Consider the following 49683-nt stretch of genomic DNA (forward strand, 5'->3'; position numbering starts at 1 on the left):
GCGCTTTCACTAAGTGATGTCTGTATTGACTCGCTCTCTGATTTTGCTATTGATGCTGAATCTGAAGCTGCTGCGCTCTCGCTAAGTGATGTCTGTATTGACTCACTCTCAGACTTTGCTTCTGATAATGATTCAGAAATTGAATCTCTTGTACTTGCTGACTCAGATGCTACTGCACTGAGGGAATCTCTCACTGAAAGGCTCTCACTTACATATTCTGAGAGGCTCTGGCTGAGTGACTGGCTCATCCATGTGCTGAGTGACTCGCTAGCTTTTGCAGAAGCGCTGAGTGACTCTGAGCGAGATAATGATGCTGCTTCTGAAGCGGATGCACTTTCAGAAATTGACTCTGAGCGTACCTGGGATGCACTTGCTGATGCAGATGCGCTTTCCTTTACTGACTCTGACCAAGCCTCTGACTGTGAAACAGCCTGGCTGTATGCTTCTGATAAAGAAGATACTTCGCTTCTCTGCTGAGAATAATCATCGCGTCCGTTCTCATAATCCTTGATTGAATAATATGTGTAGCCCTTTACTCCGAAATTGCCGTCCTTTGCTTCACCAGAGTTGTTGTAATAAACATCTGTAGACTCTTTAGCCTTTGAAACAAAGCCAGGTGTGAATGTAAGGCTGCTTGTTGAAGCTGATGCGGATGTATAAAGTGTAATTGACTGAGCTCTATATACACCGAGTTTCTTGTCTGCAAATGCAGTTAATGTGTATGTACCGTCTCCATTATTAGTAATGTTTGAATTAGCATAGTAATAAGTTGTGCCATTGATGGAAAATGTAGAATATGATCCTTTCCAATTCCATAAATTGTCATTACCTTTTCTACTATACTGAGAAACAATTTTAAGAGAATTACCATTCTCATCTACAAGAGTTTCCATTACTTGAGCACCAGACTCACCTGTTGTAAGTACACTTACCGCACTGTCAGCACTACTTCTATAAATACCTGAAAGGTTGCCATTATACTCATTATAACCATTTGAATAGCATCCTAAATCATGATAAATTGCCTGCTCATTTGTTGAATAATAAATATGAGACTCTGGATTATTATTCTGAGCTACTACTGTATTCTCATTTTTCCAAGAAAGTGTAAATGTCTTGTCTGCATTGATTGTAACATCCACACCATCAGCAATCTGGCTACCGTTCACATAGTAGCGGCAAACTGTAGTCTCGGTACCATCCTCAGCTGTCTCGGTAGCATAATCCCATGTAAGAACATTTCCAGAAGCGTCCTTATATTCAACAGCCTTCTTAACAACCATGATACCGTCGACTACATTTGGATTGTCATGCTGAGCACCCCATGATGGGCTATCATAGAAACCAGAAACTAAAGCATTTCCGTCTGAATCAACTGTTACATAATCAAAGTATGCGTACTTTGTCTCGCCAGCTGCATCCACATATGTAACGCATACACTGTTTGTATTGTAATTGCTGCTATCCCAATCGCTGTAAAGAATCTCGCCAACATATCCTTCCTGATAGAAAGAATACTGGATAAGAAGATTTGCAAGCTTGTCGCCATATCCGTAATAGTTATTTGATTCTGAGCTATGATTTAAATACTGACCATCAGCTTTTGCCTGCTCTTTAGCTGCATCAAGGGCAGCCTTCGCTTCCTCGATTTGTTTGATAAGATCCTCAAGATACTCATCTTCCATGCCTGCTTCTGAGAATGAAGTAGATGCTGATTCGTATTCTGATTGAATCTCAGATATAGATGTAGAAAGGCTAGCTGTTTCTGAAGCCAACTCCTCTGACTCTGAAGCTGATGTACTAGCTAAGCTTTCGTTTTCTGATGTCAATGACTCTGCTGCTGAAGTAGATGTAGAAGAAATAGTAGAATCCTCTGTTGATAATGAAGTGCTTGCAGATTCTGATGTTTCAGCAATTTCTGAAGCTACACTCTTAGCATTTTCATCTAATGAATCAACTGTCTCAGTACTTGCTGTAGACTCTGAGCCCTCAACTGTCTCAGTATTTTCGCTTGTTGCCTCTGAACCTTCTGTAGCAAGACCATCGAAAAGATTTGTATCGTTTTCTGAAGTAGTCTGAACCTTTGATTCATCTAGTATAGTGTCCTGAGCAACTTCCTCTGTAGTTATCTCCTCTGTAGTAACCTCTTGTGTAATAGTTTCCTGAGCTTCTTCCTGTACAGTTTCTACAGTAGTTTCAACTACTTCCTTTGCCTGCTCCTGAGCAACTTCTATAGTAACTACGCCCTGAGCACTAGCGATTGCTTCTTCTTCGCCGAGCTCACAAGCGTATGCTAAATTTGCATCACCTAAAACTGAGGCTCCACCAACTGTAGCCCCTGTAATTGCAACACCCTTTAATATTTTTTCTACTTTCTTCTTTGACATAATAAAAACCTCTATCTATGAACATGTTATAATTCATTGCCAATTATTAATTTCAGAGTTATTGTATCACCTTGACATTATTTTTAAAGGGTATTTAGTAACACGTTTTTGCCAAATCAGATACGTTTTTGCCAAATAATTATTTTAAGGGTTCAAATATCATTTTCGTTACATAAAATAACGGCCAGATTATAACATCTGACCGTGAAAAAACTTATTAAATTAGTTAATGTGTGTCCACCACATATCCATGAACTGTAAATCTCATTCCTGATGATGAGCATGTAGAAAGTGTAGTAATCAAATCAGCTGAGTCCACCTCATTTGTAGTCTCGATCTTTTTGTAGGAATGGCTCTTAAGCTCATCAATGTATGCACCAAACTCTTCGGAATCTGAATATGGAACTGCATATACCCAGGATGCTGCCTCGGTGTCAAAAAACGAGAATATTTCATATCTATATTTTTTGTCAGCAGTAATTATCTGGAAATATTTGTGCTCATCCAAATATGTGTCTTCTGATTTATAGTATTTTAGCTGGCCAAACATAGAAAGATTTCTCATGTTGTGACCGTAGATAATGTTATGGCTATCGCTAAAATCTGGTAGATTGTAGCCCTCCAAGAAAATACTGCCGGCTGTGGCACTCTCACCGTCCATTGTTCGACGCAAATATTTCTCGTCATCACCAGAATAGAGAATCGGATAACTAATGTCTGTTCCTTCTATATAAATCCATCCTATAACATCAGGATTGATTTCCTGTAAGGCAGCAACATCCACATCAATCATTTCATACCAAGGGCACTGGTCTATCTGAGCCTGGTCAGCCACCGATACAAACTCCTGGTTCAAATTAGCATAAAGTGTATTTGATTTTTGATACCCCAGGTAAATATAAAGGAATCCACTCATGGAACCAAATACAATTATAATTCCAAGAATCAGAATAATCTTTGGATTAAATCCTGCATTTTTTTCTGTTGAAGCCGCAGAATCCTCGGCAGACTTTTTCTCCTTTTTTTCTCCAAAGGCTGATAAGGCTGCTCCCGCCAATAAAATAATGACTGCTACAATTTTACCAACGGATTCTGAAAGCCATGTGGCCACATTTCCAATGATAGGAAAATGAGCTCGCACCTTTCCTATTACATTCACGTAAGCAACAGGTGTAAAATCCTCTGTGTTGTTGGCGTCACCCTTTGTGGTAAATAGTCTGCTTTCCTGATTAACAGACTGTACTCTATGGGTTACAACACTTGCCCCCGATTCAAATGCAATAATATCCCCTTCTGCGATTTCCTCAAAGGCTGCTTCTTTGACATAAACAATTGAGCCTACGCTTATTTCTGGCTCCATTGAACCGGAGATAACATTAAAGCTCTGGTAGCCTAAAACCTTTGGAACAGCCAGCGGCAAACATGCCAAAATTACTACTGCAATTAAAATGTTTCCTATAATTTTTAATATTTTTCCCATGGGCTAATTATATCATAAAAATAGCGCCAAGCTTAATGCCTAGCGCTATTAATTATTTAATCCTCATCGTCATTATTGTCATTTGTTCTTACTACATGAGCTCTACGTTTTTTCTCTGCAACATAAAGTGTAATGAGAACGAATAGAACTGCGATAATTGCGATTATTATTCCAATAATCATATTTCTAATGAAGTTGTCCTTTGGTGATCCACCAGCCTTAGCAACTTCTTCATCACTGATATCGATAACATCCATTGGTGTTTCTTCATCAGAGATTGTTGTGTCATCAGCTGCTCCAGCATTTTCACCATCGTCACCGGCATTATCAGCATCGCCTGCATTGCCGCCTGCGTTACCACCATTGCCACGGTTGTTTGTTGTGCCCTCTTCTGTTGTAGAACTACTACTATTTCTGTACTGGTACTCATAAGTTGGCTCACCATAAACAGTAGATGATGAATATGTTGTTTCGTCTATTACCTTTATGCTGCCTGAGTATTTCTTGTAAATGAAAGTAAATACTGTGTCAGCCTTTAATCCAGTAGAATCTGTTAAATAGTAAGCGTTTGGATAATACTTATCAATGTGCTTTGCAGGTACATAAACTACCTCGCCCTTAGCAGCGTAAAGTGTATCATCCTCTAAAAGAGCATTACCACTCTCATCTACATATTTAACTGTGTAAGGAATAACTGTTCCTACACCGTAAGCTACTACATAAGTCTCATCACCAGTAACTGTGATGTTTGCAGAAGCCTCTACATTGTTGTTGTCATTAGAGCCCTTTGTTGGAGATGTCACAAGTGAATCACCACCAGATACTCTAAGACCTGAAACGTAGTATTTTCTCTCTCCTGTAGTCTCGTTTGCTTTAACTTTTACAAGAGCATCTACATCAAAATTATAAGTGTCGTCATAATTCCAACCAGTGATTGTAAGCACATCACCATCAACTGAAACTCTATCAGAGCCTAAGTCAGCCTTTAGCGCATCAACAGCTGATGAATCAAAGATTGCATCTGCATTGTTGCCAAGTGCAATTTTGATACGATATGTATAAGAAGCCTCAGCAATGATTGGAGCTAAATTTGCAAGTGTAATGACAAATACTAATGTAAGAAAAAGTCCAAGTGTCTTTTTAAATGCACGCATTTAAGCCACCTCCTCTTTCTTATTTCTTGTCATAACAAAGTACCAAACGATTAGAATCACTCCAAAGAATAGGAATGCTCCGCAAAGCAAAAGTGGCATAATAGAATCGCCTGTTAAAGGATTGTCACCACCTGCAAGTGGAATTGTGTCATCATCGATAATAACAACTTCTGTTCCACCATCGAGAGTGTTAACTACTCGCTTAACTACTGTATTATGCTTTTCAACAGTTTCGCCTTCTCTCGCTGAAGAAGTAGGCTCTGCACCAAACTTAATCTCTAACTCTGCAAGTGTTGCCATGTAAGCATTAGTCTGTGAATTACCATCAAGTGTAATAGCAACAGTCACACTTCCATTGGCACCATTTGCAAGAGAACCAAGTGAGAAATATGAACCTTCGTTACCATTTACCTGATCAAGACCAACTTTTGCAATAGCTGCATCAGCATCACCACCGACAGTCTCACTATCGAAAAGTGGTGTCTCGCTGCCAGAATAAGTAATCTTGTAGGAATATGCACCACCAGCTGCCTCTGAGCCTTCCTCAAGAGACTTGACAACATCAGCATTCATGTAGAAATTTGCCTCTTCACCGCTGGCATTGTTGTACTGTACTGTATATTTGATTGTATCACCAGGCATTACATTGGAAATCTTGCAGTTGGCTGCGTCATAAGAAGATGTAATCTTTGAACCATCATATGTCACTTCCCAACCAATTCCTGCTGTCTCAGCCTGTGCATTGATTTTGTTTGCTGTAAAGCTCGTTGCCACTAACGTAAGGGCAAGAACCATATTCAAATATAATCTTTTCATTTCGCTTGCTCCCTCTTGTTAGTTAATGTTTGTAATGTTACCGTTGCTATCTACTGTTGCATGTACGCCCCAAGCACCAAGGATTGATTCCTCTGCGTTATGTGCCTGAACTGCATCTACACGAATTTCAATTTCAAATTTCTTTCCGTCATAGCCGTAGATGTTTTTAACTACGGTGTAATCTCCAGAAGAAACCGTCTCAGTTGTAACCTCATTTAAAATGTCACGGCTGAATTCAATTGAATCCAAGAACTGAACTGCCTCGTCCTTTGCAAGAGGCTTTGTACAATAGAACACTTCGCCCTCTGTAGTGCTCTCTGAATCGAGCTTCATCCAGCTATCTGTTGTGTTTAACTCAATAAGTGAAGGATCAAGTCTTGTGTCCTTTTCACCCTTTGAATCAACCCAACTTTTTCTAACAAGTACTCGAACATATTCGTCATAATCACCTGTTGAAGTGTTCTGAATCTGAACATCCTCATCATACTCATGCTCTACCTGTAAAGGATTGTCCTTATTAATTTGATTTTTTACATCATTTAAACCAAGAGCTGTAACACTGACGAACTTGCCATCCTGCTTTTCCTGAATATCAACATATAGATGGTCAGTTTCAAATGAAACGCTCTCTGCGCTATTTGAATAAGCGATCGCTGCTCTTGTAGCACCAACGCCACTGCCTGCTACGAATATAAGTCCAGCAGCTAGAACAATTACAGGGTTCTTAAATACTTTTTTCATTATTCATTCCCCCCTTCATTATTCTCTGTTGTATCTGTAGTCTGCTGTGTCTCAGTCTCTGTAGATGCTTCTGGCTGAGTCTCTGTTTGATTCTCAGTCTGGCTCTCAGAAGTCTTCTCACCAAATTTTGCTTGGTACTCCTGACGCTCCATGATCTTCTCATCCCACTTAGCTACGAGATTGCCATCAGCATCTCTCTGAGCCTTAGCAGCTTCTTCTACGATAACTACGTTGAAGGTTTGTGAATCAAAATCGAAATCATCAGGTTTTGTAATATTGATTGTCAATGTACCTGATGTCTCACCTGGCTTAACTATCTGATTGTACTCATAGTAGCCATTCTTTAATGTCCAGCCCTCTCCACTGTAAGTCAAATTGTCTTTATATGCCTCACCACAGATAGCCTGAACTCTTACGAACACATCATAGTTACCTGTGTTTTTAACTGCTACTTCCTTAATCCAATCATGTGCATTCTCTTCAGGCTCGATTTCAAAATCTCCTATATAAACTGTTGCTGTTCCAACAGCTTCATGAGAATCTGTGAAATAAGCCATTGCCGGTCTAACTGCAATTGCACCAATCATTACGAGGCCGGCAGCAACTAATGCTAAATTCTTACGTTTCATCACTGTCTCCTCCCTATCTCATTTCCTGTTCTGGTATTACTTCTACAGGTGTTTCTTCTTCAGGAATAAATCCTTCTTCACCGAAATGGTTCTCAATACTAATAGTTCCAACATCTATCTCGTCGTTGTACTCATTTGTAAAACTAGCAATCAATGTATCCTGAGCTTTGATCACAGTCTTAGCATTCTCGCCCAATGCACCAGCTACTTCATATGAGTAAGAGCTGCTAGTTAATTTATAACTTGCACCAACATAATACTCAGTGACTGTTACTGTAGAGCCTGCTGGAATCATTTCAGAAATGAATATTTCCTGCGTACCTGGCGCCTCAAAATTCATGCTGTAAGCATTACTTAAGAACTTTGTAGTGCCATCTTTCTTAGTGATTTCAACATCATATGCAAATGCTGCCTCACCAAGTGACTCATTGTAAGATTTCAAAGTCTTTTGAATCTTAAGAGCACCGTAACGCTCTGTTGCCTCTGCCTTAAGCGCAAATGATATTGTGTCGTAGTTCCATGCATCACTTGTTCCTGTTCCCATGATGTAATCGCTTGTAGGTGCATAGATAATATATGAAGTAAAATTGTAATCGTAGTAATCGTCCTGAGTTGGTCTTGGAACATATAGGTAAATACCTGCTGCTGGATTAGCTTCTGTTGACTTAATTATAGTAGAAGCATTTGTAAGACCATTTTCACCCTTAGTAGCTGTAATTGTAGCTGTAGGTGTAGGCTTATTATCTTCAACAACCTTAGTAACCTTTTCTACAATTTCTTTCTTAACATCATCTACTACTACCTTGTCACCATTCAGAACACTAAGCTTTGCTCCAGAATTTGCGAACTCAGAAGTAAGTGTTGGAGTTCCTGCAGCATCAAGTGAGGCAATCTTATAAAGGTCGATTATCACATTGCCCTTATACTCACTTGCGAATATTGAGTACGCACTCTCACTGGAAACCGTGGCTGTGATTGTAATATCCTTTGTTAAATCAACTCTCTCAGCCGCCTGTGAATTGTGAACTCCTAGTCCAGAAACAGCAAGAACTGTTACCAGCGCCATCGCTATCAAATTTTTCTTTTTAAACCCTATTCTTTTCACTGAGATCTCCCTTCAGCTTCTACATCTTTTTTCTTAAAAATATGTCTGATAATAAGAATGATAATCAATGCTAAGATGAATCCAGCAATACCAATAATTAAATAATAATTTTTAACTGTTTCCACCACAGCTTCTGTGCCAGTTGGCGGTTCATCCTCTCCAAGGTATTCAACCCTGATACCCCTGACTAAAAGTCTGTGGGTGTTTACACCGTATGGTGTACATGTGAATAATGTTACATAATCCTTGCCCTGCTCTACCTGCATCGCATCTGAAAGTGTATCAATGTCCTCTGCAGGAATTGCCTGTTCAATGTTGTCCACCTCGTAGGCAAGTGTTTCATCCAAAACATGGATGTAAAATTTGTCCCCAATCTCCAGCTGATCAATGTTGGTAAATAGCTCTGCACTAGGTAAACCTCTGTGACCAACTATGACTGAGTGTGTGCTTGCGCCACCGATTGGAAGTGCTGTTCCATTCATATGACCAACGGCCGTCTGAATGTACTCATCAAATGTGCCATGCATAATCGATAGCTTTAAATTTATTTTTGGAATGGACAAATAGCCCATAATTCCATCGCCATTAATATTTAGTACTGAGAAATACTCCGAGTTCAAAAACTCCTCTGTTGGCGTAACTGCATTGCCATCAGCTCCAGTAGAAAATGCATCAGTACCAATCTGGTTTTCTGTGATACCCTCATTGAATGCCCTAGCTGCTGCCCACTCAGCAGAATAATCATCGGTGCTCATATTTTGCAGCGAGTCCTCATAATTATTAATGAGTGTGCTCTGGACATATATGTTCCATTCGTTTGAAATGGTTGGGTATGCCAAAATCAAAAATCCAACTATGAATAATAAAATTACTAAAAATTTAGTTATCTTCTGCTTCACTGGTCTTTTCCTTCTTTGTTCTCAATTTATCGTATATGTATAATATTACGATAAATAGGGCAACAATTGCTAGTCCTACTATTACCCACAAAAGATAATTTGAATGTAAGCTTACCATTCCAAAGGCTGGTGTCTTTGCATCCTCTAGTAATTCTGGTGTGTACTCAACTCTGTGTCCTGTAACCATGAGGCGCTGTGTGTTAACACCGTATGGTGTGCAAGTAATCAGTGTACACAAATCCTCGCCATCCTTTACTGCAAGAAGTGAGGTATCATCTGGTTCAACTACTTCTATTGACTCGATTTCATATGCGTAGTACTCACCCATGATTATGAGGAAGAAATCCTCACCAATTTCCACCTTGTCAAGATCAGTGAAAAGTGTCGCACTAGGCAAACCTCTGTGAGCCGATAGTACTGAATGTGTGCTAGGTCCACCGATTGGAAGTGAACTTCCCTCTAGGTGACCAACGCCAATCTGAAGAACATCTTCGTTAGTCGTGTGAAAAATAGGAAGCTTTACATTGATACTTGGTATCTGAATGTATCCCATGATTCCATCACCGTTGGCATTCAGTATGCTCATGTAGTTTTCATCAGTGCCATTTGCCTCTGCCTCTGCAAAGGAATCTGGCAAAATGCTTGGAAGTAAATCCTCGTTGTACTGCTCTGCTCTCTCAAGCTCTGCTGTCACATCAAGTGAACCTTCCTCTATTGCTGTCTCAACTGATTCTGAATAGTTGTTAACTAACTGTGCCTGAACATGATTGTTCCAGGTATTAGCAACCAGTGGATACAACAACAAGGACAATCCAGCAAGCATCAAAATGCCGATAGCAATAAATCTGTAGTATTTTTTCAAGAATGTTTTCATCGATGCTTTCTGTCCTCTCCTTGGTGTTGTGCCCTGACAACTGCCAGGGCATGCCACCAATTTATTTTGTAAATATTGTTTTTCTAATTACTTAGAAGCCTTTCTCTTTGATGCAAAGAAAAGTGCTGCTGCGATAGCCATGATAGCTACACCGAGTACTGTGAAGATTGTTGTACCCATACCACCAGTGAATGGAAGTGATGCAAGCTTTGTATCGTAAATTGATACAGCATCTGTTGTAACGTGCTTATCTAATGACTCGCCCTGTTTAAGCTCTGCATCTACACCATTTGGATTGATAGAGTATGTTGCTGGAGCAACTGTCTCATCAAAGTGATACTTTCCTTCTGAAAGTCCTGTTACTTTTAATACACCCTTTGTTGCTTCGATTTCATCAACAACCTTTGTTTGATCGTCAGATGTCTCTGCAAGCTTATAAATGCTTACGCCATCTTTGTTCTCAACAAATACAAACTTAAGAGCTGTAGTAGCACCATCCTTGTAAACCTTGAACTTAGCACCATCAAGCTTTGTAGTTTCATCATCAGCATACTTTGTAAGTGTGATATCACCCTCAACACCCTTTACTGTGATTTCGCCTGTCTCTTCATCATCCTTTACAGAATATGTAGCTGTATTCTCATATCCTTCTGTACCAGTAACTGTTGCCTTGTATTCAATAGTAAGAGGCTTATGAGCATCATCAAGAATGTACTCATCATCAGCGTATACAAGATCTGTTAAAACAAGAGCAAACTTATCATCCTCTACCTTTGTAAATGCATAATCACCTGTTAAAACTGTACCATCAATCTTGATTACAGGCTTAACACCATCTAAACTTGAAAGACCAGTTGTGTAATCATAAACAACAAACTTGTTTACATAACTTGGAACTGTCTTTGTAATTGTGAATGTTACTTCCTGACCAGCGTTTACGAATGTATCGTTTGGCTCCTTGTCAAGGTCACTATCTGTACCCTTTGCAGTTACCTTGTCGTTTGTAGCTACATAATTTCCATTAGCATCGTTTGTTATAGCCACTGATACCATTGGGCTGTATACTGCTTCATCGCTTGAAGCAACGATATAGTAAACACCTGCTGGCAACTGAGAGAATGTAACAGTGCCATTATCACCTGCAGTCTGCTGAGGAGCTGCAGTAGCTATGTTTGCATTCCATGCACCCTCAAGTTTTTCAACATCACTTACAGACATCTGAACTTTCTCAAGTGCATTTGTTGTAGACTCGCCAACTGTATATACTTGGCTTGCCCAATCCTTTACTTTAATTTTGTTGTTTTCAATGGTAGCTACTGTATAAATATCTACCTTTGCGCCTTTTTTAAGGTCTTCAACTGTTACAGTTGCTGTGTCTGCGGCAAATGCTGTAATGCTCATTGCCATCATCATTATCACTGCGAGTGCGAGTGATAAGATTTTTCTCATCTTTTTCATTGTATCTCTCTCCTTTATTACTTAATGTTTTTTTGGTTCTTTTTGTTTTTATATAACATCAGCGATGCGCCTAACATAAGAAGTACGCCGCCGATTGTATATACATAAATTCCTCTTCCACCTGTTTCTGGAAGTGTGTAGGCAACTTTGTCAATCGCGTTAAACCATACCTTTGTTTCAGTTGTTCCAACGATGACTGTGTAAACCTTCTCAGCAGATGAATTTGTGAGATAATCGCTGTTAAGCAAGTAGCTTGTTGTATTTGAAGCGATTGCCTTTCCAGCTGCGTCGAAGAAGTATCCCTTATCAACGCTATCTCCTAATACACTAAAGTTCTTTATAATTTCTGATGTTACACTATCGCCTGATGATGTAACTGTTAATTTGTAATTACTTGGTGTATTAGCTTCAGCCCTTGTGATTGTGACTGTAAAGATTTCATCACTCAATGTGAATCCCTCTGGTGCCTGTACTTCCTTGATGTAGTAAGTACCAACTCCAAGCCCATCGATTAACAATGACTGATAATTCTTATTTGCATCTGATGATGATATCTCTTTAATCTTTGTAGTGCACTTATCATCTGTGAAGATTCCATATGTTGCTCCAACTAATTTAGATGAATCTAAAGCACTAATCTTATCGAAATAAATACCTGCATCAACAACATTGATATAGTATTTTCCACTTCCTGTAGATGTTGTAACTTCCTGATTTGTGCTATCTGGAGCTACCCAAGCTGATGATAATCTTGTAGCCTGTGGAGTGGCTGTGAATGTAACACTAGTCTCATAATAGTAACTATTATCTCCTACAGTCTTGTTATCACCGTCCCCAGCCTTGGTACCACTAGTCACTGCAATTGTACCCTCAGCTGCATCAGCTGTTCCTGGGTATGAATATGAAATAACTCCATTGTTAATGCTAATGCTGTTACTATTAAATACTCCCGAAATCTCATGCTTAACATTGTTGCTATCTGTGTAGTAGCACTGAATGCCTGATAGCAAATTCATTATCTCATCATTTGATGAAAGCTGAGATACATCAAAAGTATCATTTAACAATATTGTTGTCTCATTATCTGTAAGGCTAAAACTTAAAAGTTTAACGTTTACTGTAGGCATATCAAAATTAGTTGTATTTCCTTCTACAGTAACTCCTGAAGCAGGACCATTTGTTGTGATTGCATTACCACCCATGAAGTCATCCTTTGCCTTCACAAGGAACTTAGAGTCAAATCCGTTTGTTCCACTTGCCTTTGGTCCAATGTAAATATTGCTCCATGTAATTTTCTGAACACCATTTTCAGTACTAATTGTTCCTTCAACTTCTTCATACTGACCTGAAGCATTCTTTATAGTAGCTTTTACCTTGTCGCCATCGACATACTTTTTGTATGTTCCGTCTGTATTCTTATAGACTAATTCAAATCTAGGATCAACAACGTCTACTACTGTTCCTGTTGCGCCAACTACGATATCAGCCATAACTTCCTGGAATGCTTCTGATACTTTGCTCATATTTGATACAGAGTGTACATTATCTGAAGAACCTGCAACATTGTTGGCAAAGTTCGTCATTTGAGTTGTAGCTGAACCATCATCATACTTGATGAAGAAAATGTTGGCTGCACAGCCATACATACTCTTGCTAGTTCCATCATATGTTTGCCAATCTGTTTTTACATTTGTTGCAGCACGTAATGCGCCTGCGCACTTTTCTGCTGCAGATGCAACTCCGGTATGGAAAGTTTTATTAGTAGTTGGCACTCCATCAGTAAATAAGATGACATTATTTCTATATTCATCAGTTCTGTAATCATCAACAAGCACCTCATTGATAACTACTTCCAAACCAGTATCAATTCGTGTTGCCCCTTCGGCACTTAAACCATTGATTTTTTCCTTGATAGTGCTCACATTATCCGAGGTACATTTTGTTAGTCCTAAAACTTTTCTCGAATCGCTTTTATCGCTAAATTCAACTACAGCTACTCTACAATCTGTACCCTCAAGACCTGAAACGAAATCATCAGCTGCAATTTTCATAAGATCCAAACGAGAAACTTCAAAATCTAATGGAGTCAAACTATCTGGTATATCTCCATCATAATCATTCCAGCCATTGAATAGTCTTTGCCATTTTGTTCCATCATATCTATAAAAGTAATAATTTCTATCCTGCTGAGCATAGAATGTTTTTCCATGTAGGAAAGAGGCATTTTCAATAGTTGTTTTTCCAACTGTCGAAACAGAGTCGCCCATCGAACCGGAAACATCCAAAACAAGCACAATATCCTGTTTTGATCCCTCAGTAGTCTTTGTAGCAGATGCACCTAAATCAATTTCATAAACTCTGCTTTCCCAATCGCTAACTGTAGCGGTCTTGTCTGTTGTAACAACAGTATCTCCAGCTTCATTCTTTTCGTTCTTGATAATCCATCCATTATCAGTTTTCTCTGAAAGTTTTCCTTCTATAGAGAATGTAGAACCACCTTTGCCGTCTGACTGAACATTGATGTACCATGCCTCTGTTGGTGATAAATATCCTGAAGGTGTTCCAGTCTCAGTAAGAATATATAATCCCTGAGGAATTCCTTCTGTTATATTTCCATTTGCATCCTTTAAATACTTGAATGAAACTACTCCATCTGAACCAGAAGTGGCTACATCTTTCTGATCTGCATCAAGCGCCGTATATGCTCCATCAGATGAAACTAAAGTAAACTTTGCACCTGCAACTGGTATAGATGTATCGTTAGCATCTACCTTTGTAAATTCAAGTGGATCAACAGGTGGTGCTGTCTCATCTACAACAGGCATATTGAACTTAATATAGCAATTACTCTTTCCTAGTCCTCTTTCGAGATAATATACTTGTAATGTATGCTTGCCATTGTCTAAGATATTTGTCTTATCAAATATCCCTTTATCATACATATTGAAGCTAGTACCATATAAGGAAGCTTGTGAATTGTAAATATTACTTACAGTACAATCACCAGTTGAAAAATCAATTGATCCTTTTACAACTCCATGGATACCTCCCATATCGAGTACTAGTTTTCCATCAACATATACCCAAACATCATCATCACCAGAGAATTCAAATACACAAGGCTCTCCATTATTGGTTCCTGTCTTTGTCATATTAAATTCCTGAGTGAAGTGCATACCAAAATGGCCATACCCTTTTTCTTCGTTTTTACTATTTAGGTATGTCCCAAATGGCCAAAATCCTGCCAAGCCATAATCACCGTCAGTAGTAATCAACCCTGACTCTGAATCGAATGTAGCCTTTGAATTAGCACTGTTAAATACATAGTATCCATCGCTGTCTAATTCAAATGGAAAACCTACATTGTAATATGCTTTTGTATGCCAAGTATTAGTATTACCATACTTATATGTATATGTTTCATACTCTGTATTGCTAGATTTATTCTCTGTTGTAAAATAACCCGGTGTGCCGTACCCATTGAATGTAATCATTCCATCTTGAGAACCCAAATTTTGACTAACCATACCTTGGTATGCCTTGCCATCATTTGCATTATTCTCATGGCACTTATTCCAATCCTCGCTGTCACTGCCTGAACACATTGTAAGATACTTTGCAGAGTTTGCAGAGTATGCAACAGCATTAATAGCTGTAAGTGTCTTATTTCCAACTTTTATAGTATCAGTATCATTGTACTTGAATAAATCCACTGTAAACTGAGGTCTATCTGCACCGGATCCAGATAAATACAATTCTATATAGTTTATTGATGGATTCTGATTATTATAGTTTCCTTTGCAGCAATAGTTCTCTAAGGTATATTCGTAATCGCCATCTTTATCAGCAGTTATTTCTTCCAAATCATCGCCAAACCCAGCTTTAAATCGATCAATAGAGTATCCTTCGGCTATTTCTTCTACTCTGAACCATTGATCTGCATGTCTAGTATTAGAAGTACACACATATCCACTTTCTTCTACTAGTGTTTCATTTACGTATATCTTTACAACTAATGGATAGTATGTATCATCATCATTATTAATATAGTACCAATCATAATATTTATTAACGCTAGGTAAACTATCTACCTCATCCCAATCTTGTTCTTTATACTTCCTAGAACTGTTAGACCAATACCATGAAAAGATTGAAGCATATTTACTGGTATAAATAGCATCCAAATCCCCACTTACCGCAACTATATATGTAGAGAAATGATCTGTAATCATTTCCATATCTGCGTCTTCATTTTCAGTTGTATCAGTAGCAGTTTCAACCTTATTTACAGACTCATCAACATAATGGTAAACCTCTGTAGTCATTGAATCATCATCGATACCTTCAACATTTCCAAGACTTAGGAATTCTACCTTAACTTCACCATTTGGTTCAACGACATCACCAGACTCTGTCAGCAGATTAATATCATATGCTACGAAGTCTACAACAGCTGTTTCCTCTCCAGTCTCAACATCAAGTGCCTCTGACATTTGGTTGTATACATCTTCGTCAGACTCTTTTGTAATCTCTTCTACAGAAACACTAACTGCATCTCCAAATACTGATTTCTTACCAGTAATTCTAACGATACCATTCGAATCAGTTAATGAAATACTCTGTTCCTGACCACAGTGAATACAAATTCCATTCTCATCGAATTCGCACTCTTCGATTTCCTCGTGATTTACTTCATTACCTTCTTCGTCGATTGTTACCCATGTTTTTGTATGAGTGCCATCTCCGTTTGAAGTATATGTATATTCGATTTCTGGATCTTCTTCTGCCTTCTTGTATCCACAGATTTTGCAAACGCCATCTTCGTCGTAATCGCAAGTCTCTGTTTCTACCTCGCTGCACTCACTGCAAGTTCTTGAATGAGTTCCGTCCTCATTAGATGTCCACTCGCCAAAAACGTGCTCGCACTTTTCAGCATCCTCTTCCTCTGATGTAGGCTCTGCATCCTCTGGCTTAGTCTCCTCATCGGTAACTTTCTCGCCATCCTCTGCAGGAGTCTCACCAGCTTCATCGTCAGAAGCTTTCTCATCTGCATCAACAACAGGAGTATCAGCAGCTGGTGTGCCCTCATTAGCGATATCATTTTTTATTTCATCAGCGATGGTATTAACTACGCCATTGCCATCTGTCTGAGTGTCAGCAGTCTGACTAGCATCAATCAATGCATCCCCAGATTCTGGCTGGCCAGATTCAGAGCTATTTGAACCATCTGATGATGTAACATCACTAGATGCAGCTCCTTCAGATATTTGAACAGAAGCCTCAACAGGAGCATCTGTTTCCTCTCCAGCGTATACTGACATTGGAGATGAAGCAGCAAGTGCTACTGCAAGACCTAAAGAAAGAATTCTATTAGCTAAAGCGATCCTCTTCATTTAACCAAATCTCCCACTAAAATGAATCATTTCACACCCAGTCAAACAATAACCCCTGACCAAATGTGAATAAACTATGTTTTCAATAGTACCCGAGAAGTATATTAGTTTATGTAACAAAATAAAAAAAGGGCGTTGGCAACAAGTGCAAAATTTTGGCAAAAAATGTATCCCATTCATTACAAGTTGGGGCATATCCCGACAACTTAAACGTTTTTGTATCCATTTTTTCATAGTTTGAACACATTTTTTCACATAAGTTGCCACAAAATGCACACATATGGTACAGAAAACAATAAAAAAGCCCCTGGCTCTAAAGAGCCAGAGGCAAAGTATAAATCCCCATTTATTTTAAAATTATGTAACGTTACTTTATTGTATAAACTCATTGTGCAAGATAAGTCTAGCTTCTCACTCTAGGAACCCCTCCACCACTCTCCTAACTTGAATAGGATCTAGAGGTTTATCCTTAGTTTCATATGTGATAATCAAATCTCTACCAAGGAGTAACCCACTGTTTTCGTAATCAGCAATCTTCTTGGCATTTTTCAAAAAATACTCGACATCATCCACCATTCCCAAATGTTCCCAATATTTTGTTTTTCTTTTTCTAACATTTAATACTGTGAAATCAGGTAGCACTTTATTGTATTCATTAAACCATAATGGTTTTTCATACAGGTATGGCACACCATATTCATCTAATATATTAGATATAATCACTTCAGACTTAGAGCGCATTTTAATCCCATGACCATTATCAAATATCTTGCCGTCATTATAGTAGTCTGGTTGCTCATACTCCTGAGAAAGCCACTCAGCTATATAATCTTCATCAGATTGCATTATAGGCTTAATCAATTCTTCCTTTCCATAAGATAGACTACCTGCTATTTCTTCTACAGTGCGGTTACCATAAACATTTAATAATCTTCCTAGACTGTTGTATTCCTTCTTTGCAGCCTCTAGTACTTTTGAATCATATTCTTTTTGAGCTAATCGCACCGCCATTCTTTTATTACTAGCTTTAATATACTGACCATTTTTTTCATTTTTATTTGTTCTTAAGAAATATTGGTTCGTATTCCTACATTTTGCAACTCGTAATATTCCATCTGGAGCATTATGCAAAGTTCGCTCCTTCTCTTTAATTATATTTTGAAGTTCGTTGTATCTTTCCAATGCCAACTTCTCAATTTCATTGTATCTTATCATTTCATAACTCCTTTTCATTAAATTGGGGTTCTAGCTGACAATCCAATTGTTTGTTCAGCAAAAACTCATTTTTTCTTAGTAGTTTCTAGTTATTAGAGAGATATACTAAGCCAGGTGCATACCTCTACATTACTTAGTACACTTTTCGATGCGCGTACTAAGCAATTGCCATTCGCGACATTATTTTAGTACGCTTAATTTCTTGCGCACTAAAATATTTTCATTCTTGTCATAGGTTTAGTGCGCTTATTGGACAGCGTACTAAACCTATGATTATTTGCCCTTTTTCTTCGTCGGACAAAAAAGCTGTGTACTAATAATTGGGAATAAATGGTGATAGTATAGTGCGATTTACAAAAATCTATGCCTATTCTTTTTTCAGTGCACTAAGAAATTCGCATTATCCATGCTTGTTTAGTACGCATGGTGAATTAAGACATCTTCTCTTCATAAAGTGCACTAAGAAATCAGCATTCCCCATGCTTGTTTAGTACACATCACAAATTAAGACAGCTTTTCTCCATAAAGCGCACTAAGAACTTCATCACAGTCTCTATATCTTAGTCACGCCAAAACAAAGCCATGCAAAAAACAGGCACATTTTGTGCTCTATCGCTAAATCAAAAGAAAAAAATATAATAGTTTTAGAAATAATTAAATTTATGAGAACGAATCCTGATGAAAATCAGAATCTAGTGTCGCGGAATGCGACGAAAATGATTATAGCACGCATAAAAGCCTGTTGTCTAGTAAAAAAAGAAAACAGGACCGCGGCCTAGGCTGCGGTCCTGTTGGTCACCGTATAGAATGCGCTGGATGATATCCTTGCTTAGTTGAATCCTGAGGTTAAAATGTGGCAAAGGAAAGCCACATTTTAATCTTGCTAGTGCAAGACAGCGATTCATAAAGTGAATCGCTGCCGGATACGGAGGAAGCTAATCTGATGATTAGCTTCCTCCTGGGTCAAAATGCGTACAAGGAAGGCCACATTTTAATCTTGCTAGCGCAAGACAGCGATTCATAAAGTGAATCGCTGCCGGATACAGAGGAAGCTAATCTGATGATTAGCTTCCTCCTGGGTTAAAATGCGGTCAGGGAAAACCGCATTTTAATCTGCCTTCGGCAGACAATGATTTACTTCGTAAATCATCGCCGGGTACGGATTTAACTAAGCTTTATGCTTAGTTAAATCCTACTACCTTCTGTGCAATTTTGTAGGCTGATACAGAAATCAAACGTCCTGTATGACCTGGAAGATTTGTGGTGCCGCACATTACACCGTAGCGGAGCTTGCGATATAAGTAGTAATCGTGCTCTTTGATGTATGCCCAAAGGTCACGGCGCTTCTGCTGGTTCTCTTTGGTGCCACTCTTCATGAGAAGTACTGTAGATATTACAGTGATCATCTCTAAATAGTTGAACATGTATTTCTTAACATGAGTGTTAACAATATTCTTATAGTCATAGGCTTCAAGCATAAGCTTGTTGACCTTGATTTGTTGGTCGATACGACTAATCATGACCTTTTCGTTTACTGACTGGTCGTCACGACCAATAAAGTAACGATAGAAGTCTACATCAAGATAGTACATAGTCTTGACGTATGGGAGTGGATAGAATACATAAAGGTTGTCCACATAGAATGTGTGCTTTGGAAGCTCTAATCCACAATCTCTAAGGAGCTTTGTACGATAGATGACTGAGTGCATCAAAATGTACTGGCCCTTGCGGAAGTGTCCTGTCTCATCCCAAGTGAAGTATCTATTAGTAGGAAGGTTTGAGTATGACATAACCTTTTTGTGAGCTGCCCCTTCCTTTTCGTATACATAATTAGAAATAAGCATGTCTAGCTGCTTGCCGCTCTCTACTGACTGGTGGAGAACCTTTAAAATCTTGTCATATGCTTCTGGGTCTACCCAGTCGTCTGAATCAACTACTTTAAAGAAAAGTCCTGTTGCATTTTTAAGGCCTGTGTTAACAGCTTGACCGTGGCCACCGTTTTCTTGGTGAACTGCTTTTATAATAGTAGGATGTTCTGCAGCAAGTCTGTCTGCGATCTCTGCTGTGTTATCCTTTTGACTACCGTCGTCTACAATAATAATCTCTACATCCTCACCACCGTGAAGAAGTGTCTCTACACAATGTTCCATATATGCTGCTGAGTTGTAACATGGAACAGCAAATGATAATAATTTCATAATATTAAACTCCTAACTCTAAATAACATCAAATATACGATGTAAAAACATCTCGACGCTGACTCCCCATAATAGCAATGCACCAGCTACATAAGCAATGGTCTTGTTTTCAAAACCGTAGTGCAATCCTGTGTATAGTCCGCATACAACCATAACAATAGAAATAAGTAAAATCATAATTACTACTTGCCAGATTGTAACACCAACAAGACCGCAAACGCAACCTGCCGCTGCTGTGTATATGCTAGACATAACAACTAAACGTATGTAATCAAAAACTCTGATGGCATCTCTGCGATGCTCTTGAATAAATTTGCGTTCTACCGCTTTAAATAAAAGCCTGCATCCTAATAATGCCAAAACTATGGCTGCAACAGCCTCGCCATAATACTCAGGATTTGGTATGTAGCCTTCTGATGATAAAAACCAACAAGACACATATCCAAATAAATAAAAAATCAACTCAACTGTAGCAACAACTCCGCAGGCTATAATCAATGTTCTCTTTTTAAGATGTGCTATCATGGCTCCCTGTATCTCCATTGCTGCGAATACATCTAACAATATACCTGCCATGATTAGCAAACTCTCTAACCAGTTCATTTATAAAACTCCAATCAATTAGTTTTAATATATCTCAGCAAAAGCCCCGATATAAACCTTTCAATAAGATTATCTCCCTTTAAATATTCTCATTAAATTTCTAATTTATACAAGCTACAATAATATCTTTTTGTATTTATACTCTAGACATTCGCTATAACTTCTATGATTGGGCTATGGAAAATTTTAACATAGACATCTGCCAATTCCTCAACTGGAACATTGAGTCCTCGCTTAATCCACTGGATGGTAACCCAGGAAATAGAGTGAGCTAAAAACTCAGCGACTATGTCCTCTCCTAGCCAATTGTAATTGGCGATTCGAGTAAGGCTCTCTACGTCTATGTATTTTTTAACTGCGCTAGCAACACATCGATTGAAAATCTCGTTAAAAGAATTTTGGCCCTCTAGCTGGGCAGCTCTCTTATAGAAATCCTTTTCCTTTTCAATGGTTGTCAAAATAAGTGTGACCCCTTCTTTTAACATTCCGTTGTTAAGAAGTGGGTCAATAGGAGCAAATAACTCGTTTATTGTAATCCATTCAAGCAATTCGTATTTATCCTGAAAGTGATTGTAAAATGTAGGTCGGATAACGCCTGCTTTATTAGTGATTTCTTTTATTGTAATTTTGTCTATCGGTTTAGTAGTAGCTAGTTCTTTCAAGCTCTCTGCAAGAACTATATCTATTGCATTTTGTGACTGATTATTCATTAACAACTCCTTAAGAATCCTGGTATTCTACTGCCACATAGAATCCCTTAGGGGTCTCCTTTACGTCTACGACTTTGCCTTCCTTGGCCTTTATTCGTTCCAATGTTGTGTAGTTTGCTGACATGGCATAGGACCTGCCAAGGACGTAGTAATATGAATTGGAAAGAGCATACTCTGTGATAGGAAGTACATCTCCTACCTCCAGCAAGCCTGTTCGTTCCATTTTAAATTCCATCTGTCCCATTTAGATGTCTTCCTCTCTAGTAATAATAGAATCAACCACAACCTTTGATACTTTAACTTTGTGTACAAAAAAGAGGTCTGTAATTCCATCGTAAATTAGCATTACACCGATTAACCAGAAAATCATTTTAACTACCTGGAATGCCATTGCAATGCATAATGCACCAAGAACAATATTAATGATTGCTCCTAAAAATACAACCCACGAATTTTTTCCTTTGTTTCTAACAATCTCTACTGCCATTGTCAAATCCTGCACACCGTGAACCACAAGGATGACACCAATAGCTATTGGGATAATGTTAATAATGATATTGTCCTCTGGCGCAAGAAGCATCCAAACACCAAGTAATGAAAGGATACCGCCAACTGCAATGCCAAGAGCATTTTTATCGTTTTCAAAAATCTGGCTTAAAACAATTGCTACACCGGCAACAATAATAATGCAGGCAATCACTCTACTGAGAGCAATTGTAATCTCATCAGGATATGTTACAAGTAAAAGTCCAATGATAATGCTAATAATTGCAGATGCTGTAATATTAATTTTAAGACCTTTGATTTTTTCTTTCATAACCAAACCTCCAATAAATTAATGCAGAAAAGTGCTGAGCCTTGCTAGACCCAACACTTTTAAATTACTTTTCCTTTTTCTTGCCCCAGAATCCGATGGCAACTGTGCCTGGACCTGTATGTGCACCGATTGTAGGTCCAATATCAAATATTCTAATTTTCTCTTTCATGCAAGGGAAAGCTTCCTCAAGCATGTCAGCCATCTCTCTTGCATCCTCATAACAAACTGAGTGAGTAATGAAAATATTTTCATCATAGTCAGCTCCGCTTGCGATGCGCTCGCTAACTGCTGCAAGAGCTGCCTTCTTAACCATCTTTTTTCCACGACATTTCTGTCTAGGGATAAGCTTGCCCTCATCATTAACATTAAGAAGTGGACAAATATTAAGAGCTGTTCCGAACCATCCAGATACCTTTGAAATACGTCCGCCTCTAATGAAGAATGTAAGGTCTGTTGTGAAGAACCAAGTATTCTGATTTTGGATATTGTCCTCTGCCCATTTAACTAATTCATCAAAGCTGTAGCCCTGATCTCTAAGATCAGCTAATTTGTCCATAAACAATCCGTAACCAGCTGATGCTGTAAGGCTATCGATAACAACAACTTTGTTGTCAGGATATTGCTCGTTGACCTCATCTGCTGCAATTCTAGCTGAATTTAAAACACCTGAGATACCGCTAGATAAAGTAAGGTGAATAACATCCTTGCCCTGCTCTAAAAAGCCTTTGAAATATTCAGTGAATGCTTCTGCATTTACCTGTGAAGTCTTTGTCATAGCACCGTCTACCATAGCCTGATAGAAATCCTGTGGTGACATAGACTGGAATAAATCATCTTTGTATTCTTTGCCATCAAGATAGTAGTGAAAGCAAATATATTCAATATTTTTTTCTTGAAGATATTCCTTTGTCACGTCCGCTGTGGAACAACAACTAATAATATAATCTCCCATAATAATTACCTGATTCCTTTTATACATATTTTAACCCGTTTGAGTATAACTCAAACAATCACAAAACTCAACCTCACCCAAAATATGAATCATTAAATTTATTAATTCAAAAGAGTTTAAAAACATTCCTTATTTGGCTATAATAATAATTTAGTTTAGTAGTATATAGATGGAGAATAATATGAAATTTGAATTTGTTTTTGATAAGTTAACTAACTACAAAAATAATCTCTATAAAGAATGGTTATTAACTAATGGGATTGGAGGTTACAGTAGCAGTAGCATCATTGGTGCCCATGTACGTACTAATCAGGGCTACATGGTTGCCAGTCTCCACCCACCAGTTGATAGATTTCTTGTTTTTTCAAAAACTAACGAAAGACTTGTTTGTGGTAGCCGAATCTACGATTTGACCACTGCCCAGCACAAGGGTCCTTATACCAGTGAGTTCAATCAGGGCAATATGCATCTAAAGGTCTTCAAATACGATGGCACCACTACTTTTATTTACGAAGCCGGTGGCATGCGTCTTTCCAAAACAATTTCTCTAGTTCAAGGGAAAAATCAATGTGTTATCGCATATACATTAGAAAATAACGGTCCAGCTGCCGGTGTTGTAATTACACCTCTTATGAATTTCAGAGCCCATGATCAGCACATGACAGTTGAGACTCTCAGATACGAGTTACCTGATGAGGTATTCAAGGAGATTCCAGACAACGACAATGGCAACAAGGGCTTCTACTACTCTCCTGTCAGCAACCCTAACGTGAGAGTTTCTCTTATTAGTGCTGGCTGTGAAATGGTAAAGCGCAACAATATTTACGATGAAAATATGGAGCTTCAGTTAGAGGCTGACGAGAATAAAGATGCCCTTGACTGTCATTTAAAGCCTTATGACTTTGTTATGGAAGTTGATGCTGGCGGAGTTTCTAGAGCATCCTTTGTTTGTACGGTAGATGTGCAGGAAACAACAGGCAGAAAAAAGCGCGCTTGGGGCGATCTTCCTACCATCGATGTTGATACTGCCTTTGTAGAAGTAGAAAAGGCGAAAAAACGCGTGGCTGAATTAATAGAAAACAGCGATTTTACTGATGATGAGGATGAGTTAGCTCAGATTCTTACAGTTGCAGCTGACCAATTCATTGTAAATAGATTATCTACTGGCAAGAAAACTATTCTCGCCGGATATCCATTCCTTACAGACCATAGCCGCAGCACTCTTATCAGCTTCACAGGTCTTTGCTTGGAGACAGGACGTTTTGATGATGCCAAATCTATTTTACTTGCCTACGGCAACGCTATAGAAAATGGTCTTCTTCCAAATATATATCCTGAGGATTGTAGTATGCCTACCTGTGATACTGTTGATGCTTCACTTTGGTATTTCTATGCAGTGTACAACTATTTGAAATATGTAGACACTGATGATGCTTGGAAATTTGTTGAGGATTACATTTATCCTTGCTTACAGGAAATAATGGGCGCCTACAGAAAGGGAACCAAATTCGGTATCGGCATGGATGATGATGCCCTCATGTCAGCTGGCACAAACAGTGCTTTGGTTACATGGATGGATGAAATTCCACGTGTTGAGGATGCCCTTCCTAGAAAAGGAAAGGCAGTTGAAATTAATGCTCTTTGGTACAATGCTTTGATGACAATGGAAGAAATTTCCAGAGGAATCGCTAGACGTACCCACAACAAGCCAGAAAACTATTTAGCTTATGCAGGCGGATGTAGCCAGCTTGCCATGTGGGTAAAGGAAGCATTTAACGAAGAATTCTGGTACGAAGAGGGCGGATATTTATACGACCTTATTTCAGAAGATACAAAGGATGATACTCTTCGACCAAATCAGATTTTTGCTGTTAGTCTTCCATTTACAATGCTGGACATCGAGAAGGAAAAATCAATCGTTAGAGCTGTAAAGGACAAGCTTTTCACTGGCATCGGTCTTGCCATCAGCGAAGGGCAAAGAGCTTATGGATTTTTCCTAGGTGCCTTTATCGAAAGCTACCTTAAGGTTGGCGGCGGCAGCGCCCAGTCAATAGAAGAAGCAAAGGCAATGTTTGATTCTGTTGAAAAGCAATTGGTTACAGGCTGCATCGGCAACATTTCCGATTATTTTGATAATGACAAAAAGGCTACAGGCCATGGATGCTTCGCTACTGCTTGGTCAGTGGGCGAAATGCTCAGAGCTTATTGCCTATTAAACAGATAATAAATCGACCCCCAAGGGCTACAAAACATATAGTCCAAGGGGGTCTTTGTAATATGAAGTAAATATTCTAAATTATTCTAATGATTAGCTATTCTTTTTGTTATCATACTTTTCTTTTGCAGAAGCAAGTACTGTTATAAATATTACTGCTATTCCGATGATAAGAATCACAAATGCATATTTCTTATATGAATCTAAAAGTGCATTTGTTGCTACAGCCTTTGCAACTTCTTCATCTTTGATATCGATTACATCTTCAACTCCGAGAGGTGTTTCAGTATCATCGATTGTTGTTGCATCGCCACCTGCCTGTTCGCCTTCACCTGCAGCTGCTGCCTCGCCACCTTGGTTTCCGCCTCCTGCCTGATTTCCACCGGCCTGCTGATCACGGTTATTAATTGTTCCAAGGTCTCTTGCAACTGACTGGTATGTATAAGAAGGAGCGCCCTGTACTGTTGAGTATGATGTAGATGTGCTTGTGTTATATACTGTATTTCCACCAGCAGCTTTGGTATACGTAAATATGAATTCCTGATTCTCTGCTAATTTATCTACATGAAGGTTATAAGCGTTAGGTGTATATCCACTTATGAATCTATAAGGAACATATACCTCTTCTCCTAATGCTCCATAATATGTAGCTGTTTCAAGAAGGCTATTTCCTGCATTATCCAAATACTTTACTGTATAAGGAACTGAAGAACCAACACCGTATGCTATAACATATGAGTCATCCTGTGTTACCGTAAATGCGGATTTTGAAACCACATCGTTTGCTCCACTGACTCTCATGCCCTTTACATAATACTTGGCATTTTCTCCAGTAATGGCAACTGCTGATTTAGGATCAAATGCTACTGAATCCTCATACATCAAATCTGAGATTGTAATGCAATCTGCTCCGTTGAAGCTTACGCTTGCTGTGTTTGAAACTACTGTCAAACTAGAGCTTAGATCGTTTAAGAATTCTGCTTTTGTTTCAGCTGTTCCGCCAAGTACAATGTTGATTCTGTAGGTATAGCTTTCAGCTTTTGCAGTAAGCGGCATCATAACCGTTACCGCCATAACCATCATTAAGATTAATCCGAATAATTTTTTTACACTCATCATATTACGCTACCTTCTCTCTTTTGTTTTTTGTTAGCAAAAAATACCAAAGAATTAAGCCAATTCCTAAAAGCATCATTGCTGAGCAAATAATTATTGGTAGTGGTGAATCGCCAGTCTGTGGATTTGCTGATGTTGGAACTACTCCCTCATCAATGAGGATGACTTCTGTTCCACCAGGAACCTCGTATACTACTGTTCTCGACTTGTTTTCTGTCACTGTATTAGTAGTTGCTGGTTCCACATTTTCTACACCGAATCTAACATCAAGTGATGCTAGCTTTTCCATGTAGGAATTGTCCTGTGAATTTCCATCAAGTGCGATTTCGATTTTTACTGTTCCCATACCCCCTGCAGGAACGATTCCTACGTCGAAGTATGTACCTTCACCATTTTTCAGTGTTCCCTGAATCTGGTTTAGGCCAAGAACTGTAGTATTGTCGCCACCTAATGTCTCGCTATTGTAGATAATGGTAGTGGTTCCGTTTAAGGTGTAGCTAAGCTCGTATGAATAAGCTCCACCGCTAATATTTGCTGCACTACCATCGATGTTTTTCTCTTCAAGAGAATTTATGATGTCTGTGCTGAGATAAAAGTCTGCTGACTTGTCTGATGTGTTTTTGTAATCTACGTTGAATATTACTGTATCTCCAGGCATTACGCTTGTAATAGTGGATTTGCTAACATCGTAGCTAGAAGTAATACCTTTTCCGTCGTAGGTTACGTCCCAACCGGTAGTCTGAGTACTTGCACTTGAACTAAATCCAGTTCCCATTAATCCTGCCATAGTAAGTGCTAGAGCAAGGACCATATTTAAAATTTTTTTCTTCATATCCCGCTCCTTTCACTACTGAACAGATTTACCACCAATTGTTAATATATTTCCATCATCAGGTGCAGAACATGTTGCTTTGATTCCCCAAGCTGCGTATATTGCATCTTCGCTGTTGTGGGTCTGAACTGCATCTGCTTGAATCTGAATGTAAACTTCCTCTCCGTTGTAGAGATATTCGTTTACGATTGTTCCTTTAAGCTCGGTTCCATTTTCTATAGCTGGCTTTGTTTCAACAAATGTTGTAACTTCGTTATTGATTTTCAGTCCTGTTATAAACTCTGCTGCATTTCCACAAGCTAAAGGTGAGGTCATGTAATAAACTTCCTGTTCTGTTGTGGTCTCGTCTGGATTTAAATACCATCCTTCTGCTGTCTCAAGCTCGATAAGCTCTGGATTTAAATTGGTGCTCTTGCCATCCTTGAACCAGCTCTTTCTAACAACCACTCTTACATATTCACTGTAGCCTGTTTCATTGTTAGAGTTATTAACAACTCGAACTCTCTCATCGTATTTCTTTCCGATTTTGATTGTTTCGTCTTGTTTTACACTATCGAAAACCAACCCATCGTCTGCTGAAACGTATTCATCACCAACCATTTCCTGAACATCTACCGAAATAGTTGCTGTTGAGAAATTAACTCTTTCAGCTGCTGTTTGATAAACGATTGCTGCTCTAGCTGCGCCAACTGAGCCTGCTGCTATGACGATTAGTCCAAAGGCTAGGATGATAAGCGGATTTTTAATTAATTTTTTCATATGCTTACCTCCTATCTACTTTCTCATCAATCTGAGATGAAATCTTTGCATCCCAGTCACCTGTGTAGCTTCCATCTTCATCGTAGATAACCTTGGCTCCTTCCTGAACGATTATTACGTTGAAGCTTTCCTCTGCCTCTGAATTAATCTGTAATAATAGCTGGTTTGTTTTTTCTCCTGGAGAAACGATGTCGCTGTAGTAGTAATAGCCATCGCCTCCATCGCTCCAGCCTTCTGAATCAACTAGTGTTACTGTGCAGTTATCTGGGTAGAGAGCCTTTGCCCTGACTAGAAGCTCATAATCACCAGTATTGGAGATAGAGATTTTCTTGATCATATTTTCTACTTTATCTTCCATCGGAGGTATTTCGCTGTCCCCTAGCTTTAGTTCTATTTTGCCCTCCGTTGAAATGGTGTCAGTAAAATATGCAATGGCTGGTTTAACTGCCGTACCACTAACAAGTACTAGCGCTGCAGCAACTAATATTAACCACTTTGTCTTCATAATTGGTTACCTCCATCTCACATTTTTATCTAACCAATTGCTCCTGTGCAGGTGCCGCTTCATTTGGTGTCTGGCCCTGGGCTACTGGATTGCCATCCTGATCTGTCCAGTAGTAAACTCCGTCGATTATATCGAAGTGATTTTCTGCACTTATGCCACCCTGATTGAGTCGTTCGTCAAAATCATTTTCGAATGCTGCATCTACTGTGGTGTCTGCAACTATTCTGACATCTACTGCCCTGTCTCCAACTGGTGTGTAGCTAGCTCCTGTGTAAATCTCAGTTACTGTTACATCTGCATCAGCTGGAATATCTGTAATCTCTCTATTCAACTGACCTGGGCTGCTAAAATCAATTGAGAATACGTTGTTAAATACAACTTCCTGGTCTCTTACTGCCTTAACCTCATATACGAAGGCTGCCTTTCCAAGAGAGAGATTATATGTATCTAGGTTTTTGATGATGCGAATACTTCCGTATAATGGAGTCTCTTCACATTTTAGATTGAAAGTTACGTTTGGATTCCATTCATCTGAGCCTGCACCTGTCATAATAAACTCGCTTGTAGGTGCCATTATTACGTATGAAGTGAATGAGTATGCATATCTCAAATCCCTTACATCCTTTGGAATATAGAGATATAATCCTGCGCCACCTTCAATTTCTACTGATGCTTCTGTAGCCTCTGCCTTATTCAGTCGGATGACTTCATCGGCTACCACATCATCTCTTGCTGCTATGGTAAGTGCCGGGTTAACGATTCCAGTTTTGATATCATCAATTGATGGATTGCCATCTAGTATGTCTATCTTTACTGTTTCATCTGCGAATGCACCGACCTTTGTGAGTCTTCCAGTGTAATCCATGGCTGCTAGCTTATAAAGTTCGATTTCTACTGTGCCATTAAATGCATTAGCAAATATAGAATCGTCACCATCAGCAACTGCGGCAGTAATTTTTATGGTTCCTGCAACATCTACCCGATCGGCTGCTCTGGAAATATATGTTCCCAGCCCCCATGCGGCGATAATTGTCGCTATCACTATGACAACTATTATTCCTTTTCTAAAAATTGCTTTATTCACTGGCGACTCCCTTCTAAGCCAAAAGGCTTACTTTGTAGAGTTGTTCTTCTTATTTGCGAAATATAATCCTGCTGCTGCACTCATTAAGAGTACTCCAAATCCTGTAAAGGCTGCTGTACCAGAACCACCTGTAAATGGAAGCTGAGAAAGCTTTGTATCATGTACAATTGCTGAACCTTCAGGTCCTGTTGTAGCTGTTGCATATTCCCATGCTGCCCATGAAACTGTTACAGGGATATCATTTAGTCTGTATCCGTCAGGTGCTTTAACTTCAACTACCTTGTATGTCTTGTTTCCGTCAAATCCCTTTGCTGTTGCTTTTCCTTCTCCGTTAGTTGTAAGCTTTGTAATATTTGCATCGTTCTCGTCTAACCAAGCTACTAAAACACCATTCTCATCAAGCTGTGCGTATTTGTCATTTGCGTTCTTGATTACGAACTCTGCGCCTGATAAGTACTCAGGATTATTAGAACCTGCTTCGTTCATCTTTGTGATTGTAATTGTTCCTGCAAAGATCTTAACTGGTGTTGCATTTTCCTTGTAGCCTAATGGATAAGCTGTATTCTCAACTGTTACTTCAAGAACCTGAATTGTATAAGTAATTGTGATTGGCTGGTTAGCCATTGTGTTACCATTTGTTAAATATGTAAGGTCCATTGTAAGCTTCTGTCCGTCTGTTGTTGTCTCTGGTGTAAAGTACTTTGTCTCTGTTCCAACTGTTACTGCTACCTGATTGTTTTCAACCTTGTAAAGACCACCCTTGAGCTCATCAACGATAATGAATTTCTCATCAGAATCGATTGGCTTGTAAGGAATCTGTGCTGTTAATGTATAGGAAACCTCGTCTCCAACTTCTATTGTCTCTCCACCTTCCTCTACTGTCTTGACAACGATCTTCTTAATCTTTTTTGCTGTAACAGATGTGTTCTTAAGTGCATAATTCTCATCGAAACCGATGTATGCAAGCATTGGATTGTAATCATATCCTGTTTCCGATGCATTGATGAGATATAAGCCTGCTTCTGTAACATTTATTGTTGTTCCACATTCTGTTGTAGCTGTGATTTTCTTCATCGCCTCGGCAATCTGTGTCTCTGAGGTGCAATCTATAAAGCTTTGAAGCTTCTCTTGGTCGTTAGAGCCTGCAAAGTCTTCGAATGCTGCCTCAAATCCATCTACTATTGCCCAACCAGTTGGTGTGGTTCTGTCAGGTTTGATAATCTGTGAATACCAGATATGCTCTGCATTATCCGCACCGTTAATGGTAATTGTTGCGCCTGCTTCAGCAGCAGCTGCTGTAATGGTCATTCCTAGTATCATTACAAATGCCACTGCCAGGGCAAAAATCTTTCTAATTCTCTTCATACGCCTTACCTCCTATTACAACCTATCTAACTACTCTCTGCTTTCTTCTGTTTCTGTAGCACATGTATACTGATGCCAGCATCATTACTATTCCTGCGAATGTTGTCTTGTAAATACCATCACCGCCTGTACTTGGTAATGAGTAAACTGTTGAATTTACGAAGTAGAACTTGTATGTGTATACGTTCTTGTTTCTTACTGGCTCTACTGTATATGCTTCTTCAGTAACACCATCAGATAAAATCTTTATAACTGTAGGAACGTTCTCATCAGAGATAGTTATGAGCCAATGTTCCTCACTCTTAACGTATCCTGTAGGAGCCTTTGTCTCTGTAAGGTTGTAGGTCTTGCCCCTTGCGATAGTTTCGTTTTCGCCAAGAGTCCATTTTACATATCCGTCTGTATCGCCAACTAACTGGCTAGTACCTGTGTAGGTAAGCGCTGATGCAAGTTCTACATCTGTTTCCTGTAATTTGAACTCTGCTGTATTTAATAATGTTCCGTCTCCATTTACCTTGTAGATTTCCCACTCATTCTTGAAGTGAACCTGAACTACTGGATGTTTGAAATGTGAAGCATCTGGTACACCTTTGTATGTGAAGTTAACCTTTGCATCTTCATTTGAGTTAAATCCAGGCTTGTCTACTGATGTCCACTGAGCCTCTGGGATATTCTTGTTGTCCGTGTCCTCCTCACCCTTTGCGTTATATCCACTTTCGAGATACTCGTCATAAGCTTTGGCTGTAGGTCTTACCATGAAGCCAACCTTGTAAGTGTAATCTGGATACATCTTGTAGCCATCTGGGAATGTTACTACCATTGCTCCATCCACGAAGTTTGCTTCCATCTGATAGGTTGCTCCATCCTGAACTACCTGGAATGTTGCTGGCCTTGTCTGTACTCCATTTTCATCTATGTATCCATTTTCATAAGTAGATGTCTGCCATATATCTTGACCGCCAACCTCAATACTTACGTAGAATTCTGAATCAGGTACCATCTCAACATAGCTTGTAAGTGGATCAGTAATGACTACGTCTGTAGTATCATACTTTGTCTCGATTGTTGTCTGGCCACCAACTGAATCTGTGGTAATTGTTCCTGCTAATCCTTTGAAGAGTTCTACAATCTTGTTTGAGTTAACTGTAAGAGTCTTCTTATTAGCCTCTGGGCAAGGAACCTTTGCTGTAATATGCTGTAAGATACCTTCGCGAGTAAGTGATAATATCCTGCCATCCTCATCAACTGTATATGCTGTGCTTCCGAAATCAACACCGATTGCATAGAAGCTATCACATGTAAGATTTGCGGCTGCTGCTCTTGCATGATTGTATGCAGTATTATCAAATGAACCACCATTTCCTGAATAGCCTCTAGGTACTGTATTATCTACGTAGTATGTTGGCTCGCCATCTGTAAGGAATATTACAATTGACTTTGATCCTTCTCTTGTTGTAGCTAACTGCTCCTGAGCCTTAATTAAACCTGCTTCGTAGTTTGTTCCACCACCTGTTGCTGTGCTAATGCTTAGGTGTTCACTTGTAACCCAGTTCTGTGTATTATCTGCAAGTTTTGCTGTAGCATCGAAGTAAACTACCTTCCAAGCTGCATCTACATTTCTCTTTGTCTGGAAGATTTCTGAAAGTAAATCAACTGCACTCTTTAGGTTTGTCATACGACTGTTGTTTGCCATAGAACCTGACTTATCAACTACTAATACGATGTCAACCTTTGTAGGCTCTAATGAAGAAATTTCTTCCTGCTCAAATATTGTCTGAGTAATGTACTCGCATGGAGCTTTGTATTTAAGTACTAATTCGTAGTTATCATCACCCCTATATGTGATGTACTTGTTTAACTCTTCTTCCTGATGCTTATCAATTGAAGTGATTGTTAAATAATTTCTGAAAACAACATCTGTAAGTTGTCCTGCTGTTACGTTTACATCAACCTTACGTGAGCTTTCTGTGTTGTAATCGTATGTATTAACTACTGTTCCATTTAATTCAACCTTTGTAATAAAGTCGTTAAATGTATAATTAGATTCTTTTATTCCACTTTCAGTAATTGTGTAGCTGCCATCTGGTAATGAGCCTTCGTTGAAGTATGCTGATTCGCCAGTCTTTAATGTGAATTTACCATCGGCGCTTGTTGTCTTCTTTGTATTTCCTATGTAGTAGTCAACTGCTCCAACTGATGCACCAGCTGAATTTGTAATTGTAAATTCATACTCTGTAGTTGTATCTGTTGCTGCATCACCTGTTGCTTTCTTAGTAATTGCAAGATCTGCATCTCTCTCATAGATGAATGCGATGTAGATTAATGGTGCTTTAGATGAATCAGATGTAAGAGTCTTAGTTGCAACCGTTGTATCTCCATTACAAATATTAATCTTGTATGAATTGCCCTTTGAATAAGTAAATCTGTCAACCTCGTGATACTCACCGTTATCATCTTTGTATTCAGCTCTTACATATCTATAACCATCAACTTCTGGTGCATATGTATCCTTTAGCATTTCTGCTGCAGGAATATTATTACCTGATGTGTTGATGTTATGTGTTGTAGTTTCTGTAGAGAATTCTGTAAGCTCTTCGTTATTTCTTGAGTAGCATGTTGCCATTACATCAACGTATCTTGTGTTAGAGCCGTTTTTCCACTTAATTACGAAAATTGAAAATGAATCGCTTGTAAATTCTGCCTGAGTAATATCCATTTCTGATTCAATCTCAAGAGAAGCCTTGCCAAGTTCTGTCAAGTTTTCAATTTCATTTGACGCCTCGTTAAAGTGGAGCATTTCAATTTCTGTTGTAACGTCTTCTGTTGTTTCAATTGAATCTGGACGTGTTGCCTGCTTGTATTCCATTGTGACTGTAACGTCACCATCAGGTTCAACTTCTTCCTTTGATTCTATAGAGATAAATGAAATATCGTATGCTAAGAATCCATATTCGTCAGCATCATTCATTTGTGTTTCGTTAATTAAGTCGTTTTCGATTTGGTTATATGTCTCTGCTGTCTCTTCTACGTTTGCTCTAATTGGAGTAACCTTTAAATCAGCGTTTTCTGGGATAGCTCCTTCTACTCTAATGATTACTTCATCATCTTCGTATACAAGGATTGGATCTGGGAGTCTCTTGTAACCACACTTGGTACAAATTCCATTGTCGTCGTAATCACAAGACTCTGTGTACTCTTCCAAATCACATAAGTTGCAGTGAACTTTATGTGTGCCATCGTTGTTAGAAACGTAAATGAGTTCGTGCTCACATTCCTCTTCAAGTTCTTCTTCTAACTCTTCTTCAAGTTCCTCATCTAATAATTCTTCATCAGTGATGAGCTCCTCATCTGTAAGAGTTTCTATCAGATCTGTGATAACTCCGTCAGCACCTTCAACTGTATCTGCAACTGCCGTCTGAACATCTGAAGGAATAACTTCTGGCTCAACCGCTGGATCTAATTCGGTATGAGGTTCAGTTCCATCTGAAGGTGTATCTGCAGGTGTCTCAGCAGGTGTTTCTGTAGGAACGTCTGTTGGAGTTTCTGTTGTAACTTCTGTAGAAGTTCCTTCTCCGTTGCTTTCACCTGTCTGAACAGCCTGAGGTTCTACTGGATTTTCTGATGAAATCACTTCCTCAGCTGGTGCAGTTTCTGTTATACTGTCTGCTGTAGGCTGTGGCTCGGTAGCAGTTACTTGAGTATCTGCTGCAACCTTATCTTCTTCAACATCAGCGTATGCACTGATTGACATTGAAAGATATAAAGCTACGATAAGACTTAATGAGATTATCCTTTTGAATAATAAATTTCTTTTCATATGATTCTTCCTCACTAAATTTAACCTACTGACAATTAGTTACCCCAAATCGTTATACAAAATAATTTTTTGTAACTATATGGTAACATGAATTTTGTGACAAATCTGTGTATAGGCAAGAAATATCTGAATATTGGCAAGAACGTTATTTATTAACTATACAATATGTGAGGAAAAAGTGAACTAAAGAAAATATAACATTTTTGACAATTTTAGAAATGAGTGTCTATAAATGGTGAAAACCATAGAAAAAGCCCAACATATTGTGTTGGGCTTTAGTAATTTAAAGTATTTTAAGATATTACTCAACTGAATTGATAAGGTCAAATATCTCTTTTTGAATTTCTTCGTTAATCTGTAACGCTTTTTCTCGAGAATCCTGATTTGAGTAAAAATAGAACTTAATCTTTGGCTCTGTGCCTGATGGTCTAATAGCAAACCAAGAACCATTCTCAAGAAAAATACGGATAGCGTTTTGTGCTGGAATATCCTCGTAGCCATTGATGTAATCAATAACCTTTTCTACCTTTGAACCAGCAACCTCTGTAGGAATATTCTCTCTGAACCACTTCATCATACGCTGGATTCTCTGTGCACCTGGAATACCCTCTAATACGATATTAGGCTCGTTCTCTGCGAAGTAGCCATACTTAGCGTAGATTTCCTGAAGTACATCCCAAAGAGTCTTGCCCTGCTTTCTATAATATGCAGCTGCCTCAGCAACCATCATACCAGCAGAGATACCGTCCTTGTCACGGATATCCTCGCAAATAGCGTAGCCTACTGACTCCTCATATCCAAATAAGTATGTGTATCCATTATCGTGAAGATAAGGGATTTTTCCACAAATATTCTTGAAACCAGTAAGAGTTTCAAACATTTCCACACCATATGCCTTGGCCATGATAGTAGAAAGTGTAGATGTAACGATTGATTTAACCATTGCGCCCTTAGCAGGAAGTGTGCCGGCATCCTTGTGTCCCTCTAACACATAATTAACAAGGAGGTATCCTGTCTGGTTACCATTAAGTGGAACATAGTTGCCATTGTCATCACGAATCTCTATAGCAAATCTATCTGCATCAGGATCTGTAGCCATAAGAAGCTCTGCACCAAATTTGCGTCCGTACTCCTCAGAAAGCTTGAATGCCTTAGGGTCCTCTGGATTAGGGTATCCTACTGTAGTGAAATCTGGGTCAGGATTCTCCTGCTCTGGAACGATAGTCCAATTAGAGAAGCCTCTATCATTAAGCATCTGTCTAAATGGAATAGAACCGCAACCATTAAGTGGTGTGTACACAAGAGGAATCGTAAGGTCCAGCTCATCTCCCTCATGGATAGCAAGAGACTCGATTTTGTCCAGGTACTCTCTGTCGAACTCCTCACCGAGAACGATGATTTTGCCTGATTTAACACCCTCATCAAAATCCGATTTCTTGATGCCTGTCCACATATCAACTGCGTTGATGCACTCTGTCATGCCATCTGCAATCTCAGATGAAACCTGGCATCCGTCATCCCAGTATGCCTTGTAGCCATTGTATTCCTTTGGGTTGTGGCTAGCTGTGATGTTGATACCTGAAACTGTACCAAGACGGCGAATCATAAACGCAAGCTCTGGAGTAGGTCTAAGGTCAGGGAACACATAAACCTTGATTCCATTGGCAGCAAAGATACCTGCTGCAAGCTTAGAGAACTCCTTTGAGAAATGTCTAGGGTCATGAGCGATAACAACACCCTTTTCGCATGCTTCCTTACCCTTTGAAACGATAAAATCAGCAACACCCTGTGTAGCCTTGCCAACTGTAAAGAAATTCATGCGGTTAGTTCCTGCACCAACCTTGCCACGAAGACCAGCTGTACCAAATGCTAAGTCCTGATAAAATCTGTCTTCCTTTTCTGCCTCATTATCCTTAATAGCAAGCAGCTGCTCCTTTAATGGATCTGAATCAGAAAGCTGCTGAAGCCATTCATTATATCTAGAATTGTAATCCATAGAATAATTCTCCTTTCGAATCTAAGAAATAGAAAAATTCAGGGTTCAAGCTATGCTTAAAACCCTGAATTTATTTTAACATATATTAATTGTTTAAACTAGATTTACAATAAGTTGTCATTGCTGCCTAAATACTCGATTGGAGTCATATAGAGGCTGCCGTAAACATCATAGATTGAGTAGTATCCCTTAGTCACATAATCATTCAAATCGATATCATAGAAGCCAAGCTCCAAATCGCTATAGAGGATTGACTCACCAAGCTGAGTATAGTAGTCCCCACTTGAATCCTCGCTATCTGACCATACTTTGTATGCCAAATCGATTTCGTCATCATCCTCAAAGGTATAGAGGATATCTCCCTCTTCCTCGGTATCAAAATCAAATGTGTAGTAGCCTTGGATTGTTCCCTCTGGATAGTCGTCGTCATAGTAGACATACATGTGGGCGCCATTACCATTTACTGTAATAGGAATATATCCCATTTCTGCCCATTCTCCAGTATCTGGATCCTCATAGTAATCTACGCAATAGAAGGCTGCAATATTATCATTTATGAAAGTCCATGACTCCGGATCTACCATTGCAAGTCTGCCATATGAGTCAACCTGAGCTGACAAATCCTGACCTAGTACGATATTTTCTCCATCATCTGTCTCGATTGAAAGGGTCTGGCAAATATATGAAATGCTCTCCCAATCTGCATCTGTCAATTCTACAGCATAGTAATAATCAGTCTCGATAACATCAAGGTCGTAAACACCTGCATTACCGCCTGCACTGATTACAGCTGAAGTGTAATCACCTGTGTACCAGTCTCCTCCGTAGTCTTCTACATAATCATCTCCCAGATAAGCTAGTTCCTGAGAAATGAATCTATCGTAGAAACCTGTAACTGTTTCATCATAGCCCAGCTCCACAAAGGCCTGGCGTCCATCATCGTAATATTCATACCAATCATATGGACAGTAAACCACGATACCATGACCATATGGGAAATCACTATCAGTATATGAAACAGCATTTACCGCTTTGTTAATCAAATCTGCTGCACTATCAGTATCATATGCTGTAGCAAGAGCAATCAAATCAACAGAATCAATATCTTCAAATGCTCCGCAGTTGCTTCTAGCCTTTGCAAAATCTGCGTAGTAGCCTGAGTCTACATCATCACTAACATCCTGAATATAATCAACATATGCATCGTAAACATCCTGAATATAATCCAGTCGAACTACTGACATAGAGCCTACCTGACCGTAGCCATCGATTGCATCCATGTAATCCTTGACTATTGTCTCGCAGAAGCTTGATGGGTCCCCGTCTAATTCTCCTAGCCAATTGGTATAGTAGATACCAGCATTGTTAACATAGCTCTCGGCTCCAACCATGTATTTTGCATGATCCTTTAACGCCATACCCATTTCAAGGGTACACATATTACAAGCATCAAAAATGACTGCATCGAAATCAATATCAGCTTTTTCAATCTCATCCTTGATTTCGTAGCTGGTCATCATGTCCATCTCGTCGCCAAGCTCATCGCTACCGAAACCAACTGGGATTCCGCCGCCGTGGTCCCAAAGAATCAATGTATAGTTATCTGCTGGGAAGTTTTCCTTTGAAAATGTAATAAAATCGGTAAGAGAACCAGTACGAGTCATCGGAACCTTTCCCAGGGTCTCAAGCTCAGTCAACTTTCCATTTTCTATAGAGAATCGGGAAACAGTATTATCTGGAATCTTTTCATTTTGCCATTCCGTGGTACCGCCACACTGAAGAACGATGTTGGTGTTTTTTGGCACATCAGCCATTAGCATCTCGTCAATATCACGGGATGCTGCTCCGCCATAAGCAGAATATCCGCCTCCAGATTCCAGATTACTTCCTACTATATAAACCATCAGAGTACGAGTCGCCTGTTCCTTTGGCTCGATTTCCTCTGTTACCTCATCACCATCTTTGGCAGTTTTCTTTTTGCCAGAAGCATTGGTTGTATAATAAGCAACACCAACAATAATAGCTCCTACAAGGATAAGCACTCCCACTATCATGGCTATCGCTTTGCCGCTGATGCCTGAGGATTTCTTAGGGGGTGCCGCTGCAGGCTGTGGTCTTGGCTCTGGATTTGTGTTTATCTGATTCCCAGATTGTTGTAGCCCCGGTTCTAGATTTGTATTAGCAGAAGGTGCACCATGTTCCGGAAGTTTCCATCCACACTCCTTACAGAATTTTGCACCATCGTGTAGTTTTGCTCCACATTTTTTACAATACATACTCATTCTCCCATCTATGTCGACCTCTGATTTAAAGCAAACTCAAAATCGACGCTCATAATTTATGGTAGTATTGTACTACTTATCATCATCACTGTCAATCAGCTGCTTATGTTTTATAGATGTGCAAAACTTAATTCTTATAAAGATATTTCAATATAGAAAAGGGCCAACACTTAGGTGTTGGCCCGGTCCGCGTTCCACAATGCAATTCCTATATTATTAATCGCTCAAATCCACATCTAGGTTAACATTAAATGTGTATTCTGGATATCTTTCATTTAGGCCGTCAACAATTTTTGCCAAGGTCTGCTTCATATCTGGTGAATCAAAACTGATAACCACATCAAAGCTCATGAGCTTTCGTTCCTCATCAAGGAAGAATCCATGAATCTGCTTTACGTACTCATACTTCTTTACAAATGAGAATACCTCGCGGCGCTTCAAATCAGCTGGAGAATCCTTTTTGTTTTTGCAGTAGATGCCGATGCCTTCAAGGGCAACGCCCGTCTGCTCATATACTGTATGAGCAATTCTTCGTTGGAGCTGATCTAAGTCTGTGATTGTCATATCCTCAGGTACTTCGATGTGAATAGAACCCACGAACTTGTCAGGTCCATAATTATGAAGACTCAAATCGTATGCTCCGAGAACATTGTCAAATGAAGCAACAAGACGTTTAACTTTATGAGATAACTCTACTTCTATTCTCTCGCCAAGAATATGTGAAATAGTCTCTGCTATCATATCGTAGGCAGCCTTGATGATTACAAGTGAAATAATTGCAGCAAGCCAAGCCTCTAAACTAATATGAAAAGCTATGAAAATAATGGCTGCCACAAGAGTAGCTGTAGAGATAACTGCATCAAGCTTAGCATCCTCACCTGAAGCTACCAGTGAATCTGAATTTACTTTTTCGCCAACCTTTTTAACATAGGTGCCAAGAAGGATTTTCACAAGTACTGCAACAGCAACAATGATTAAAGTGGTTGGTGTGTACTCTGGAGTCTGAGGCTCAATTATTTTCTTGATGGACTCTATCAGCGAGGTGATACCTGCATAGGCAACGATCATAGCAATCACTGCTGTACTTAAGTACTCCACGCGTCCATGTCCAAGTGGATGTTTTCTGTCTGGTGCCTTGTTGGCAAGCTTGGTTCCAACAATCGTAATTACGGATGACAGTGCATCACTTAAATTGTTTACTGCATCCAGTACGATTGCAATGGAGCCTGATAAAACTCCTACAAAGGCCTTGAAAGCTGCCAATAAACAATTGGCAGCTATTCCTATCAAACTTGTATTAACTATTATTTTATTGCGATCCATAATACTATAATCCCTTAACGTAGTTCTTTACTTTGTCCTTAGATTTTTTGTCTAGCTTTTCCATTTTCTTGAGAACTGTGTATTCGTCTGTCCCCTTGCTGACGATTAGAAACTCTACATCGCCTGCTCCTTTACCAGGAATAGTGTCCTGTAGCAACTCAAATGGAGAAACATCAAGAGCATCACAAATAACCATAATCTTCTCAGCAGCAGGATTGGTTTTCTTGCGCTTCCAATCACTGATGGTACTCTGCGCGATGCCAGTCTCAGCAGAAAACTTCAGCTGTGTCATACCTTTCTCTTCCATTAACTTAAAAATACGCTCACTAATTAGCATAATGCACCCCCCATACACAATTATTTACATCAAATATCTGTATATACGATAATTATAATCCATTGCGTCCAATTATTAAATATCTACTTTGTGAACTTTTACAGATTCTCTGATGGCAATAACCGATGCCACCAATGTCATCATCAATCTGTCGAAGGAAATTTTGCCCTTATTAAATATCATTATTAGGACAACAGCGATAATTAAGCAAAATGCTGTTCTAGAAATTGTTACGTAAAGCTGTTTTTCCTTTTCCATTTCTAGGATTACTTCTCTTTTTTCTGTTTGTGCATCACCGTACTCTGAGATTTCTTCTAGAATTTCTTCCCCCTGATTGTACTGGAGAATTTCATCTATGGACCTGGCTGTTTCTCGCATGAAATCAGTTAGCTTATTGTAAAATGCTAAATAATCAAATCTGGCTTCTGTTATATTCATGGCGGCCGAAAGCGGCAGTATTCCATTTATTGTGACAAAGCCAATGGCTGCAATGATTCCAACCACAGGGTATAGATAAAAAATCAGGGCCGATGCCAACACAGAATATGCAATTGTAACTGGCTTTACCGTATTTTCGGATACATAGTTTTGCAATATTGCCTCTAGGATTCCGCTAAGCATTCTCACCCCTGCTGCCACCATAATAATGAGAAAAATATGAGTTAGCTCCACTGTAAGGCTTGGGGCTCCCAGACTGTTTACGGCAATAGAAATCCCCTTGGCAGCGTATGCAGCAAAAACTACTGATGCTATATGTTTAGTTGTACCAAGAATGACGCTAATTATGTACTTTAGTTTTTCCATATTCTCCTACAACCCCATCTGCTATCTCATAAATTCCGTCCATGCCCTTGAGGCAGCCTATATCATCTGAGAAAAGAAGGATTGTCCTTCCCATGTCCTTTGATAATTGATGGATCAGCTTTAATATATCCTGCTTTGATTGGTCATCAATGCCCTTTGTAATGTCATCAAACACGTACAGCTTTGAGTTTTTCAATAAGGCTCTAGCAAATACCAAACGTCGCATTTGCCCTTCAGTGAAGTCACACTGCTCTGGTGTCATTTTTATTCCACCTTTTTCTTTTACCTGAGGCCACAGTCCCACTACCATTAACGCATTTACGATTCTCTTTTCCGGTGCCTGTGGATTTCCTATTTGCAAATTCTCTTCTATTGTCTTTTTCAAAACATATGAATCCGCATTTACGTAAGTCAATGTTTTAAATAAAGTATTTTGACTAATTCTGCTTAGCTCTGTACCATTAATTTTTATTGAGCCACTGTAGTTTCGATTTCTTTTTTGTAAAATGCCAGCAATGGTGGATTTACCAGCCCCTTCAGGCCCATATATTCCTACCGCTGTACTTCCCTTGATAATCATCGTGGCATTTTCAATCACGTTTTCTGATTCATATTTAAAAGCCACCTTATCAAATACTATTCTTACAGGCTCGTTAGGAATTCCATCCTTTCCTTCCTTTGGTTCTCTTATATCAAAAAAACTAAAGAACTCGTCCACTGCCTTGCCACTGATTATGCCATCCTGAAGCATATCTGATATTGCAATCAATGGCTTGAACACCTCTATACACAGGTAAAACAGAATCATGGACCACTCTAAGCCTATATGGCTTTGGCCCAAATCCTTTATGTCGCCAATCAAAGCAAATGAAGCCACCCCATATGAAAACGCCTCTAAAATAGCTTTAATGTATCTGATGTAACTAAAAATTTCGTATTTACGAACCAGTGCAAACAGTATTATCGCAATTACGATTGCCACAAGAAATACTGTGGCAACAGCAAAATCTATAGCAAAAAGAAGCATAGTCATAGTGCCTGTGCCTAAAATGGCATAACCCACAATTGGCAAAAACTCGCTATAATACGCTTCTATTAATTCGCAATCTTCAGTTAACAGCTCCCCAACATGAGTAGTTGTTAAATGGTAAATATATGGATTTCCGATTCTAAGAATTTTCTCGATTACTTCATTTCTGACACAATTAGAAACATCCTCTGCCACAGTTTCCTTTGAATCAAAAAACAGCTTAACAAAAATAAGACGTGAGCTGACGCTTAGCACAGCAATCAGCGCATAAATAAGACCATGTTGTACACTTAGATGCTGGTAATAACAATCAGTTATTAACATAGCAATAGAGCCCGCTAGCACTAAATGTGCTAGCAGGCTTAAAAATTTCCATACTATTTCTTGAATTACTTCAAGAGTTTGTTGTCTTCCCATAACTCCAAGAAGTCTTGTCTTAATCATAAGTCATCCTTCTTTGTGTTGTCCCCAATTACTCGTAACGTAATGCGTCAATAGGATTGAGCTTGGCTGCCTTGTTTGCTGGGTAGTATCCGAAGAAAATACCGATTGCCATAGAGAAACCTACTGCAATTACAATACTTTCGATTGAAACTACTGCTGAGTAGCCCATCAGCTTAACAGCAAATCCGCCAAGAGATATTCCAAGCAGAATTCCTATAATACCACCTATAGTACATATTACCACAGATTCGGTAATAAATTGTAAACGAATGGAGTTATTTGTTGCTCCAAGAGCCTTTCTGGTACCAATTTCCTTTGTACGCTCTGTGATAGAAACAAGCATAATGTTCATTACGCCGATACCACCAACCACAAGGGAGATACCTGCAATTACTGAAAGTGCCAGCTTGATTGTTCCAATCATTGAATTCATGGAATCCATCATTGAAGCCATACTAATTACGGCAACCTCATAGGCATCATTTCTAGCATAATAGCTTACATTGAAAAAGTCGCGTAGGGTTGTAGCAAAGGAATCATTATCTGTATTAATTGATGTTACCACTGCAAAATATTCATAGCCCTTGTTCTGAGTATGATTAGCTTCTTTTGCTGTAGAAAGAGGTAACATAACATCAGTGATTGGGTTGTCAGATACACCAAAGCTAAACTGGCTAGGCACATACTCGTAAACACCCACGATGTAATAGTAATAGTATTTGCCCCCAGCCTGAACTTCGATTTGCTGGCCTATAGCCTTTTTATTGTTGCCGTCATAAATACGCTCAACAAATTTGTCTGATACCATACAAACCTTATTAGCATTTTCATAATCTCTGTTCAGGAAGAATCTGCCTTCTACAAGATCAATGTCATTGAAATCCATGTAGTCCTTGTTGTAGCCGGTGATACTTACATTGGCATTTTTCTTGCCATCTATAACCTTGCCGCTTTGAGCAACCTGCTCAGTAATCATGATGTACTGAACATCGTCTTTGTATTTTTCCTTTAATGCATCAAGCATGTCATTAGTAATAAGGTCATCGTCTGTCATGTCTCTGACATAGCCTCGGCCAAAGCTCATTCCTGACTGTGTGGTCTCTTCATCATGAGACTTTTGTGTAACACCTACCTGAAGGTTGTTAGCACCTAAATTCTGCATCTCCGTATTTACCATAAGAGTAATTGAATTACCAACTGTCATAATGGCAATTACGGATGCAATACCAATAATAATTCCAAGCATTGTAAGCAGGGAACGCATGATGTTTGCTTTTAATCCTGCTAATGCAACGAGGACGTTTTCTGTAAATAACATTTACTGCACCTCCTTTGCATTTAGCCCCTGCCAATTGCCTTTGGATTCGCCAATTATATCTCCATCCTTTAATGTGATAATTCGCTCTGTTTCCATAGAAAGCTCTGGAGAATGAGTGATTAAAACAATTGTCTTGCCCTGCTCCTCATGTAGCTTATGGAAAATGTCCATAATCAATCTACCTGTAGCAGAATCCAAGGCACCTGTTGGCTCATCGGCCAATATAATTGATGGATTGTTTGCCATTGCTCGAGCTATAGCCACACGCTGTTTTTGTCCACCAGAAAGCTCATCTGGCTTGTGATGCATTCTGTCTGTCATTCCCACCTGCTCCAAAAGCATTTTAGCTCTTTGGGTACGTTCAGAACGGGAAACGCCAGCATACATCATTGGCAGCTCAACGTTTTTGAGGGCTGTAGTTCTAGCTATTAGATTATAGGTCTGAAAAACAAACCCGATTTTTTTATTTCTGAGCGCTGAAAGCTCATGGTCCTTTGCCTTCTCAATATCTACACCATCAAGGTTGTATTCTCCCATTGTAGGACGGTCAAGGGCACCGATAATATTCATCAGAGTCGATTTACCTGAACCTGACTGACCTACTATCGATACGAATTCGCCTTCTTTAACTGTGAAATTCAGTCCATGAAGTACCTCGAATTCATTAGGCGTACCGATAAAGAAACTCTTGTGTATATTTCGAAGGTCTAGCATTGTATGTCCTTCCAATTTCTATCCCTCCGTTATTCTTCGTACCCTTCATCATAAGTGATGTAGTCTTGAATGTCTGTACTAGGTGCATCAGTAACGATTGCCTCGACTGTCATGCCCTTTTCTAGTCCATCGCCCTTAACCTCAACGTAGTAATCACTCTCAAGACCAGTTGTAACTGTAACCTTCTTCTCTGTTCCATCATCATTGATAATGTTTACAAATTTGCTACCGTCCTCTGCATCCTGAACGCAGTCATATGGTACAGCAATAACATTTGAAACAGAATCAAGGATTACACTTGCCTTAGCAGTCATACCAACGCGGAATCTATCATCTGTGCCATCCATAGTGATTTTGATTTTGTAGGTTGCTGTCTGACCTGATGAAGATGCTCCTGTTGCTGCTGCGCTATAAGCACTTGTTGCAGTCTGTGTTGACACTGAGCTTTCAGATGCTACTGCTACGAAAGAAACAGTACCATTGAATTCCTCGTCACCTGTTGACTCAAAACGAACTGCTGCTGGAAGTCCTTCTTGAATATTGGCAATGTCATACTCATTAACAGTAGCCTCTACGATAAATCCGCTTGTATCAGCAATGGTAAATACGGTATTACCCTGAGTATAGTTGTTACCTTCCTCAACATTCATGCTAAGAATGTAACCAGAAATAGGAGCCTCAACTGTTGTTTTCTCCTTGCTCTCATATACGTCGTCGTATGCATCTACCTGAGTGTAATTTGTGGCGTAGTCCTGCTTTAACTGTAAAAGCTCAATTTGCTTTTGATATAAAGAAATCTGGTACTGAGCATCCTCTACAGCATCCTCTCTCTTTTCATAGAGTTCAATAGATACTGGCTCTGCAAGTGCCATAGCGATTGAAGACTGTGAAAGCCATCTTGCCTCTTCGCCTGAACCTGGGAGCTTTCCAATATCCTCATATTTCTCATAAGCATCTTTTAAGTTGTTATAGATGTCGCGGTTGTCATCAAGATATTTCTGATCCTTTTCCAGCTGAGTAACTAAATCATCAATCTTTTTGTTGTAGTCATCGATTGACATAGCACTCTCCATATCGTTGATGTTGTACTGTGCGCTAAGCTCAGCAATCTTTCTGTCATAATCGTCACCATCGAATTCAACAACGATTGTGCCGGCCTCAACATAGTCACCAACCTCATAATTAACCTTTGCTACCTTTACGCCTGTGACGCCTGTGCCACCAAGTGTAGAAGTAACTGTTGTAGTCTCATTTGCTACTAGAGTTCCAGTAACACTAACTGATTTCTGCAAATCCATCTGCTCTACTGTGGCGGTAGTAGGCTGGTTCATTTGAGCCTCATATGCCTCCATAGCCTGTTTAGCCTTGTACTTCATGTAAAAGACCACAGCTATGATAATAACTACAACTATCACAAGAACCTTATGCCTCTTGATAAATCCACCGATTTTCTTAAAGACTTTCTTTATTACAGATTCTTTCTTTTCAGAATTATTCTCAATAACAGTAGTCTTTTCCTTTTTGCTGAATAGTTTCATAATCTGAAGCTACCTCCCATAAAAACTTTTTCTAAACACCATTTTCTCTGTTACTTTGTCAGCTGTGATTCCCGACTCTGGCGGAAACGGTCATCTGTGACTCCTATTAGTTTTGATCATACTTTAAAATGTCACCCGGTTCGCAATCAAGCGCTTTACATATACCGGCTAAAGTGGAAAACCTAATAGCATTTACTTTGTTGTTTTTGATTTTTGACATATTCACATTGGTTATACCTACCTGCTCTGCCAGGTCATTTAATCCAACATGGCGCTTTGTCATCATCAAATCTAGTTCGAGCCTAATTTTGCCCATAAATCTACACCATCCCTATATTGTTTCTTATACCATATCCCTCTTATCGATAAACGATAATCTTTTTATAGCATTACAATTTACGAATGTCAATAATAATTTATCGTAAAACGATAAATTATTATTCTTTATGATTATTATCTTGTGTTAATTTAGCATAAGCAGCGCCTTCAATGTGCCATTACACTGTTTTTTCACATTTTTGCACCGAATTTTCAACATTTGTTAACTTTTTGTTACTATTTGAACGTAATCTGGGATTATGTCCACCAAAATCTGCTATAATCACTTTGTGTAATTATTGGCTAAACAATGATTTTAGATAAGTTTTGGAGGTTTTTATGAATCTTAAAGAAATTAATATTACTGATTTTGATAATGTAAGAATTGGACAGGTTGAGGACAAGGACGCCGGCACAGGCATCACTGCTATCATTGCAGAAAAAGGAGCTCCTACAGGGCTTGATATCCGCGGTGGCGGCCCTGCAAGCCGCGAATCTGGACTAATGGATCCTCTTGCAGCCGCTGAGGTTATTCATGCTGTTATTCTAGGTGGAGGTTCGGCCTTTGGTTTGGACGCTGCAGGTGGCGTTATGAAGTTCTTATCAGAGCATAAAATTGGATTTCCTGTTGGTGATGTGGTTGTACCTTTGGTGTGCCAGTCTGACATATTTGATTTAGGCTACAAGCGAAGCGACATTTATCCTGACAGAGAAATGGGGTATATGGCTGCATCAACAGCTTTTGAAACAGAAAAAGGAAATTACAAGGATGGTAACCACGGCTGCGGATGTGGCGCTACGGTCGGAAAACTTCTTGGCATGGAACGCTGCACCAAATCCGGTGTTGGCAGCTATGCCGTGCAGCTAGGTGATTTAAAAGTTGGTGCCATCGTATGCACTAATGCTGTTGGCGATATCTATGACTATAAGAATGGCAAGCGCATCGCAGGTGTCCGCTCAGAAGACGGCAAGAAACAAAACGACCTATCCTGCGAGGAATTAATGTACGCCATGGCTGAAAACATGCCTGCCACCGATGCACCTACAAACACAACGATTGGCATCGTGCTCACAAACGCCAAGTTCAACAAAACCCAACTCTGCAAGCTAGCCGGCATGACCCATGACGCCTACGCTCGTTGCATCCGCCCAGTCCACACTTCCATGGACGGCGACAGCATCTATGCCATGTCATTAGGCGATGTTTCAGCTCCACTTGATTTAGTAGGAACACTTGCAAACCACGTTATGTGCGAAGCCATTAAGAAATCTGTGGGGAAATAAATTTTTGAGATGAAACATAATAATTTAGGGACCTCACGGTCCCTTTTATATTGCAATTTATAGTTTAATCAATCAAAAATCTCTTTAGCATTCTCTCTATCATTTTTATATCTAGTCCATCGTTTTGTGTTTCAAAACTGTATAAAAGATTATTTCCATATACAAATCCATTTTTGTCATATACAGCTATCTTATTTACACATAGAGCTGCATACTCAGGATTATCCATCATTCCAAAATGTTCATATATATACGTTTTTCTCTGAACAATATTCAAAGTTGCAAAATCTGGATGTAGCACCTTTTCTCCCACCACAACTGTTGGCTCATAAACATATGGAATCCCTTCTTTAAACAGTTTATCAGCAATTATCTTTTCAGATTTAGATCTAACCTTTTCGCCTCTTTCTGTATAATATGGCTTTGTTATAGGATGTTTCTCATAGAAAGAATCATTTGCTGGATTTCTTTGGGAGTATCTATCATACCATTTGTTGATAAACACTTCATCATCCTCATATTCACTCTCAACTAATGATTTTCTCACTTCGCCTAGGCTATTGTACACACTAAATTTAGGATTATCCCGATAATAATCTATAACAGGCTGTATAATATCACATCTTTTTTTCATATCCTCAATCAACTGCCTGTCATATTCCCCTTGAGCAAGCATCCTAGCCAACTCCTGATCCTTCTGTTTTATATATTCTCGTACTTTTCTTGTTTCTCCATCATCTGTCTGGATATGACTACATTTATAGAATTGTGGATATCTCCCCTTATTATTTTTGATTTCAAGATGAATACCCGGTGTATAGATTAATGTATTCTCTAATTCTTGTATTTTATGTGCAAGTTCGCTTTTCTCCTGCTCTAAACTCTCTAAAAATCTATCTTTCAATGCATACTCCTTGTAATTTTTGTGTCTATAGTGACGAATTACCACTGTAGTTGTCTGTTTTCCTGTTTCGCAGTGGTAATTTATTTTTCATTTACCACTGCAGTTGCTCGTTTTCTAGTTCCGCAGTGGTAATATATTTTTTCTTTACCACTGCAGTTGCTCGTTTTCTAGTTCCGCAGTGGTAATATATTTTTTTCTTTACCACTGCGGTTGCCTGTTTTCCTACTTTGCAGTGGTAATTCATTTTTTCTTTACCACTGCGGTTGC

38 protein-coding genes are annotated in these 49683 nt (G+C 39.1%); 2 read left to right on the forward strand and 36 right to left on the reverse strand.

All coding sequences use genetic code 11. From position 1 onward, the window contains the following. From E7276_RS10125 to E7276_RS10210, 18 genes are all read right to left on the reverse strand, one after another. A partial coding sequence (locus E7276_RS10125) for a hypothetical protein (RefSeq protein ID WP_442960446.1) occupies positions 1–2387 on the reverse strand: 2387 nt, incomplete at its 3' end. A gap of 226 nt (positions 2388–2613) precedes the next feature. Further along, positions 2614–3867 (reverse strand): class B sortase, encoded by a 1254-nt coding sequence (gene srtB, locus E7276_RS10130; protein WP_294217058.1) that lies wholly within the window; start codon positions 3865–3867, stop codon positions 2614–2616. A gap of 56 nt (positions 3868–3923) precedes the next feature. Then, positions 3924–5021 carry a hypothetical protein gene (locus E7276_RS10135; protein ID WP_294217060.1) on the reverse strand — a complete coding sequence of 366 codons (1098 nt, stop codon included), beginning with the start codon at positions 5019–5021 and terminating at the stop codon, positions 3924–3926. Beyond that, a complete protein-coding gene (locus E7276_RS10140) occupies positions 5022–5837 on the reverse strand; it encodes a hypothetical protein (RefSeq protein ID WP_294217061.1) in 816 nt (271 codons plus the stop codon). Positions 5838–5855: 18 nt separating this feature from the next. Next, the gene (locus tag E7276_RS10145; protein ID WP_294217062.1) at positions 5856–6578 is read right to left on the reverse strand and encodes a hypothetical protein; all 723 of its coding nucleotides are present in this window, start codon (positions 6576–6578) and stop codon (positions 5856–5858) included. After that, positions 6578–7207 carry a hypothetical protein gene (locus E7276_RS10150; protein ID WP_294217064.1) on the reverse strand — a complete coding sequence of 210 codons (630 nt, stop codon included), beginning with the start codon at positions 7205–7207 and terminating at the stop codon, positions 6578–6580. Before E7276_RS10150 ends, E7276_RS10145 begins: the two co-directional genes overlap by 1 nt. 13 nt (positions 7208–7220) lie before the next feature. After that, positions 7221–8312: a DUF5979 domain-containing protein gene (locus tag E7276_RS10155; RefSeq protein ID WP_294217068.1), complete on the reverse strand. Its 1092-nt coding sequence runs from the start codon at positions 8310–8312 to the stop codon at positions 7221–7223. Further along, entirely contained in the window at positions 8309–9211 is a 903-nt protein-coding gene (locus E7276_RS10160) for a class C sortase (RefSeq protein WP_294217070.1), read from the reverse strand. Before E7276_RS10160 ends, E7276_RS10155 begins: the two co-directional genes overlap by 4 nt. Beyond that, positions 9192–10085 carry a class C sortase gene (locus E7276_RS10165; RefSeq protein ID WP_294217072.1) on the reverse strand — a complete coding sequence of 298 codons (894 nt, stop codon included), beginning with the start codon at positions 10083–10085 and terminating at the stop codon, positions 9192–9194. Before E7276_RS10165 ends, E7276_RS10160 begins: the two co-directional genes overlap by 20 nt. Before the next feature lie 87 nt (positions 10086–10172). Continuing rightward, positions 10173–11543 carry a SpaA isopeptide-forming pilin-related protein gene (locus E7276_RS10170; RefSeq protein WP_294217074.1) on the reverse strand — a complete coding sequence of 457 codons (1371 nt, stop codon included), beginning with the start codon at positions 11541–11543 and terminating at the stop codon, positions 10173–10175. 17 nt (positions 11544–11560) lie between these two features. Further along, complete coding sequence (locus E7276_RS10175) at positions 11561–16936, reverse strand: SpaA isopeptide-forming pilin-related protein (protein WP_294217076.1); 5376 nt, start codon at positions 16934–16936, stop codon at positions 11561–11563. 411 nt (positions 16937–17347) lie between these two features. Next, positions 17348–18151, reverse strand: a complete 804-nt coding sequence (locus tag E7276_RS10180) for a hypothetical protein (protein WP_294217078.1) — start codon at positions 18149–18151, stop codon at positions 17348–17350. 1181 nt (positions 18152–19332) lie between these two features. Further along, positions 19333–20349: a glycosyltransferase family 2 protein gene (locus E7276_RS10185; RefSeq protein ID WP_294217080.1), complete on the reverse strand. Its 1017-nt coding sequence runs from the start codon at positions 20347–20349 to the stop codon at positions 19333–19335. Positions 20350–20367: 18 nt separating this feature from the next. Further along, a complete protein-coding gene (locus E7276_RS10190) occupies positions 20368–20952 on the reverse strand; it encodes a manganese efflux pump (RefSeq protein WP_294217082.1) in 585 nt (194 codons plus the stop codon). Positions 20953–21095: 143 nt separating this feature from the next. Continuing rightward, the gene (locus E7276_RS10195) at positions 21096–21662 is read right to left on the reverse strand and encodes a TetR/AcrR family transcriptional regulator C-terminal domain-containing protein (RefSeq protein ID WP_294217083.1); all 567 of its coding nucleotides are present in this window, start codon (positions 21660–21662) and stop codon (positions 21096–21098) included. 10 nt (positions 21663–21672) lie between these two features. Then, the gene (locus E7276_RS10200; RefSeq protein ID WP_294217085.1) at positions 21673–21906 is read right to left on the reverse strand and encodes a hypothetical protein; all 234 of its coding nucleotides are present in this window, start codon (positions 21904–21906) and stop codon (positions 21673–21675) included. After that, the gene (locus E7276_RS10205) at positions 21907–22479 is read right to left on the reverse strand and encodes a DUF308 domain-containing protein (RefSeq protein WP_294217086.1); all 573 of its coding nucleotides are present in this window, start codon (positions 22477–22479) and stop codon (positions 21907–21909) included. 64 nt (positions 22480–22543) lie between these two features. Beyond that, entirely contained in the window at positions 22544–23458 is a 915-nt protein-coding gene (locus tag E7276_RS10210) for a DegV family protein (RefSeq protein ID WP_294217089.1), read from the reverse strand. 154 nt (positions 23459–23612) lie between these two features. Here E7276_RS10210 and E7276_RS10215 point away from each other — a divergent pair, with 154 nt between their 5' ends. Next, complete coding sequence (locus tag E7276_RS10215; RefSeq protein ID WP_294217091.1) at positions 23613–25655, forward strand: amylo-alpha-1,6-glucosidase; 2043 nt, start codon at positions 23613–23615, stop codon at positions 25653–25655. Positions 25656–25739: 84 nt separating this feature from the next. Here the strand turns inward: E7276_RS10215 and E7276_RS10220 are convergent, their stop codons facing one another. The 17 genes from E7276_RS10220 to E7276_RS10300 form a co-directional block, all read right to left on the reverse strand. Then, entirely contained in the window at positions 25740–26765 is a 1026-nt protein-coding gene (locus tag E7276_RS10220; protein WP_294217094.1) for a hypothetical protein, read from the reverse strand. 1 nt (position 26766) lies between these two features. Next, complete coding sequence (locus tag E7276_RS10225; RefSeq protein ID WP_294217097.1) at positions 26767–27594, reverse strand: hypothetical protein; 828 nt, start codon at positions 27592–27594, stop codon at positions 26767–26769. A 15-nt stretch (positions 27595–27609) separates the two neighbouring features. Continuing rightward, positions 27610–28353 (reverse strand): hypothetical protein, encoded by a 744-nt coding sequence (locus E7276_RS10230; RefSeq protein ID WP_294217100.1) that lies wholly within the window; start codon positions 28351–28353, stop codon positions 27610–27612. Between the two features lie 4 nt (positions 28354–28357). Continuing rightward, a complete protein-coding gene (locus E7276_RS10235) occupies positions 28358–28858 on the reverse strand; it encodes a hypothetical protein (protein ID WP_294217102.1) in 501 nt (166 codons plus the stop codon). A gap of 25 nt (positions 28859–28883) precedes the next feature. Next, positions 28884–29942 carry a hypothetical protein gene (locus E7276_RS10240; protein ID WP_294217105.1) on the reverse strand — a complete coding sequence of 353 codons (1059 nt, stop codon included), beginning with the start codon at positions 29940–29942 and terminating at the stop codon, positions 28884–28886. 27 nt (positions 29943–29969) lie between these two features. After that, the gene (locus E7276_RS10245; RefSeq protein WP_294217107.1) at positions 29970–31307 is read right to left on the reverse strand and encodes an isopeptide-forming domain-containing fimbrial protein; all 1338 of its coding nucleotides are present in this window, start codon (positions 31305–31307) and stop codon (positions 29970–29972) included. 22 nt (positions 31308–31329) lie between these two features. Next, positions 31330–35124 carry a DUF7604 domain-containing protein gene (locus E7276_RS10250; RefSeq protein WP_294217109.1) on the reverse strand — a complete coding sequence of 1265 codons (3795 nt, stop codon included), beginning with the start codon at positions 35122–35124 and terminating at the stop codon, positions 31330–31332. Positions 35125–35425: 301 nt separating this feature from the next. Continuing rightward, positions 35426–37120 (reverse strand): phospho-sugar mutase, encoded by a 1695-nt coding sequence (locus E7276_RS10255; protein WP_294217113.1) that lies wholly within the window; start codon positions 37118–37120, stop codon positions 35426–35428. Between the two features lie 104 nt (positions 37121–37224). After that, positions 37225–39396, reverse strand: a complete 2172-nt coding sequence (locus E7276_RS10260; RefSeq protein WP_294217115.1) for a clostripain-related cysteine peptidase — start codon at positions 39394–39396, stop codon at positions 37225–37227. Between the two features lie 222 nt (positions 39397–39618). Next, positions 39619–40725 carry a cation diffusion facilitator family transporter gene (locus E7276_RS10265; RefSeq protein WP_294217119.1) on the reverse strand — a complete coding sequence of 369 codons (1107 nt, stop codon included), beginning with the start codon at positions 40723–40725 and terminating at the stop codon, positions 39619–39621. Positions 40726–40729: 4 nt separating this feature from the next. Continuing rightward, on the reverse strand, positions 40730–41062 hold the full coding sequence (locus E7276_RS10270; protein WP_294217120.1) for a helix-turn-helix domain-containing protein: 333 nt from the start codon (positions 41060–41062) through the stop codon (positions 40730–40732). A 75-nt stretch (positions 41063–41137) separates the two neighbouring features. After that, entirely contained in the window at positions 41138–41866 is a 729-nt protein-coding gene (locus E7276_RS10275; protein WP_294217122.1) for a hypothetical protein, read from the reverse strand. Further along, entirely contained in the window at positions 41841–43340 is a 1500-nt protein-coding gene (locus E7276_RS10280) for an ATP-binding cassette domain-containing protein (RefSeq protein WP_294217125.1), read from the reverse strand. The genes E7276_RS10275 and E7276_RS10280 overlap by 26 nt, the downstream gene beginning before the upstream one ends. Positions 43341–43368: 28 nt before the next feature. Beyond that, positions 43369–44658 carry an ABC transporter permease gene (locus E7276_RS10285; protein WP_294217127.1) on the reverse strand — a complete coding sequence of 430 codons (1290 nt, stop codon included), beginning with the start codon at positions 44656–44658 and terminating at the stop codon, positions 43369–43371. Then, complete coding sequence (locus tag E7276_RS10290; RefSeq protein WP_294217137.1) at positions 44659–45372, reverse strand: ABC transporter ATP-binding protein; 714 nt, start codon at positions 45370–45372, stop codon at positions 44659–44661. Positions 45373–45401: 29 nt separating this feature from the next. After that, positions 45402–46910 carry an efflux RND transporter periplasmic adaptor subunit gene (locus E7276_RS10295; RefSeq protein WP_294217129.1) on the reverse strand — a complete coding sequence of 503 codons (1509 nt, stop codon included), beginning with the start codon at positions 46908–46910 and terminating at the stop codon, positions 45402–45404. A gap of 106 nt (positions 46911–47016) precedes the next feature. Continuing rightward, positions 47017–47226, reverse strand: a complete 210-nt coding sequence (locus E7276_RS10300) for a helix-turn-helix domain-containing protein (RefSeq protein ID WP_294217130.1) — start codon at positions 47224–47226, stop codon at positions 47017–47019. A 341-nt stretch (positions 47227–47567) separates the two neighbouring features. Between E7276_RS10300 and E7276_RS10305 the strand changes: the two genes are divergently transcribed. Next, positions 47568–48512, forward strand: a complete 945-nt coding sequence (locus tag E7276_RS10305; protein ID WP_294217133.1) for a P1 family peptidase — start codon at positions 47568–47570, stop codon at positions 48510–48512. A 64-nt stretch (positions 48513–48576) separates the two neighbouring features. Here the strand turns inward: E7276_RS10305 and E7276_RS10310 are convergent, their stop codons facing one another. After that, complete coding sequence (locus E7276_RS10310) at positions 48577–49416, reverse strand: hypothetical protein (RefSeq protein ID WP_294217135.1); 840 nt, start codon at positions 49414–49416, stop codon at positions 48577–48579. Positions 49417–49683 lie beyond the last annotated feature (267 nt).

The organism is Pseudobutyrivibrio sp. (genome assembly GCF_015057185.1).
Taxonomy (GTDB): domain Bacteria; phylum Bacillota; class Clostridia; order Lachnospirales; family Lachnospiraceae; genus Pseudobutyrivibrio.

Coding starts and splice junctions, on each gene's coding strand:
- E7276_RS10250 (WP_294217109.1), bottom strand. CDS start 35,124: ATGAAAAGAAATTTATTATTCAAAAGGATAATCTCATTAAGTCTTATC.
- srtB (WP_294217058.1), bottom strand. CDS start 3,867: ATGGGAAAAATATTAAAAATTATAGGAAACATTTTAATTGCAGTAGTA.
- E7276_RS10255 (WP_294217113.1), bottom strand. CDS start 37,120: ATGGATTACAATTCTAGATATAATGAATGGCTTCAGCAGCTTTCTGAT.
- E7276_RS10295 (WP_294217129.1), bottom strand. CDS start 46,910: ATGAAACTATTCAGCAAAAAGGAAAAGACTACTGTTATTGAGAATAAT.
- E7276_RS10175 (WP_294217076.1), bottom strand. CDS start 16,936: ATGAAGAGGATCGCTTTAGCTAATAGAATTCTTTCTTTAGGTCTTGCA.
- E7276_RS10170 (WP_294217074.1), bottom strand. CDS start 11,543: ATGAAAAAGATGAGAAAAATCTTATCACTCGCACTCGCAGTGATAATG.
- E7276_RS10210 (WP_294217089.1), bottom strand. CDS start 23,458: ATGTATAAAAGGAATCAGGTAATTATTATGGGAGATTATATTATTAGT.
- E7276_RS10150 (WP_294217064.1), bottom strand. CDS start 7,207: ATGAAACGTAAGAATTTAGCATTAGTTGCTGCCGGCCTCGTAATGATT.
- E7276_RS10305 (WP_294217133.1), top strand. CDS start 47,568: ATGAATCTTAAAGAAATTAATATTACTGATTTTGATAATGTAAGAATT.
- E7276_RS10280 (WP_294217125.1), bottom strand. CDS start 43,340: ATGATTAAGACAAGACTTCTTGGAGTTATGGGAAGACAACAAACTCTT.
- E7276_RS10275 (WP_294217122.1), bottom strand. CDS start 41,866: ATGGAAAAACTAAAGTACATAATTAGCGTCATTCTTGGTACAACTAAA.
- E7276_RS10235 (WP_294217102.1), bottom strand. CDS start 28,858: ATGAAGACAAAGTGGTTAATATTAGTTGCTGCAGCGCTAGTACTTGTT.
- E7276_RS10195 (WP_294217083.1), bottom strand. CDS start 21,662: ATGAATAATCAGTCACAAAATGCAATAGATATAGTTCTTGCAGAGAGC.
- E7276_RS10190 (WP_294217082.1), bottom strand. CDS start 20,952: ATGAACTGGTTAGAGAGTTTGCTAATCATGGCAGGTATATTGTTAGAT.
- E7276_RS10140 (WP_294217061.1), bottom strand. CDS start 5,837: ATGAAAAGATTATATTTGAATATGGTTCTTGCCCTTACGTTAGTGGCA.
- E7276_RS10205 (WP_294217086.1), bottom strand. CDS start 22,479: ATGAAAGAAAAAATCAAAGGTCTTAAAATTAATATTACAGCATCTGCA.
- E7276_RS10180 (WP_294217078.1), bottom strand. CDS start 18,151: ATGATAAGATACAATGAAATTGAGAAGTTGGCATTGGAAAGATACAAC.
- E7276_RS10215 (WP_294217091.1), top strand. CDS start 23,613: ATGAAATTTGAATTTGTTTTTGATAAGTTAACTAACTACAAAAATAAT.
- E7276_RS10165 (WP_294217072.1), bottom strand. CDS start 10,085: ATGAAAACATTCTTGAAAAAATACTACAGATTTATTGCTATCGGCATT.
- E7276_RS10220 (WP_294217094.1), bottom strand. CDS start 26,765: ATGATGAGTGTAAAAAAATTATTCGGATTAATCTTAATGATGGTTATG.
- E7276_RS10200 (WP_294217085.1), bottom strand. CDS start 21,906: ATGGGACAGATGGAATTTAAAATGGAACGAACAGGCTTGCTGGAGGTA.
- E7276_RS10145 (WP_294217062.1), bottom strand. CDS start 6,578: ATGAAAAAAGTATTTAAGAACCCTGTAATTGTTCTAGCTGCTGGACTT.
- E7276_RS10225 (WP_294217097.1), bottom strand. CDS start 27,594: ATGAAGAAAAAAATTTTAAATATGGTCCTTGCTCTAGCACTTACTATG.
- E7276_RS10185 (WP_294217080.1), bottom strand. CDS start 20,349: ATGAAATTATTATCATTTGCTGTTCCATGTTACAACTCAGCAGCATAT.
- E7276_RS10135 (WP_294217060.1), bottom strand. CDS start 5,021: ATGCGTGCATTTAAAAAGACACTTGGACTTTTTCTTACATTAGTATTT.
- E7276_RS10270 (WP_294217120.1), bottom strand. CDS start 41,062: ATGCTAATTAGTGAGCGTATTTTTAAGTTAATGGAAGAGAAAGGTATG.
- E7276_RS10260 (WP_294217115.1), bottom strand. CDS start 39,396: ATGTATTGTAAAAAATGTGGAGCAAAACTACACGATGGTGCAAAATTC.
- E7276_RS10245 (WP_294217107.1), bottom strand. CDS start 31,307: ATGAAGAGAATTAGAAAGATTTTTGCCCTGGCAGTGGCATTTGTAATG.
- E7276_RS10300 (WP_294217130.1), bottom strand. CDS start 47,226: ATGGGCAAAATTAGGCTCGAACTAGATTTGATGATGACAAAGCGCCAT.
- E7276_RS10290 (WP_294217137.1), bottom strand. CDS start 45,372: ATGCTAGACCTTCGAAATATACACAAGAGTTTCTTTATCGGTACGCCT.
- E7276_RS10265 (WP_294217119.1), bottom strand. CDS start 40,725: ATGGATCGCAATAAAATAATAGTTAATACAAGTTTGATAGGAATAGCT.
- E7276_RS10285 (WP_294217127.1), bottom strand. CDS start 44,658: ATGTTATTTACAGAAAACGTCCTCGTTGCATTAGCAGGATTAAAAGCA.
- E7276_RS10230 (WP_294217100.1), bottom strand. CDS start 28,353: ATGAAAAAATTAATTAAAAATCCGCTTATCATCCTAGCCTTTGGACTA.